This window comes from Halioglobus sp. HI00S01 (assembly GCF_001635445.1).
GTDB lineage: Bacteria > Pseudomonadota > Gammaproteobacteria > Pseudomonadales > Halieaceae > Halioglobus > Halioglobus japonicus.
Genome location: NZ_LWEE01000265.1, coordinates 230,685 through 288,355 on the forward strand (window position 1 = coordinate 230,685; position 57,671 = coordinate 288,355).

Sequence of the window (57,671 nt, forward strand, 5' to 3'; positions counted from 1 at the left end):
ATTCGGAAATGTGTACAGGTAGCCGGCCTGGGTCACTTTCAGTGGCGAGGTGACGAAGTCCGGAAGTTTTATGTATTCATGGGCCACCGGGCTGCCGTCGTTGGCGACCGCATTGTCAGCACCACTGTCGTTGGCGATAGCGCCCACGAGCACAAACCAGGGAAAATTTTCTATGCGCTTGGTGCCGAGGAAATCGGTGGCATTGTTGTCTGTCAGTTTGCGGTACAGGCTCTCAAACCTGCCTAGAAAGGCGGAGGTGCTGCGGATGATGTCGCCCACGGTTAGTTTGTCGTCCTCGGTGCCATGCCAGTCGCAGGTGTCGGCGCTGTCCTGCCATTCACCGCTGGCACTAAAGGTATATTCCTCGCCCGCATTGAGGAACAGGTGCGTGGGATTCCAGCGCGTGTCGGCATAAACGGGCAGCGTAATCGATTCGCCAACATCCAGAGATCTGTGCGGATAGTACTCGGGATAGCTGAGAGGCGAGGTTTGTTGGCGGGTGAGGGCGCTGTCGTGGAACACGCTCGAGTTGGCGTCGAGCCCCATCTCAGGAATCGCCCGTGGACGCGAGCGCATTGCGGCGAACAAGCCACGATAGGAATTGTGCATTACGCCATTGGGGTTGGGCTGCAGTTGATCTACGGCGCCGCTGCGAAAGTCGAGCCCCTGGCTCTCGGCCTCCGCCATCATCCAGTCAAGCGCGCTGTCGGAGAGATCAGTCTCTGCATATCCACCGCCGACGTCGGAGTGCACGCCGGGAAACCATAGCTCCTGACAGTTCTCGTGTTTGTCCGCATTGCTCCAATGGGTGACGGTGAAGCTGCTGCGCAATTCGTCCAGCGCCATGGCGTGACGGCCGCAGCGCACATTCTTACCGAGTTTGCTGTCGTGAAAGCGCCACTTGTCAGGCCGGTCCAGTAAGTTCAGCAGTTCCAGATCATCGGGAATACCCAGGGCACCCACAGTGTCCCATACGCCGAGAAATTGTACTTTCAGTCCGTTGCCGCGATTAAAGGCAGCCCACTCTGACTTGATGCGATTGCGTTTGTTCTTGCGATAGCCGGACTTGTAGGCAGACTCCACCCGGCGCCACGCCTGCCTGGAGCTAATGCCGCGCAGGTTCAGAAGGCCCTTGTTGAGCATGCCGGCCAGACAGCGTGCCGTGAACGCACCCCGGCTGAAACCGAAGATGTAGACCTGATCGCCGTCCTCGTACTGCGTGCCCAGCCAGTGATAGGCGCTGCAGATATGGCGCGTTATTCCAACGCCAAGCGCGCCGCCCAGTAACTTCTCCTTGAGCCCCATGTCTTCACCGCCCAGGCCCGGGTGATAGTACTTTTTTTGCAGTGTGTCTATGCCGTCGTCGTCACCAATCGCGTTGAATAATTTGACGACATTGGTGGGCGCAGGCACCCCGTTATCTTCCTGGCTGGGATTGTTCCAGGTGCCGTCGCAGCAGATGATGAGATTGGTCATGATGGCTCCCCTGTGTTCTGCGCAAAAGAATGCACGCATCGACGTGCGGCGCTTGTACAGGACTTATAGCTGAGAGGGAGCCGTTTACCAGCGAGAGAGGGCTTTCTGTAATACAGAGTAATACCTAGCCGGTACTCGCTTTCACCTCGTCCGCGGTGGGTAGTGATGCCACGGCGCCCGGGCGTGACACCGCAATCGCGGATGCGCGGATGGCGGTTTCAATGCCGGCGTCAATGTCTGTGAGGCCATGGGTTGCCAGGTGAGCTGCCAGGTAACCGTTGAAGCAGTCGCCAGCGGCGGTGGTATCGACCACAGTGACAGATTGTGCGGGAAATAACTGCGAGCGGCTAGGAGTGACGAGCATGGCTCCCTCGCCACCCAGCGTGACAACCACGGTATCAATGCCTTTTTGCAGCAGGGCCGCAGCGGCGCTATTTATGGCTTCGGGGGTATCCGTGGGCATGCCGGTGATGGTCGCCAGTTCGCTCTGGTTGGGAGTGATAATCGTGATGTGTTTGAACAGCGCTTCTGGCAGAGCCTGGGCGGGCGCCGGATTGAGGATAACTGTCTGTTGCTGTCGGGAAGCCAGTGTCGCGGCATGAACGACAGAATCCATGGGAATTTCTAATTGCAGGACCACCACACAGGCATCGTTTATCTGGTCGAGCTGTGAGTCGATCAGCCCCTTCGAAAGCGCTTCATTGGCGCCTGCCGTCAGGCCGATACAGTTCTCGCCAGCAGCATCGATGAAGATGCAGGCAGTGCCGGTAGGCGTATTCTGTATCTGGGTGATCCCATGGGTAGCCAGGCCCAGGGTATTGAACCTTGCCAAGATGTCGTTGCCGCTGCCATCGTCACCGATGCAACTGATAAACGTGGTGGTGGCCCCTGCCAGGTGAGCCGCCACGGCCTGGTTGGCACCTTTTCCACCCAGGTTGGACTTCAGTTCACCACCACCCACGGTTTCACCACGAGCGGGTAGGGTAGGGAGGTAAAGACAGATGTCCCAATTCGTCGAGCCGATGACGGCTATCTTTGAATTTGGCGCCATAGTGGCCTCCTTGGAATGGGACAGATGATTTGGGAATCACCTTTGATTGTCTTTGGGTGTTGGGCTGCAGCAAGAGCCTGGATAAGGCATGGAACATGCCCTAAATTTGTCACTACAAAAAGTGATGTCCCAACCCCGAACCCAGTGACCTATTTGATGCCCAGGTCCTTTAGTTTGCGATAAAACGTTGCGCGACTCATGCCTAACAATCGCGCTGCTGCTGTACGATTTCCACCCGTCTGCTCCAACGCAAGAACTATGTCTTGCTCGAGGCTCGATTGTTTGCTTGCACCTTGAAGAGTGGCGACCTCCTGGTGCTGAATCTCGGGCGGGAGATCGTGAAGACTGATCGAATCATTTCGGCAGTGAATGGTAGCGAACTGAATGGCGCTCTTAAGCTCCCGCACATTTCCAGGCCAGGTATAGTTCTCGAGTAAGTGCATTACTGGATTGGCTAAGGGGTTCATGGCCTTGCCTGTAGCCAGCCGCATTTCAGCCAAAAATGCCTCAGCAAGCAGCGGGATATCCTGACGTCGCTCTCTCAGCGCAGGGACAATGATTCTCCCTACGCGCAATCTGTATAGAAGGTCACTACGGAAAGTGCCTTCTCTTACAGTATCGGCTAGATTCCTGTTAGTGGCTGCGATGATACGAACGTCGATCTGTTGCGTGTCTACCTGTCCTATGGGTGCTACTTCTGCTGATTCTATGGCTCGCAATAAACTGATCTGTACCTCATCTGAGATGTCCCCAATTTCATCGAGGAATAAAGTCCCTCCCTCGGCAGCCTGGAAGTAGCCAAGCTGGTCCTTAATGGCTCCCGAAAAAGCGCCGCGCCGGTGCCCAAAGAGCTGACTCCCTAGCAGGGAATCAGTAAGTGCGCCGCTATTGACTGCAACGAAAGGGCCCTTGCTCCTTTGGCTTGCGGCGTGAATCGCCCTTGCAACAAGTTCTTTCCCCGAGCCTGTTTCACCTTCGATCAATACGGTCCAATCGCCACTCGCCACATCGTTGATAACTCTGTACAGGTTCTGCATTGGTGGGCTTTTTCCAATCATTTGTCCGAACCGGCTCTTGTCTAATTGTCTTTGCAGTTGCCTCAGTTTTTCGTCAGCTTGATCTCTCTCGGAGAGATCTTTAACCATGCCAATGAATAGCGCGGTATCTTTGACTTTGGTTTCAGTAATCGTCAAATGAACAGGGAATTCCTCGCCGTTTCTCTTGAGTCCAAGGACTTCCCGTCCCTGGCCAATCACTTTGCTATCTCCTGTATCGAGATAGTTCGAGATATAGCTGTCGTGTTCCAGTCGATATGGCGCGGGCATCAGGGTGCTTACGTTGGCGCCGACCAGTTCTTCGCCGGAGTATCCAAACATCTGTTCCCCTTGTTGGTTGATGGATTCAATGACGCCAGATTGATCTATCGTGATGATTGCCTCATAGGCGCTGTCGAGAATTGCGTGTAGGCGCTGCTGCTCGTCGGACAACTCATTAACAGCTTGATTCCTTTCGTCATCAGCGCGCAATGCGAAGATCGCGTTTGCGCAGGTTTGGAGGAAGGGCGATAAGTCTTCGATGAGTTTTTCGTCATAGCCATCCGGGCGATTTGCAATACCAACCATCCCAATCATGCGTCCTGCGCTATGCAGTGGTAGACCCAGAAATGACCTTAGCTCTGGGTGGCCCAGTGGCAGCCCGCCGCGTCGAGGATCCTCAGCCGGGGCATTCGCAACGACAGGTTTGCCTTCAGTCATGACGTGACCAAAGAGCGTTTTCAAATTGTGGAACTCAAGGCCGTTCGGCGCGTTTTCTTCAAAGTGTTTGCGAGTGTACTCGTTCCAGGCGATGTTGGTAATGGCATGCGTTCGGAGGTAGACAGTTCCCTCTTCGTTGAGATGTGTCTCTCCGATAAAGCCGTACTCGCTATCCCCGAGCTCCAGCAGAGCGTCAAGAAGTCCGTCAAACAGTTGTTGTCTATCTACTGTCCCTATCAATTGAGACTGCGCGCGGGTCATGGCGCCCAGTAGACGCATGTACCAGTCAGGGGAATGTTGTGTGTCCATGATGAGCCTGTGTGTCTTGTGAGACAGTTGAATGTCTCGATCAGTGTCTCAAAAGTGTAGCAGACATGTTTGCAGTATTCTAAGCATTTGAAAAATTTGAATAAATATTAGCACTTATCGATGGCATGATACTTGCATAAATCGATTGCTTGGAGCAGAACTGGGCAGGGAACTTGAACGTTAGCGAGAAGGAGAGCATGTGCTTATTGTGACTCGGCGAATTGGCGAGAGCCTGAAAATTGGTCAATTGGAGGATGTTCTTGAAGGGCCAGTTACCGTCACGGTGCTGGGAATGAAGGGCAATCAGGTTCGAATCGGCATTGATGCCCAACGAAGCATGCGCGTAGATCGTGAGGAGATACGCGAAAGGATTGATGCTGAGTGTGACGAGCGAAAGCGTAAAACACTGACACTCACCAAAACGGCAGGAGGCGGCACTTGATCCGGTGAGGATGTTCGGAACGTAACTATTTTTAAGAAGCCTACTGAGTGACTAAACAGACTTAAGAGGTGAGCGAAAATGAGCGTGGCATTTGAATCTGGCGGTTTAGACAGAACCCCCATTAACTGGACAAGAAATACTGAGAAACACACCAGTGTCAGAGACGCGGAGGTGCCTTCCTGGCGGAAACTGCTTCAAGAGAAGTTGGCAAATGCCAAAAAGAACCAGCCAGGCTGACACTCCCACGGTAAGCAGTTCCTGAGCCCGATGAGACGGCTGTAGGTCCGCATCAAGAACGAATCGGGAAGCTTTGACATGGCGACAGGTATTGAAAGAACAGAAATGTTCGTCTTTCGCCGTGATCTGCGTGTGCAAGACAATGCGGCACTGTTTGCCCATGAGAAAGCTCAGAGATTGTTGTGCGTTTATGTGGAGGAGCCAGATCAACCCTGGTTTCAGGTTCGGGGCGTTGGCGCGCAGCGCGGGAGGTTTCTTCGCGAGAGCTTGTGTAGTCTGCAGATGGAGTTGCGTTCGGTAGGACAAGACCTCCTGTATGAGAAGGGCTATCTGCATCAGGTAATACCTCGTCTAGCAGCTCACTTCAATGTCGCACGCATCAATATCGCTTCGGTTCCTGGCGTCCATGAACAGGCCTCGGTGGAGCGGCTGAAACACTCTTTGAGTGTTCCACTCAACGTGTTGCCAGGCAATCAGCTTTTTCCGCCGTCGAGTCTGGATGCCTGGATGCCCAGTTTGCCGCCACACTTCACACCATTCTGCAAAGCGTTAATGAAGCGCAGAATCGAGTCCCCTTTGGAAGTGGCCTCGTTACCTCCAACGCCAGTAGGCCTGGATGCATACAAGATCCCGGCACCCACCACTCGGGCTCACCCCGCTTTCGCCTTCAAGGGTGGCGAGCAAGCGGCGAGGGTGCGTTTGGAAACCTGGATGTTTCGTGAACGCTCTGTAGATCATTATCTCGAAACCCGAAATGATCTTGAGGGACTTTTTTCTTCCTCCAATCTTTCGCCGTGGCTCGCGAATGGCAGCTTGTCTGTTCGCTCAGTCGCCAAGTCGTTGTTTGAGTACGAGAAAGAATATGGCAAGAGTCGTTCAAGCGAGCACTTGCTGAAAGAACTGCTGTGGCGGGAGTTTTTCCAGNGGCGCGCTTTGCGCGATCCCGCAAGCCTGTTCCATCGAGGTGGCGCGCGACGCCGCCTCACGCTGTGTACGTTCGAGCCGCGCAGTTATGCGCGCTGGTGTGCCGGGTCCACGGACGTACCGTTGGTTAACGCATTGATGCATCAGTTGGTCGAGACGGGTTGGATGAGCAACCGCGGGCGCCAGATTGCAGCTAGTTATCTTATTAATGAAATGGGCATGGACTGGCGTTACGGGGCAGCATTTTTCGAAAAGCACCTTATCGATTATGACGTGGCGAGCAATTATGGCAATTGGCAGTACATTGCCGGTGTCGGTGCAGACCCCCGTGGTGGACGACATTTCAACCAGGAAAAACAGGCGGCGTTGTATGATAAAGATGGCGCCTTCACGGCGCGCTGGCGAGGTCATTGCCAGCCCCAGCCCGAGTATGTGACTGACGCGGCAGACTGGCCCATGGCTATACCTGAAAACCTTGCTGCTGAGAGTGCGGTCGTCGATGAGTAAGCCCTTGCCCGCAGCCACCCTTTACTACGATGGGCGCTGTCCGCTGTGCCTGCGGGAAATGGACAAGCTGGCGACGCTGAAATCCGATGAATTACAATTGGTGGATATTCACGGTATTCTCGCCGAACCTGGCATGCCCGATCGGGATACCCTGTTGCGTGATCTGCATATGCGCCTAGCCGACGGGCAATGGCTCACCGGTGTCGACGCCAACGTCAGGGCCTGGACATACGCCGGACGTGGCGCGTGGCTGTCCTGGTTGCGGTGGCCGGTCATTCGTCAGCTGGCTGATGTTGGGTACGCGCTCTGGGCAGGCTGGCGTTACCGACGTCTGTATGGTTCGGGCGACGAGGGCGCCAACTGCAATCACTAGGTGGCGCGGCGTGCCGGCGCCAGCCGTGCTTGTTCCTTGCCAGCCCAGGCCAGAATAGCAGTTTGCTCACTTTCTGGTTTGCGCTGCCAGTTGCGCATGGCGAGGCCCATTCTCGCATTGTTGCTGAAGCGCACCTCGTGGCGGTGCAGAAACGCCCAATAGAGACTGTTATAGGGGCACGCGCCATCACCGGTTGTTTGTGTCGGCTTGTAGCGACAGTGCTTACAGTGATCGCCCTGGCGCTGGATATACTTGCCGGTGGCGGCGTAGGGCTTGCTCGCCATCAGGCCATTGTCGCCGGACAGCGCCATTCCCAGGGTATTGGGTAACTCCACCCATTCGAATGCGTCTATGTAAACCCCGAGATACCAATCGCAGACCTCGGCCACGTCCAGACCGGTTAGCAATGCGAAGTTACCGATGACCATTAGCCGCTGGATGTGATGGGCATAGCCCAACTGCAATGATTGATCGAGCGCCTTGTGCAGGCAGTGCAAGTCGGTATCGGCGTTCCAGAAGAAAGCGGGCAGGGGAGCCGAGGCTTCGAGGCCGTTGCGCTGCGCGTACTCAGGCATGGAATACCAGTATATGCCGCGCACATACTCGCGCCAGCCGAGGATCTGGCGAATAAACCCTTCCGCCGCTGATAGCTCGCAATGGCCTTCGCGCCAGGCGTCTTCCACGGCTTCGCAGACTTCCAGTGGGTCTAACAGGCCGACATTCAGGTACGGGGATAGCAGGCTGTGGTAAAGCCAGGGAAAGTCTTCAGCCATGGCATCCTGGTAGGTGCCAAACAGCGGCAGGCAGTGACTGGCAAAGTGTTGCAGCCGCTCTAGTGCCTGCGGCCGGGTAACGGCCCAGTGGAATGTATCAAGATCGCCGGGATTGTCGGGAAAGCGGCGATTGACCAGGCTGATGACCTCGTCCAGTACCGGGTCGTTTTCGCTGGCGCACAGTGGCGGCGGGGTGTGCTTGTTGCGCCAGCCTTTGCGGTTTTCCTTGTCGTAGTTCCACTGCCCGCCAGCAGGCTTATCTCCTTCCATCAGCACACTGTAACGGCGCCGCATCAGCCGATAGAAGTACTCCATGCGCAGCTGCTTGCGGCCGCTGGCCCAGTCGCTGAAGGTGTCTCGATCGCACAAGAACCGATCGTCAGTCGTCCACTTAAGCGGGACTGCCCTGCGCGTGGACCAGGCGTCAAGGAGGCTCTGAACGCGGAATTCGCCAGGCTCGCAGCATACTACCTCGGCAAAGTGTTCTTGGTTCCATACCTGGTCGAGCGCGTCGCAGAGACTGTCGATGTTGTCATCCAGCGTCAGGTATTCGACGGTGAAGCCCCGTGCCTGCAGTGCATCACGAAAGTGACGCATGGCTGCGAATATAAACGCCAGTTTATGGCGATTGTGTTTGGTGTAATTTGCCTCGTCAGCCACTTCCGCCATCAGGACGGTGTCCACCCCAGGGCGAGCGTCTGCCAATGCTGCGCGATCAAGGGTGAGTTGGTCTCCTAGAACAAGGATCAGACGCGGTTCCATAAGCGACTACCGCGTGAATACCATGATGTGTTGCTTGGGTAGCACGTCGAGCACCGTCTCAAGTGTCAGGCCTACAGCGGCCATCTCGCGCACTACCTGCTTTTTTGTCATGGTGTGCAGACGCTTGATACCAATGCTCGGGTCTTCACCCCGATATTCGACCAATACCACGCGGCCCCGCTCAGACAGCGATGCCACCACCGCCTCCATGACCTCCCGGGGGCAAGAAAACTCGTGGTAAGCATCTACCAGCAGGACCAGGTCAACGCTGTAGCCTGCCAGCGCCGGGTCGCATTCGGTGGCCTGCACCGGAACCACGTTGGTAGCCCCTGTGTAATCGATTCGTTGTTGCAGGATTTGTAGCATTTCGGGCTGGATATCCACGGCCAGGACCTGACCCTGTGGAACTTTCTCTGCCAGAGGAAACGCGAAGAAACCCGTGCCTGCGCCCAGGTCGACGATGGTGTCATCCGTTTGGGGCTGGATACTGCTGATCAGCAAGTCAGTGCGTTCCTCGCGCTCGCGCTGAGGGCGCTCCAACCAACCCGCGCCGAGGTGACCCATGACATGTGAGATTTCACGGCCCATATAAACCTTGCCGATACCATCTCTGTTAGGCCGCACTTGTTCGTAGTGGCCAGGGTTGCTCTCACTCGCTATGCAGCCGAACACCGTAAGCAGCATTACCAGGGTAATGGCCAGGCTGGCTGGGCGAGTTGGCTTTGCGGCTTTCATCTACTCGTGCTCTAACTACCGGGCGACTCGGGGCGCGCAGGCCCCGGGGTGCCGCGAAGGTGATGTTATCCTGGGCGGTGGAAGCCACAGATTTTATGGCCGTCCGGATCGAGGAAATAGCACAGGTAAACGTCGCCCATGTCTCCGGTGCGTNCGCCGGGCGGTTCTTCGATACTCTGACCGCCGTTGGCAATGGCCACGTCGTGAAACTCCTTGATCTGCTCCGGTGAATCGCAGGTAAATCCGATGGTGGAGCCGTTGGCCACACTGGGCGGCTCCTCGTTAATGGGTTGTGTCAGGCAGAACGTAGAGCCGCTGTGCAAGTAGAAAAGTCGCAGTTGCCCGGTGGCGTTCGTGTGCTCTATCGGCGCGCCAGCCCCCAGAACGCCTAGTACGGCATTGTAAAACGTTCGCGAGGCCTCTATGTCGTCAGTGCCAATCATTACGTGGTTGATCATATTCCTGCTCCCAGGTCGATTTATTGTCGTTTACGCAAGGTAGGCAGTACCCTGCGTGGATCTTGAACGGTATACGGGGGAGGCGTGGAAGTCGATTAACCTGCGATGATAGCAATGCGATAGCGACGAAATTGATCCGCCGCTGTTACCGGAAGTACAGAACTAGCGGTTACCCCCGATCTGACTGATCAGCGCACTGGTCAGTTCTGCCAGCTCTTCAGGCGGGTGTTCGAACTTGAGGCCCGCGTGATAGAGCTCCGTTTTACCCATGCTGATGGTTTCCTGGCGGACCACACGAGCGCGCAGCTTCAGGCTGTGCTTGTCGTCGAACGTGCTGATTACCGCCTGTAAGGATTGACCAATTTCCAGGGGTTCCGGCACGGTAACTCCCAGCCCCCCGGCGGAAATATCCTCCAGTGAAGCTTTGAGTTCGTCGCCTTCAAACTGCAGGTCGAGGCGCTGGTGCAGGCGCGCGTGCTCGCGCTGACCGTCACTGTCACCGGACTGGGCCAGCCGCAGCAGGACAGCTTCCAGTTCGTCCTGGTCGCGTGTCGCCATACTGGTAAAGCGCACCGCCAGGCCTTCACCGGCACCTTCATCCAGCTTCCAGCTGCGCAAGTACTTCGCATCGATGGTAATGGGGGTGCCATGGATGCCCGGAATAATGACCTTGAGCGTGTCGCTGCTGACCATTTTGACCTTGTCCACCTTGATTGCCGCGCCGCCCCAGGAAATGTCCTGCAGGCGAGCAGCCGTCGGTGTTTCGTCACCGGGCCAGAGTAGTTTGATGGGCGCCGAGACGGCAATGCGCATGTGACGGCGCCGTTCCTCGGGTTTGGCGGCGACCTCGTCTGCCTGCTCTGGTTGTGGCTCGGCGGCCAGGGTACGCACCAGTTCCAGGGCCTCTTCGACGACATTGCGGCTGCCGACAATCAGTTCCAGCTTGTTTGGATCAGCGCTGCCGGGACGGAGCATTTCCGCTGAATCGCGGAATGAAGTGAACTCGCCATTGGAGCGTTGCTGCACCACGTTCAGTGCCAGTAGACGTATACAGGCGGTGAGTTCGTCCTGGGAAGCCTGGCCCAACAGTGAGTCTTGGCGTGGTTTCATATGTGTGTCCCTGCAACGGTGTCACCCCTGCGAGCGGATGGAGCATTTTTGTTCATTATTCAGGCAATGGTAGAGGGGGCAGGGCACAGATAAAACCCACAGATCCGGAAAGTGAGGAATGGGTCACTTTTAGGGTGCGCTTTTCTCGACTTTTCCCGGATTGATGGTTGATAACTACTTGATTGCGGCGGTTTNGGGAAGAGTGCCGGTTTTCAACGCTTTAACGAGTCCCCGTGTAAGCGATCGAGTCCGGGCGAGGCGTTTGCGCGTATAGTGTTGTGATAGCCACGGGGTCTGAATCCATTGAAAGCCGTCTCTCCCAAGCTCGAGCAGCAATTCTTTCGCCAACTTAATGCGGTGGTAGAGCCGGCGGTGCGGAGGGGCATTGGCTCCCCACGCTTGCTGCCGGCAGGGTTGATTCTGCTGGAGTCCACCGGTTTTATCAGTGGTGAACTCCGCTCCACCCCGTTGTTGAGCTTTCGAGCGGGTAGATACCGCATAGTCAGTACGGTGCGTGGGCAGCGCTCTTTCTGGGTCAAGAATCTGCTGAAGCAGCCGGATGTGAGCTATTTTTTGGCGGGCCGCAGGCGCAATGCCACAGCTGTAGTACTGCGCGACGGCGAGTCTTCGGTAGATGTAGCTACACTGCCATTTTTTCTCCGGCGCCTGATAGCATGGCTTAGCATCTTTGCCCGCAATGGGTTGGCGATAGTGATTCTCACTCCCGTTGACGGTTGAGTTAGAGCCCGCTTTTTGACCAACATTGCCTTGGTCTCGAGGCATCTACCTTCCTCTTCTTCCCCGTAGCTTTAGGTAACCAAGTTGTCTGAGGCGTTTGTGTCGTGTTGAGAAAAAACCTGCATCTTTGGATGTTTGCCCTGTTTTCGCTGGGTTTGCCCTTGTGGGCCATGGAAAGCAATCAGTTTAACCAAGGCCGAGTGCACGGTTGTACCGGTGAATGCTATGAGGCCTGGAAGGATGAGACGGGCGGTGTGGTCATGCTCGCGGCGGCACAGGCCGAGGCCCGGGCGAGCGCGTCCCCCGAGGAGCTGGGCAAAGCAGCCTATGCAGGTTGTGTGGCCTGTCATGGTCAGCAGGGCGAGGGGGGAATCGGCCCGGCTCTCGCCGGACAGACAGCGGAAGAGATATATGCCAAGTTGGTCCAATACAAAAATGGCGAGACGCGGGGCAATCAGAGCTCTCTGATGTGGGCCCAGTCGTCCATGTTGAGCGACGAGGACATGCAACATATAGCGGCTTTTGTCGAGTCGCTTTAGCAGTTGAGGTGAGAATCATGTTTTTTAATAGTTCCAATAAGCATGCCGATAACAGCCTGCGCGGCAAGTCACTACAGCGTGCGCTGGGTAAGGAAATCCCCAAAACTCTGACGCCCTATGAATGGGAGCAGTGGTATGAGGAAAACGGCGTACCTGAGGCGCACAGCAACGGCGCAAAAGTGGAGGAGTCCAAACGCCGATTCTCGGGAGCATCCCGGTGTGTCTGGCGGCTCGACAGCGAGGCCTGAAACGGCAGCTGTAACCCGCATTTAATTTGGTCCGTGTTACTGTCCTCGCCGTAAGTACTCGGAGGAGGGCAGATGAAAATAAACGCAGATAACATTGCCGCTATGGCAAGCCGCGAGCGCGCAGCGTTTGTAAACAGCTTGTCGGGATTTAAGGCCGCCAACCTGGTGGGCACTGCCGACTCGCAGGGCCAGACCAATCTCGCCATTATGAGCTCCGCAGTGCACCTGGGCTCCCACCCACCGCTGCTGGCGCTGGTGATTCGCCCCGGCGGCGATGAGCGACATACGCTCAAAAATATTCTAGAAACGCAGTGCTATTCTATTAACCACGTCAACGCAGAGATTGTCGAAGCGGCACACCAATGCGCGGCTAGGTATCCCGCAGAGGTTTCAGAGTTTGATGCGACAGGGCTGACCCCGCTCTGGGAGCCGGGGTTTGAGGCGCCAATGGTCGCTGAGGCGCAGGTGAGCATGGTGTTGCGCCTTCGCGAGCATATGCCGCTGGCGATTAACAGCACCCACTTGGTGATTGGCGAAGTCGTGTTTGTTGCGTTGCCAGATGCTGCCTGTCGGGACGATGGAACGCTGGACCTTGTTGCCGCCGGTACGGTTGCCCTGAGCGGCCTTGATGCCTATCACCGCGTGGATGCACCGAAACGCATGGCCTATGCGAAGCCCGACCTGCCGCCTCGGCGTCTCTGAGAGCTTCAATCCTCCGCTTCAATAAATTTGCAGTATTTATGCCTAAAGCGCTAGAGTGCTCAGAACGCTAGGCCGCGCCGTCACTGCATCGATGAGCACGGCTCTGGAACGGTACTGACGTATTGCAGCAGGTGTTGTCGAGAATGCTTGAGCCAGAGAATAATCCCAATCCCGCGTATATCGTAGACCCGCCTCGATTGCTGCGCTTTGTTATGGCCAGGGCATTGGGCCGGGTTGCCAATACGGAGCAGATCGCAAAGAAGCGCGTCAAAGCTGAGAAGGCTCGTCAGGCAGCAGGTAGCGCACATGTGGTGGAGTACTTTCACCAGGTAGACGATCCGTACTCCTACCTGATGGCACAAGTACTGGAGCGGTTCGTGCAGCGTTACGACATTGAAATTGTGCCGCACCTGATCCGCGCCACCGGTGGGCGTAACCAGCCCGAGGAAGAAAAACTAGCAGTGTGGGCGCGGCGCGATTGTGGGCTGATAGCGCCGCACTACGGCCTGAGCTTTCCAGAGACCGCAGGTGTGCGACCCGAGCCCGCCCATCACGCAACCGTCAATGGCGCTCTCGCGGCACTAGGCCCGGATGAGTTTGTGGCACAGGTACAAAACCTGACAGCCAGCGCCTGGTCTGATGCGCCAATCGATGGTGCGCAAGCAACTGCATCCGAGACAGAGACACAAGCGGCCATAATGGCAGGATCTGCCCGTCTGGCGGAGCTGGGTCACTATTCAGGTGCCATGCTGTATTACGGTGGTGAGTGGTACTGGGGTGTGGATCGTTTGTTTCATCTTGAGCAACGGCTGCGTGACCTCGATGCCTGCAAGTCGCCAGATGAGCCATATATCGTGCCACGGCCGGAGATCGATGTGAGTGATGTCGATGCAAGTGGTTTGGACCTGCACTTCTTCCCGTCGCTCAATAGCCCTTATACCTCGATTATTTATGACAGCACGGTAGCGCTTGCCCAGGCCTGCAATGTCAATTTTCATCTCAAGCCGGTGCTGCCCATGATTATGCGCGGTGTAGCGGCGACTACCACCAAGGGCACCTACATTTTCTTTGATACCAAGCGCGAGGGTGACTTTTTCGGCGTGCCCTTCGGCAAGCATGTGACACCGATTGGTGAGCCCACGCGGCAAGCCTATTCGCTATTCCCGTGGGCGAGGTCCCAGAGCAAGGACACGGAGCTGCTAAGCATCCTGCTGCGCTATGCCTGGTCTGAGGGCAGGGGCCTGCACAAGCAGAAGTACCTGAAAATGGCGGTTGAGGAAGTGGGCCTGGATTGGACTGACGCTCGTCAGCACCTGGGCACCGCGGACTGGCAGCCTTATATCGAGCAACATCAGGATGAAATGGTGGAGGGCATGGGCCTGTGGGGTGTGCCGTCCTATCGTCTGTGCGGTCCCGACGGTGAGCCCGACCTGGAGGTCTGGGGTCAGGATCGATTGTGGCTGGTGGCCGCGGAGATTCGTCGGCGAGTGGCGCTTAGCGGCGCCTAGGTCGGTGCGTCAAACCTTCCCGTGAGTGTGGCGAGATCCGATTCCGTTCTTACAGCGGAATGAAAGCTTTCAAATTCTTGAAAATGATCACATTTTGTTCAGGGGGCGCTGGGAGCTCATTGCCGCGCAGCCCATCCCTGCAATGGGCATGTGGGGTATCGGCACACTAATGTTGCTTATAGTCGCGGCTATACGTCGCAACGCACGTGGCTGACCCGCGTGTGCCTGCGCTTTTTCGTTTCGGGGAAAAGCGCGGGCCGCTGGCTTCACTTTGATCCTCTTGGATGAGAAGGCTGCTTGCAACGGGCTGGGAGGACTAGCCTGCCTGGGGTACTCAACACAGAGGCTTAGTCCAATTTCGCCCCTTTTCAGAGCTGTTGACTCCGATGCTAATGGAACTCTAGTTCGTTGTACTTGTTGCGGCTCAGCTTCAAGCCGACGAAGTCTTTTGTGTATCTGTCGCTGTTTTTCCAGGGCTCTCGGTCACCGTTCTTGGGCATGAGATCGCGTCCGCGCAGCACGTAGCCAGCATTGAAATCCAGTAGCGGTGCCTCATCCATGGCCTCTTTTGGCACTGGAATCACATACTGATGGCCGCCGCGCTCCATCTTTTTAAACAGCTCGCAGACATAATTGGCGGTGAGATCGGTTTTCAATGTCCATGAGGAGTTTGTGTAACCCACGCTCATCGCAAAATTGGGCACGCCGGAAAGCATCATGCCCCGGTAGACAAAGTGCTCCGTCAATTCAACTTCTTCGCCATCGATGTAGTAGGCAACACCGCCACCGAACTTCAGTTGCAGACCGGTGGCCAGAATTACGATGTCGGCGTCCAGTTGTCTGCCAGATTTCAGTGCGATACCCGAATGATTAAAGTTTTCGACATGATCAGTCACGACTTCTGCCTTGCCCTCGCGGATAGCGGCGAACATGTCCCCGTCGGGCACCGCGCAGAGGCGTTGGTCCCAGGGTTTGTAGCTGGGTGTAAAGTGGGTTTTGACGTCGTACTCCGGGCCCAATTCTTCGCGAACCTGATCGAGCAGGAACTTTCGTAAAGCGGCGGGTTTGCGCCTCGACAAGCGGNAGATGTATTGTTGGAACAGTACTTTTTTCCAGCGTATCAGCCGATATACCCAACTGTCGGGTAGATACTTGCCCAAGGGTTCTAGCCAGGGATCCTCGGCGGGCACCGTGGCGATATAGGTGGGTGACCGTTGCAGCATGACCAGGTTTGCCGTGTCATTCGCCATGTTTGGTACCAGTGTCACAGCCGTAGCCCCGCTGCCGACAATCACCACACGTTTACCTTTGTAATCGAGCGTTTCGGGCCAGAACTGCGGGTGGACAATGTCGCCATTGAAGTCATCTATGCCAGTGAATTCAGGGGTGTACCCCTGATCGTAGTCGTAGTAGCCCGTGCAGCTGAGAATAAATCTGCAGCGCATGGTCAGCGTTTCCTGGCTTGCTGGGTGTGATTCGGATGCTCGTGTCACAGTCACGGTCCACAGCTTGTCTTGTGACGACCAGTGCGCGGCCACGACCTTGTGGTTATAGCGGATATGCTGGTTGAGTCCGTATTCGTCGGCGGTTTCTCGAATGTAGTTGAGAATCCTGTCGCCGTCGGCGATAGCGGATCCATTTGTCCAGGGCTTGAACCCGTAGCTGTACGTATACATATCACTGTCTGAACGGATGCCCGGGTAGCGGAACAAGTCCCAGGTGCCGCCGCTGGCCGGGCGAGACTCCAGGATGGCCAGGCTAAGACCCGGCAGGTCACGACGAAACCGGCAGGCGCTGCCGATACCGGAGAGGCCTGCACCGATCACAAGTATGTCGATGAACTCGGAATTGTCAGTCATGGCTTTGCTTCAGAAAATATTGGAGTAGTAAGATTATAAGTGTGACGAGAGTTGCAAGATAGATAATAACAGGACTCGAGACTTTTTCATTGCGTCGGTTTGTGCGGATAAGCGGGCTGATGCTCTCACATGTGCTTGGGTCAGATGATGGTGGGGCTTGGCACTTTTCTTGTGGTAGAAAAAGGCCATCGTTTTGTCTATTCGGGGAATAGATGTCCGATAATTCTCGATCACGCCTGATGCACACCTGTCAATATTGGTCAATTCGTGGGTAGAGTCGGCTCAAGCACTATACCGATGTCAACGGACACTTTCGGAAAAACGGACATATAAGTCGTAACTCCTCGCTTGGACAATAGAGCCAATTCAGAGTACTCGACGCTGTCAGCCTGCTTATCGGTTAAATCACCCGCTTATCCCTGCGGGGGGCTCAGTCATTCTTAGTAGTTGTCCGTTTATGCGTGGGGACTCAATAGGCTTTAAGGGTTTTTGATCACAAATTCTCTGGCTCTGAGCCGATATGACATGTTGTTTAATGGGATGCTGGCATACACCTCGTCCCTCCTGCGACCTGATGTGCTCGATGCTGTGGTTACCTGGGGCAAACCATGCGAGACAACACGTGCACTTGAATCTAAACTACCCAATGAAATCATTGAAGGACCTGACTTGAGCTTTATGAATGTAAACGGGAAAACAGTCGCATTGGTTATTTGGCTCGTCATATTGAGTCAAGGATGTTCATCGTCAGGCAGTGGTGGTGATAACCAAGGTAATGAACCCCCTGTCGTTGACAGCGGCGGGAATACAGACGTTGAGTTACCTATCATTACGGTAGAACCTAATTACGAGGTATTGCTTGACGAAAACGTCACTTACGCTGAGGGACTCAGCTACGATGCTGCAGGTACCTCACCCTTTGCAAAAGCGCAGTTACTGGACGTCTACTACCCAGATAATGACTCTGTGGGTCGGCCCCTGTTTATGTTCCTGCATGGTGGGGGATTTACCGGCGGCACGAAAACCAAGCCAGAAATCGTAGAGATGGCGAATTATTTTGCTTCACGGGGCTGGGTTTTTGTTTCTGTAGATTACAGAACAACAGAGGAACTCGGGTCCGTACAAGGTATGTCCCGCGAGGACGTCTTATCGTTTTACAAGGGGATCGCTCCGCAAGAATGGATTGAGTTTGCCCTGCAAGGAGCAGAAACTCTAAAACAGTTTCAACAAGCCATTGCCCTTTATGCCGCCCAAAGGGATGCAAAAGCTGCACTTCGCTGGATTATAGCCAACTCGGATACTTACAGCATAAGCTCAGATTTTGTCACCGTAGGCGGAGCCTCAGCAGGAGCAGTAACCGCCATTGCGCTAGGTATTTCGAACCTGGAGGACTTTAGAGACGAAATCCTAATTAGCGATGACCCTACACTGTCCACCACCAATTTAACAGAGACCTATATCGTCAGAAGTCTGGTTTACTTCTGGGGATCTAATGCCAAGTTGGAAGTTTTCGAGTCGGTATATGGATTAAATCGCTACGATGGTAGTGACCCTGAGTTGTTTATGGCCCACGGCACCCAAGATATGAACCCCTCTACACCTTTTTCTGAAGCCATTGAGTTGCAGGATATATATGATCCCCTGGGTGTTTATAACAAACTTGTGCCTTTAGAAGGAGCAGGTCATGGTGCGTGGGGTGCGAAAGTGGAGGGTAAAGGTTTGTCCGAATTGGTTTTTGACTTTTTAGTTGAAAGGCAAGCTTTGACGATTGAATAAATCACGCCAAAAATTCGAAAACAAACAAGCTATACAGACCTGATCATATCCACCCCGATTTGCGACCGGATAGAAGAACTAAGAAACCAAGGCATGATCGGCTGGTCGCAGCGAGCCAAAGGGCACACACGGGGTGCCCTATGTCATTCGATGATCAAGGACAGGATCAAACACTATTGTCGATCCCGGAAAAAGATGTCTCAATCCCTGAATTGGCCGTAGATCACGAGCAATTTCAGCCCCTCGGCTGGATGGACAGGCTTTGCCTGGGACTGGCTCGCTCACATGAACGGGTGGATTTATGACCCACACCGCGGCAGGTTCCTGCAGGCGCATTCATTCATTGAGGGCGCCCCGTCATCTCAAGGTTTAAATCGATATAGACACTTCCATAATAACCCATTGAACGGGACCGACCCTACTGGTCACTTCAAAGAATGGACTGGAACGATCGCTGCCATAGTTGCGGCGGTATACTGCGGGTGCATTTAGCGCTAGCATTTTAGCTTTGGTAGTAGCAGATGTGCCGCTACCTCTGCTCAAGTCCTCCAGCACACCATGCGGATTATTCCGGCACGGTTGTTCAGGTTATCCCAGCATAGCGTGCGAATGGGGCAGTGAGCACAATCCGCACACCAGTAGATGGTTGCCTTGCTACAGCCGGTAATATGTGACCCCCTCTAAGAAACAGTAGCATTGGTGACGCAGTTCACCGCCTGACCAGATTGATCGGTCGGCCGGTGAGCACGGCTTGGGAGTAAAGAGCTCCCGCAAACGGCAAGTCAGACTGCATTGCAAAGTGGATTTTCTCACTCTGCCGAGAGACGCCTTGGTCTTTGGTCCAACGCGTATCCGCGGTTGCACAGATCAGTGGCTTATCGTGCTAGTGCAAGTCGGTGTTGCCACCAAAGATGGAACACTCTTTGCTTACTTCATACATGGCAGACTTTCTAAAGACGAAACGTGCATCGACACTGACAATTGTTACATTCACGGCCGCCCACGCGTATCGGACGGCATACCTAGATGACTATGCCGATACCTTTTCAGTATCAGCATCAGCATAGTCGCAGAAATCGAGCTGATATGGATGCATGATGCGCGGTCGTACAAATTTGGAGTGAGTAAAAATCTACTCAGCCCAGGTTGGCACAGAGTTTGCTGGAAGGTCCTTCCCAATCGCAGAATTGCTGTCGGAGTGGGTCATGCGTCAATCGAAAACATGTAAGTTAGTATTCATAGTGGCTCTCTTCGCCGCGCTGCAGATACATCATACGCTCGCCGTTGACTCGTTCGCTGAGGGCTATGTCGATACGCGGGATAGAGCCGTTGATAATGTGTTTGCTATTACTGGCAACAAAGCAAAGCAGGTGCTTTTAATAGGTCTTGGTCCCACTCTGTCTGACTCCGGAAGTGAAAGCACTCTAGATGATCCGCGCATACAACTGTTTAGAATTGATGGAGATGGCACCGAGACAGTCATTGCTGGGAATGACAATTGGATCGAGCATTCAACGGCAGATGCAGTCGCTCGCGCAGTGGAGGATCTTAACCTTGACCGTTTAGACGAGTTGGAGGCTGGAATAGTCAAGACACTTCAGCCCGGTTCGTACAGACTTCGGGTTTTCGGCGTGCCCGCTGGAAAAGCTGAGGGGTTTGCTTCAGTTGGGCTGGTGCTCTGGAGCGGTGATCTGGGTGGGATTGAGCAGCCGGGTCAGATTCGTAGTGGAGTATGGTCAGGTGTCGAGTCAAACTACGAGGTGTGTTTCAATGTCAATGCCAGCGGTACAGCCCTGACGGCTCGAGGCAGCGAATGCCCAGATCGCGACGCTATGGATATCGATTTCGATCGCGGTATGACAGGTGCTTGCGACGATGGACACTTTAGCTGGGATAAGGCAGAGATACCGATAAACGGGAATCACTTCACTAAGTCCTTCAATGTTCCGTATTTCGGTTATGGCCCTAGAGTCTCGCTGAAGGCAGAGGGAACATTTAAAAACGGGGTGCTGACAGGCACCTTTACAAAGAAAATTAACGGTCGCACGTGCTCGGGTACGTTTGTCGCTTTACCTAACTGAGTTGGCTCGTCGCGCCTGGTTCTAGAATCACTCAAAGGTGTTGTCTTGACAGTCCAATAGCCGCGGAGGACTTGCTTTTCAAGTGTCTTCTTAGGTGAGTTACAAAAGCATGAAAGCTGCCTATTCAAAAAGGAATGTCATCTTCTAAACCACCCTGCAGCGCCGGCGGGGACGTATCTTAAGGCGGTGGCGTGCCCTCGCCATGCGGCTGGCTTGCCTTACAGCCTTGCGAGTTGAAGATGAATCGCCTGATCTTGAGGGCGAGGCCGAGGTACAATCACGTTTAAGATTTACCAGATCTAGACCTGTCTGAGGACGATGATTTCTATTGGCGACTTCCAAAATCATCAATTTGAAGTAGTCCGAAGGGAGTTGTCAGTGCTTGACCGTTTCTATCGGAATGGTCAACTGTCGATTCCGGCACAAGATTTCCGAAAATTCTACCAAAAGATGTCCTAATCCCTGAATTGGTCGTAGACCACAGGTACATCAGCCCCCGGACTGGAGGAATTCCTGCTGAGATTTCATCACCATTTAGGTGGGAGCTCTTTACTGAGGTACCTCATGTAGCGATATCGCTTATTATGCTGCTTGTGTCGGAACTCCACCTCACGCCTGGCGGCTTCACGCTCCATCATCCGACGAAACGGTGCCCGGGTGACTGCGTGATACAACTCATCAAGCGCGAACTTCTCGATGAGTGGACGAAGGAAAAGGCCAAGGAATATAAGAATGCCATAGTAGGCCGCAACTTTCAGTCGATAGTCGACCGCAAGAAATGAAACTGGCATGCCTCCAATCAACAGGCCCTTTTAAAAGGCTGTAGCCCAGAATGGGTACTCAAAATTATTGCCACTCATTTTGCTCTGCCTATTAGATGATCATGTGTTCAGTATATGCGTTTTCTTTTGCTCGGGCCTTGAACTTCAGAAGGAACTGGCTCCACGATTCCACCACAAGGTGTCCAAAGTTGACGCCTTGTGGTGATTTCATCACAACCGTTCGGTTAACCTTTTTTGTTTGGTGGAGGTGGCGGGAGTTGAACCCGCGTCCGCCAGACCGCTGCCTTCGGCTCTACATGCTTAGATTCCGTTTATTAAGTTAACCGCACACAGCCCAACGGGCAGGACGTGATTGGCGAGCTCTGTATTTGTTTAACAGCAAAGCCCAGAACGTACTTCGCTGCGGTCCAGTTCTGTATGACAGTCAGTAAACGCGGCACTGGCACCTTGTTTATGACCGCTAGAGCCGAAGCTACTAGATGGTGTCTTTTGACTGCTTACGCAGCCAGCTGAGCACCGTAGTTGTCGTCGTTGGCAACTATAAAGTTACAGCTTTGGGTTTACGTGATTGGCTGCCATCACGGCATGCACCAGAAGGTTTTGTATCCGTCGTCGAATCCAAATCACCCCCGTGGACGGGGCATTATACGCGCTTTGGTCGCCGTTGGGGTGGAATTTTGTCTTGAGTATCTTCCTGCGGACGATTGGGTTAGAGTCGGATCGTGGCAGTGGCAGGGCGACACCGGGGTGACAAGCTATTTTCTATCGCATTGATTTATATGGAATTTCAGGTTGGTGTCAGGTGTCTGTCGTGGTGTCTGGGCGGTTTCGTCAGCAGGATGAGCGCCACCTCGAAATCAACCCGATAGCAATGGGGAGTAACAGATGATAGTACGCAAGCTAAGACTTCAGCGCGGCTGGTCGCAGGATCAACTCGCGGAGTTTACCGGCTTGAGTGTGCGCACAATCCAGCGGATTGAGCGCGGCCAGCGGCCCAGCCTGGAATCCAGTAAGGCGCTGGCATCTGTGTTCGAGGTGGATATTTCTACTTTCATACCTGAGGACACCGCCATGGAAAAAACCGTTGAAACTCCCCCCGAGCGCGCTGAGATCAAAGACGATGAACGCGCCGCGCTCACCTACGCCAAGAATGTGAAGGATTTCTACCAGGGCATCTTCGTGCTCGTGGTGCTTGGCATTGTCTTTGTCGCCAAGTTGGGCCCTGAACCCAAGTTGCTGTTGTTCTTTGGAGTCATGACGCTCGTCATGGGTTTGCAGGCACTGTTTACGTTCGAGATTATTCGACTGCCTTTCCAGAATATGGAGAAGCGCATTGCCGAAAAGAAACTCGGACGTAAGCTTTAGAGCTTTAACGACCGAGTAAGAGCTGCGCGCATAGAATCCTGATGCTGTCGGCTCATCGCCTTCAGCCATTCCGGTAGCACAAGCAGGTATGCTGTGGATGCTGATGGCAATGTTGCTGCTGACGGGCGCTCGTCGACTGAAGTAAGTCTCAGCACTGGCACCTTTGATCGCCGGCAGTGTAAGCTGCCGGCTTTGTTGTTTCTGGAGGTCCCGATGGAAGGCCTGATACCGCTGATACTGACGATGCTGGCCACAGGCGCAGTCGCCGGATTGATTGCCGGCCTGCTGGGCGTGGGTGGCGGCATAGTGATTGTCCCGGTGTTGGACACAGCGCTGGCGCTGCGGGGCGTTGATCCTGCTATCCGCATGCATATTGCCGTGGGTACTTCCCTGGCGACCATCATCTTTACGTCGATTTCTTCTTCTCGTGCTCACCACGCCAAGGGCGCGGTGGATGTCTCGCTGGTGCAGTTCTGGGGGCCGTTTATTTTCGTGGGCTCACTGCTGGGTTCGGTGTTGGCGGCGCAGGTGCAAAGCATTGTGCTGGCAGGCATCTTTGGTGTGGTCGCGCTCATTATTGCGATTCACATGATGATGCCATTGGAAAACTTTCGCCCCTGGAAGGATGTGCCCCGTGGCCCACTGTCGATCACAGTGCCGACAATGATCGGTGGCTTGTCTTCGATGATGGGTATTGGTGGCGGCACCTTCAGTGTTGCCGCGCTGACCATGATGAGTCAGCCGATTCACCGCGCCGTGGGTACCGCGGCGTTCTTTGGATTGCTGATCGCCATTCCCGGCACCATCGGGTTCATCATTAACGGCTGGGGCGATCCCCGGCTGCCGGCCATGAATGTTGGTTATGTCAATCTGATTGGTGTGGCGGCGATTTCACCGATGACGGTGCTCATGGCGCCGCTTGGCGCAAAGCTAGCCCACAAAATGACCCAGCGGCAGCTCAGCCTGCTGTTTGGGATATTCCTGTTGCTGGTGTCGATAAGAATGCTGTTACGCGCCTTCGCCTGAGGGAACGCGCTGCTTTAGAGGGAAAATTCCAACAGAAAACCGCAATCGAGTGCAGGGGAGCAGTCGACTGCGGTTATTGGGTGACCTTTGACGGGGGATAACCAAAGCCCGCAAGCTAATGTCAGGGCCCTCCGCCAGGTGCTCTCCTCCATGGGAGAGTATTGCGGTAATCACCGTATACCTGTGTGGGTTTCCCCTGTCTGCTCCAGGGACGGAGATAGCTCGGGGGCCCACGCTATTAACTATGGTATCGGTGCGGCTATTCGGCAAGCCAATTTATAGACCGAGTTTGTCTAAGAGCCTGCCCGGTAAATAGTGATTGTGATGCGGCGAAGGCCGTTACTGCTTGACGTTGTCGCGAATGATGCGTTGCTTGGTGCGGTTCCAGTCTTTTTCTTTCTGGGTGTCGCGCTTGTCGTGAGCTTTTTTACCCACCGCCAGGGCGATCTTGGCTTTCACCAGGTGATTTTTCCAGTAGAGCGATGTGCACACGCAGGTTTGGCCCTTGGCGGTGGTGGCCGCGAGGATTTTTGCCAGCTCTTTCTTGTTCAGCAACAGCTTGCGCGTGCGAGTGGGTTCGGTCACAAAGTGCGTCGAGGCCGAATTAAGCGGCGTGATATGCGCATTCAGCAGAAAGGCTTCACCGTTTTGCATGAATACGTAGGAATCTGCGAGGTCCGCTTTGCCTGCACGCAGGCTCTTCACTTCCCAGCCAGACAGAGACACGCCGGCTTCAAAGGTTTCCAGCAGGGTGTAGTCGAAGCTCGCCCGTTTGTTCTGGGCGATCACGTTCGCAGGTGTCTTGTGTTTCTTCTTTGCCATGGCGCGCATTATACGGACGCGGGAAAGTTCATAAACGGTAATCTTTCCCTTTTCACCCGGCAGGGGGTGGGGCAATCTAAGCTCATGATAATGCTAAGGAAGTTTAGGTGACTGCAGCGCTCTGGCAGAGCTCGCCTGGCTGGCGTACCCGCACGACATTCGTATTGGCACTGGCAGCGGCCACGATTGGCCTGGGCAGCCTGTGGCGTTTTGCCTGGTTAATGGGCAGTTTTGGCGGCGGCGCTTTCATGCTGACGTATGTGGTGTCGCTGTTGCTCCTGAGTGCGCCACTGATGGTGGCTGAAGTCGTGATCGGTAGCCACGGCAGGTCGGGGCCGCCGCTGGCGCTGCGCTGGGTGGCAGACCGGTCGTTGATTTCGCGCTATTGGATGGTGCTGGGCGTACTGGCTGCCATCACTGGCCTGATGGTGCTGGCCTGCCTCACGGTAGTGGCCGGCTGGGCGCTTGCCTATATCCCGCTGATGCAGGGCAGTACCTTCTCTGCTGCCAGTGCCCCGATGGTGGCCGAGGCATTCACCGAGTTACTGGCAGACCCGCAGCGCCAGTGGTTCTGGCAAACCCTGTTTGTGGTGGTGCTGCTGATTGTGAGCGCCCAGGGTGTCAGGCGCGGCCTGGGCGTATTTGTGTGGCTGGCTATTCCCCTGATGATTACGCTGCTGGGGGTGCTGGTGCGCTTTAATCTGGACAACGGCAACCTGGAACAGGCCGGCGACTATCTATTCAGCCTGAAGGCGGTGGACTTTACGCGCGAGGCGGTGCTGGCCGCTATCAGTCACGCGCTGCTGACGTTCGGGCTCGGTGTGGGCGTGGGAATGGCTTACGGTGCCTATGCGCCACGGCGCATCCCGGTGGCGCGTTCAGTGCTGGCGGTAGCCGCGTTTAATGTTGCGATTGCATTGTTGGCGGCACTGGCGATTTACCCGTTGATGCTGGCAACCAACCTGGTGCCCAATAGCGGGCCGGGACTGCTGTTTATCAGTGCTCCTTACGCCTTCGGTAATATCCCTCACGGTGATGGATTCGGCGTGGCGTTCTTTCTGCTGACGGTGGTGACCGCCCTGGGGGCCGGCCTTGCCCTGCTGGAGCCCGCCATTGCGAGCGTGCGCCAGGTGTTGCGCGGCCAGCGCTGGGCCGCCGTGTTGGTGTGTGCGGCAATTGTTTGGCTGCTGGCGGCGGCGATTGCCTGGTCGCTGGCGGGGGAGGGGTGGTTTGCCAATCACAACCTGCTGCAGGTTTTTGATGAACTGGCCGCGGGTGTTCTTATTCCTCTGGTATGTTTGATGGTGGCCCTACTGGTGGGCTGGCGGCTGCATCCTGCGGTGTTACGCGAACAGCTGGGGCGTGAATCCGCGCTGATGTTCTCGCTCTGGCGGGGTCTGCTGCGCTATATTGCGCCGCTGGCGATTATCGTTGTTGCCCTCGCCAGGCTGATTTGAATAAAACTGTTGTAAGACCATGACCCATATCCAGCGCAGTGCGCTGCTGCCCTACAAGCCCAAGCAGATGTTTGACCTGGTGAATGATATCGAGGCCTATCCGCGCTATATGGATGGCTGTGTCGGCGCCGAAGTGTTGCGCCGTGAGGAAGACATCATTGAAGCTCGGCTGGACTTGTCCAAGGCGGGGATAAAGCAAAGCTTCAGCACGCGCAATCGGGTGGTGGATGCAAGGCATATTGCGCTGGAACTGGTCGATGGGCCGTTCCAGCAATTTGCTGGCAGCTGGGAGTTTCTACCCCTGGGTGATGAGGCGTGCAAAGTAAGCCTGGAACTGCGTTTCAAGGTGAATAGCGCGGTACTGGGGGCGGCGGCAGCCAAACTGTTTGATTCAGTGACAACCAATCTGGTGAGCGCGGTAGAGAAGCGCGCCAAAGAACTTTACGGGTGATTTGATGAGCGAAACCATTCACGTTGAAGTGGCCTATGCCCTGGCGGGAAAGCAGGCGATTATGGCCCTGGATGTCACCGAGGGTACCACAGCATTGCAAGCCGCCCAGCAATCAGGCATTACCGAAAAGTTCGCGGATATTGACCTCGACAATGCCAAGCTGGGGATATTTGCCAAGGTCGTGGCACCGACCCAAGTATTGCGTGAGGGCGATCGGGTGGAGATCTATCGGCCTTTGATCGCCGATCCTAAAGAAGTGCGCAAGGCACGAGCGGCGCGCGCCAAGGAACGCCGCAGCAAGTAACGCTAGCAGATTTTGCTTTTAGAGCCGGCGTTTATGCGCCGGCGCGATCTTCAGCGGCATCGCCGCTGACTTCCACCAGTACGTCGTTTTCAAAGATAACGGTCAGGCGGTTCTCGGAGAGAATGTCCAGGCCATTGCTCTTGCGGTAGGCGTAGTCCCAGCGATCTTTGTTGAAGGGGTCTTCCACCAGTGGCGTGCCCAGAATGAAGCGCACCTGGCGTTTGCTCATGCCTGGCTCCAGCTGCTCTACCATGTCCGGTGTGACGATGTTGCCCTGTTCCACGTCGATGCGGTAAACACCCGGAAAGCCCACGGCGCTGCAGGCGCTGAGACAGGTGAGGGCGAATACAATAAAAGCAATGCGCATGGGGTAGAACTTCCACTTCGTTAACTGGGGTGGCATCATACCGCTACTGAATCCCAACGAGAAGCCCTGAAGATATGGCCGAAGAAAACCAGGAACTGCGCAAAGCGGGCCTGAAGGTGACCCTCCCCCGCGTCAAGATCCTGCAGATCCTTGAAAGCGAAGCCGGCCCGCACCATATGAGTGCTGAAGACGTATATCGCGCGTTGCTGGACGCTGGCGAAGACGTGGGCCTGGCGACGGTATACCGGGTGCTGACGCAGTTTGAAACTGCCGGCTTGGTGACGCGCCACAATTTTGAAACCGGACATTCGGTGTTTGAGCTCGCCAAAGGCGAACACCACGATCACATGGTGAATGTGGAGTCCGGTGAAGTGATTGAATTCCACGACGAGATTATTGAGCAGCGTCAACGGGAGATAGCCGAGCAGCACGGTTTCGAGCTGGCGGACCACTCGCTGGTGCTTTACGTTCGCAAGAAATCCTAGTTTTCGGGCGGTCGCCCGATATCCCTGAAGTTACGCGATTGGAATGTGCTTGATGACAGAATCAGGCGCTTTCCAGCATCTCGCGTGCGTGTGCCAGCGTCTGTTCAGTGATCTTGACGCCGCCGAGCATGCGGGCGATTTCTTCGACTTTCTCATCCTGGCCAAGTGTGCTCAGGCGGGTTTCCACGGAATCCTTGTTTGATTGCTTGCTCACCTGCAGGTGCTGTTGGCCCTGGGCTGCAACCTGAGGCAGGTGGGTGACGCACAGGACCTGGGCGGTGCCAGCCAGGTCGCGCAGCAACTTGCCAACCACCTCGGCCACGGCACCGCCAATGCCGACATCCACTTCGTCAAAGACCATGCTCGGTACGGTACCTGCGCTGGCGGTGACAACCTGAATGGCCAGGCTGATCCGTGAGAGCTCACCGCCGGAAGCGATCTTGCCCAGCCCCTGCGGCGCTGTCCCTGGGTTGGTGCTGATCAGAAACTCAATGTCTTCAACGCCATGGGGGTGGGGGGCGCTGTTGTCACGGGGTGTCAGGGCAATTTCCAGTGTGCACTGCGCCATGGCCAGCGTGGCGAGTACCTCCTGAGCGGCTTTGACGAGCTTTTTGGCTGCCCGGGAGCGGCTGCTGCTGAGTTTCTTGGCCTGCCCGGCATAGGCTCGCTCGAGGCTGGCCATCTCGCCCTGCAGCTCCTTGATGCGCTCTTCGCTGCCGGCGAGTGAATCCAGTTCCTCGCGCAGGCGTTGATGGACCTCGGCGACCTGCTCAGGCATTACGCGGTGCTTGCGCGCCACATCGTAAATGGTCTCCAACCGGCGCTGGACGATGTCGAGGCGCTCGGGGTCGATTTCCACGGCGTCGAGATGGCGCTGGATCTCGCTGCGGGCCTCGGCGATTTGGATGGCGGCGCTGTCGAGCAGTTCCCGGGCAGAGTCGGCGGCGTCGCCGGCATGGGCGTCGTCGCTGAGCAGCTGCAGGGCCCGGCGAGTGCCATTTTCCTGTTGGTCACACAAATCCAGGGCAGAATGGGCCGAGGACAGAATCTGCTCGGCGTTGGCCAATAATTTCTGTTCCTGCTCAAGCTCTTGCAGTTCGGTTTCGCCCAGTGCCAGTTGATCGAGCTCATCCACCTGGTAGGCGAGCAGTTGCGCGCGGGAGGCGTGCTCATCGGCCGAGCCGGTCAACAGTTCAAGCTCACGCTGGGCGCGCAGCCAGTTTGACGCGCTTTGCTCGACGTCAGCGGCGAGTTTCTGGTGCCCGGCATAGGCGTCGAGCAATGCGCGCTGGACGGGTTTGCGCAGCAGCGACTGGTGCGCGTGCTGGCTGTGAATATCGATGAGCAGGGCGCCCAGTTCCGCGCAGTCCTGCAGTGTGGAGGGTGAACCGTTGATATAGGCGCGGCTTCGACCTTCTGCGGTAATGACCCGGCGCAGCAGGCATTCATCGCCGCCCTCCAGGTCGCGGCTGTCCAGCCAGGCGCTGGCCGCGGGCAGCGCGCTGATATCGAAGGTGGCGGCAATTTCCGCCCGCTTGGCGCCGTGGCGCACGGCCTTGGGGTCGGCCCGGTCGCCCAGACACAGGCCCAACGCATCCAGGGTGATGGATTTGCCGGCGCCAGTCTCGCCGGTGATCACGGTCATGCCCGCGGCGAATTCCATCTCCAGTTCCGAGACAATCGTGTAGTTGCTTATGCTGATATGGCTGAGCATGCGGTTCCCCAATGGTTTCGGCATTTATACCCCAGAAGCCTGCGTGCATAAACATCCATGCTGCGTGCCTGTCGCCTGGACGCACAGGTTTTGTAAATTGACTGGGCTGTGATACAACCTGTGATCAGGGACGACAGGAACCACATGAGTATTGAAGTCATATCAGATCGCGCTAGTGTACTGCTCAAAACACTGGTAGAGCGGCACATTCGCGATGGCCAGCCGGTGGGCTCGCGCACATTAATGGAAGAATCCGGCCTGCCTGTCAGTGCCGCGACAATCCGCAATGTCATGTCCGACCTGGAAGATCGTGGTTTTCTGGTATCACCCCATACCTCAGCCGGGCGCATTCCTACGGCGGCGGGTTACCGGTTGTTTGTTGACAGCCTGCTGCAGGTCCAGCCCCTCACCGCCGACGCTGTTTCGGCTCTGCGCACCGAGCTTAATCCCGACAAGACCTCGTCGGAACTGGTCCAGAGCGCCTCGAATATACTGGCCAATATTACCGCCCAGGCCGGGCTGGTGACGGTGCCCAAGCAAGAGGCTAACCAGCTGCGTCAGGTGGAATTTCTGCCTCTGTCTGGCAACCGTGTGCTGGTGATACTGGTGGTGAACGAGCGCGAGGTGCAGAACCGGATCATCCACACTGAACGGCCATTTTCTGAGGAACAGCTGCGTGAGGCGGCCGCCATGGTGAATCAACGCTTCGCGGGACAGGCCCTGAATCGGGTGCAGGATGGTCTGTTGCGGGAAATGCATGACGCCCGCGCCCAGATTGATGCCTATCTGCGCGACTCCCTGGATCTGGCCAGCAAAGCGCTGGGTCAGGAAGACAACGAGGAGTACGTGGTTGCGGGCGAGAGCAAGCTGATCGGCAATGCCACGGCCGAAGAAGTGGTCAAACTGCGCGAGTTGTTTGATGCCTTCGAGCAGAAAAAAGATCTGCTGCACCTGCTGGACCGTTGTTCCAGCGCCGAGGGTGTGCAGGTGTTCATTGGCGAAGAGGCAGGCTACGAGGTCTTTGGCGATTATTCCGTAGTGACCGCCCCCTATAGCGATGGGGTGCAAACTCTGGGTGTGCTGGGTGTGATCGGCCCCACCCGGATGGCCTATGAGCGGGTGATTCCCATTGTGGATGTCACTGCCAAAATGTTGAGCCAGGCACTGGCCAAATAAGCCGCATTCGGGCCCCCGGCGGGCCCTGTTTCCGACAGCCGTCAATTCTCCTCCAGGCCAGGTCCTGTCTGGCCTGGGCCGGGCTCGAACCGGGCCGAAAAATCTCATTTTTTTCCCTTGAACCTCCCCAATCCGTCCCCATATCCGTGACATCCCCTGAATTGATGCCATAACGGAGTACAAGCGTGGCCGAGCAAGACTCAAAACAGCCAGAAAACGAGATCCAGGAAGAACAGTCCACGGGCGTGGAAGTTGAACTTGAAACCGCCGAAGAAGTGGCTGCCGCTGAAGCAGCAGAAGCAGAGGCTTCGCCGGACGATGAAGTCGCCCAGCTGCAGGAAGAACTGGTTGCTGCCAAAGACGCCGCCCTGCGTGCCCAGGCCGAGGCCCAGAACGCCAAGCGCCGCGCCGATCAGGACGTGGAAAAGGCTCGCAAATTTGCCCTTGAACGCTTTGCCGGTGAGTTGCTGCCCGTCGCCGACAACCTGGAACGCGCCCTCGAGGCCGCCTCTGGCGATGACGAGGCCATCAAGCCGATTGCCGAAGGCGTTGAGCTGACCCTCAAGAGCCTGCTGGACGTCCTCGGCAAGCAGAATATCGAAGTGGTAGAGCCCAATGGCGAGCCCTTCGACCCCAATCTGCACCAGGCCATGAGCATGATCGAGAACCCCGAGGTAGAGCCCAACACCGTAATCGCGGTAATGCAGAAAGGCTACACCCTGAACGGCCGTCTCATCCGCCCCGCCATGGTAATGGTCAGCAAATAAACCATTGGGTCAGGTCTCAAATTTCTCAGACAACCCCGGGGTCAGACCCCGATGTCTGAGAAAAATAAGACCTGACCCCGGGGTTGTCTGAGAAAACAGAGACCTGACCCCGAAAAGGGGTTGAATCTGGCCAAGACGACCCCAGATAGAGAACAACGCAATTGATTAGGCGTCTCGGACGCCACCCAAACTGGAGAGATTTACAATGGGCAAGATTATCGGAATCGACCTGGGTACCACTAACTCGTGTGTATCCGTACTGGACGGCGACGCACCTCGCGTGATTGAGAACGCGGAAGGCGATCGCACTACCCCTTCTATCGTGGGTTACACCGACGACGGTGAGATCCTGGTTGGCCAGAGCGCCAAGCGTCAGGCGGTGACTAACCCCACCAACACCCTGTTCGCGGTTAAGCGTCTGATCGGCCGTAAGTTCAAGGACGATGTGGTTCAGAAAGACATCAGCATGGTCCCTTACAAGATCATTGAAGCTGACAACGGCGACGCCTGGGTTCAGGCCAAGGACGACAAGATGGCGCCTCCGCAGGTGTCTGCTGAAGTTCTGCGCAAGATGAAAAAGACTGCCGAGGAATTCCTGGGCGAGCCCGTAACCGAGGCTGTCATCACCGTACCTGCCTACTTCAACGACTCCCAGCGTCAGGCGACCAAGGACGCCGGTAAGATCGCTGGTCTGGAAGTCAAGCGCATCATCAACGAGCCGACTGCGGCTGCGCTGGCCTACGGCATGGACAAGGCCAAGGGCGACCACACTGTGGCGGTTTACGACCTCGGTGGCGGTACTTTCGATATCTCCATCATCGAGATCGCAGAAGTCGACGGCGAGCACCAGTTTGAAGTGCTGTCTACCAACGGTGACACCTTCCTCGGTGGTGAAGACTTTGACCTGCGCCTGATCGAATACCTGGCGGACGAGTTCAAGAAAGAGCAGGGCATTGACCTGCACAACGATCCGCTGGCTCTGCAGCGCCTGAAGGAAGCTGCTGAAAAAGCCAAGATCGAGCTGTCATCCAGCCAGCAGACTGAAGTGAATCTGCCGTACATCACTGCAGACGCAACCGGTCCCAAGCACCTGGTGGTTAAGCTGAGCCGCGCCAAGCTGGAAAGCCTGGTGGAAGACCTGGTCAAGCGCTCCATGGAGCCCGTGAAGACGGCCCTGCAGGACGCGGGTCTGTCTCCCTCCGAGATCGACGACGTGATCCTGGTCGGTGGCCAGACCCGCATGCCGATGGTTCAGAGCGTGGTCGCGGACTTCTTCGGCAAAGAGCCGCGCAAGGACGTTAACCCCGACGAAGCGGTTGCCATGGGTGCCTCTATTCAGGGTGCGGTACTGTCCGGCGACGTGAAAGACGTACTGCTGCTGGACGTAACTCCGCTGACCCTGGGCATCGAGACCATGGGTGGCGTGGCTACTCCGCTGATTGAGAAGAACACTACGATTCCGACCAAGAAGTCGCAGATCTTCTCTACCGCTGACGACAACCAGACTGCCGTGACCATTCATGTAGTCCAGGGCGAGCGCAAGCAGGCGACTGGCAACAAGTCACTGGGTCGTTTCGACCTGGCCGACATCCCGCCGGCACCACGCGGCATGCCCCAGATTGAAGTGACCTTCGACCTGGACGCCAACGGTATCTTGCACGTGTCTGCCCAGGACAAGGCAACCGGCAAGGAACAGTCCATCCGCATCACTGCCTCCGGCGGTCTGAGCGATGAAGACATCGAGCAAATGGTTGCTGACGCTGAAGCTAATGCTGAAGCCGATGCCAAGTTCGAGGAGCTGATCACCGCGCGCAATACTTGTGACGGCCTGATCCACGCTGCCAAGAAGACCATCGAGGAAGCTGGCGAGCACGCTACTGATGAGGAGAAAGCTGCGATTGAAGCTGCGATCACCGAAGCAGAAGAAGCCGTTAAGGGCGACGACAAAGCCGCCATTGATGCCGCTGCCGAGAAGCTGACTGAAGCTACTGGCCCTGTTGCGCAGAAGATGTACGCTGCCCAGGCAGAGCAGGCACAGGCAGCTGGCGCCGGCGCCGAAGGTGCTCAGGCAGAGCCTGCCGGTGAAGACGTCATGGACGCCGAGTTTGAGGAAGTTAAGGACGACAACAAGTAAGTCCCGCTTCCTTGCTGAAGGAGCGACTTCGGTCGCTCCGGTTACCAAGTTCGACCACGCGGGCCACTGATGCCCGCGTAGTCATTTTAGGAATAGCTGTAAAAGTACGCTGAGAAATCATGTCAAAACGCGATTACTACGAAGTTCTCGGAGTCAGCAAAAGCGCTGACGACAAGGAGATCAAAAAGTCCTACCGCCGGGTGGCGATGAAGTATCACCCCGACCGCAATCCGGACGATCCCGAAGCCGAGGAAAAATTCAAGGAAGCCACCGAGGCATACGATGTCCTGATGGATTCAGAGAAGCGCGCGGCCTATGACCAGTTCGGTCATGCCGGTGTGGATCCGAACATGGGCGGCGGCGCCGGCGGCTTTGGCGGCGGCAGCTTCAGCGACATCTTTGGCGATGTATTCGGCGACATCTTCGGTGGTGGCGGCGGTGGCCGTGGCCGCGCAGGACCGCAGCGCGGTTCCGATTTGCGCTACACCCTGGATATCTCCCTGGAAGATGCCGTTAAAGGCACCACCGTTGAGATCAAGGTGCCCACGCTGCACACCTGTGAAACCTGTGATGGCTCCGGCGCCAAGAAAGGTTCCAGCCCGGTCACCTGTACCACCTGTGGTGGCGCAGGCCAGGTCCGCATGCAACAGGGCCTGTTCCAGGTTCAGCAAACCTGTCCGCATTGTCGCGGTTCCGGCCAGATCATCTCCGATCCCTGCACTGATTGTCATGGCCAGGGCCGGGTAGAAAAGACCAAGACTCTGTCTGTAAAAGTGCCCCCGGGTGTGGACACTGGCGATCGCATCCGCCTGTCCGGCGAAGGCGAAGCCGGCCCCATGGGTGGCCCCGCGGGTGATCTGTTTGTACAGATGTCGGTGAAGCAGCACCCCATCTTTGAAAGGGATGGCAAGCACCTGTATTGTGAAGTGCCGATCACCTTTGCCGATGCTGCCCTGGGCGGTGAGCTTGAAGTGCCCACCCTCGATGGCAAAGTGAAGCTGAAGATTCCAGCGGAAACGCAGACAGGGAAACTGTTCCGTCTGCGCGGCAAGGGCGTGAAGCCTGTGCGTGGCGGCAGCGTGGGCGACCTCTTGTGTCGGGCCGTCGTTGAGACACCGGTGAATCTGACCAAGCGTCAGAAGGAATTGCTGGAAGAATTGTCGGCATCACTGGGTGAGTCCGGGCATAAGCAGAGCCCGCGCCAACACAGCTGGTTTGAAGGTGTGAAAAATTTCTTTGACGATATGACATCATCATGACAACAAAAATAGGTATTACCGGCGCCGCCGGACGCATGGGCAGAACCCTGATCGAGGCGGTGAGCCTGGCAGGCGACGAACTGCAGCTGGCAGCGGCCATTGAGCGACCTGAGTCCAGCCTGATTGGCGCAGATGCCGGTGAATTTGCCGGTGTTGGCAAGTTGGGCGTGACCATTGCTGGTTCGCTCGACGATGTCGTTGAAGACATCGATGTGCTGATCGATTTCACGATCCCGGCTGCTACGGTTGCCAATGTACAGGTATGTGCGGCGAGTAATACTGCCATTGTTATCGGCACCACCGGTTTCGATGATGCTCAGCAAGCGGTTATCGATGAGGCCGCCAAAAAGATCCCGCTGTGTAAGGCGACCAATTTCAGCACGGGTGTGAATCTATGCTTCAAATTACTTGAAGTGGCTGCCCAGGTGCTGGGCGATGACGTTGATATTGAGATTGTCGAAGCCCACCATCGGCACAAGATCGATGCTCCTTCTGGCACAGCGCTGAGCATGGGTGAAGTGGTCGCAGATACCCTGGGCCGTGATCTGAAGAAAGTGGCGGTGTATGGACGAGAAGGCCAGACCGGTGCGCGAGAGCGCGACACTATCGGTTTTGCCACCGTGCGCGGTGGCGATGTGGTTGGCGATCACACCGTGAGTTTTATGGCTGACGGTGAACGGGTTGAGATTACCCACAAAGCGTCCAGTCGCATGTCTTTCGGTCGTGGCGCAGTGCGGGCCGCCGGCTGGTTGAATGGTAAGGCCCCCGGCTTCTATGACATGCGTGACGTACTTGGCCTGTAGGCACGCTGCAATCTCATTCACTTATTAGCAGATGGAACCCGCTATGTCCGAACACATAGTTAATATCGATGAGACTAACGCTGCAGCGCTACTGATCGAGGAATCACATAATCGTCCGGTGGTCGTCGACTTCTGGGCAGATTGGTGTGAGCCCTGCAAAGTGCTTATGCCGCTGTTGGAGAAAATCGCCAACGAATATAACGGCGCGTTTTTGTTGGCCAAGGTCAACGCGGACGAACAGGGCATGATTGCGCAGCAGTTTGGCGTGCGCAGCCTGCCGACGGTGATGGTGATTAAAGACGGGCAGCCTGTAGATGGTTTTGCCGGTGCCCAACCCGAAAAGGAAATTCGCGAACTTCTGGGCAAGTATCTGCCCAAACCCTGGGACGGCCTTCTGCAACTGGCGAAAGAAGCCATGGAGGAGGGCAATTTTGCCGCTGCTCTGACCCCGCTGCGCCAGGCCTGGGAAGAATCCGGTCAATTGTACGAGATCACCGTGGCCTATGTGCATTGCCTGATTGAGTCCATGCGTCTGGACGAAGCCGAAGCACTGCTCGACGGCGTGCGTATGGCGGATCAAGACGCCGCTTATGAACAACTGCGGGCTCAGTTAGAAATTAAGCGTCAGGCAGCCAAGTCACCAGAAATTGAAGCGCTGGAACAGCAGCTGGTCGCTGACCCGGATAATCTGGATGTGATGGCCCAGCTGGCGGTGCAGTTGACCAATGCTGGTCAATTCAAGGACGCCATGGAATATCTGGTCACCATTTTGCGCAAGGACCTGGATCACGGCGATGGTGCCACCAGAAAGGCGTTGCTCGACACCATCGCCTCGCTCGGTAAGGGTGACCCTCTGGCGGCGGAGTATCAGCGCAAGCTCTACAGCCTACTTTATTGACGGCGAATGCGGTAATGCTCCCACCTAGTATTTCCCTGTGTATGATCGTCAAGGACGAATCGTACTTCCTGCCCCGTTGTCTTTAAGCCGCCGCTGATTTTGTCGATGAGATGATCGTGGTGGACACCGGCTCAAGCGATGACTCGCGAAATATTGTACAGCGCCTGGGGGCCAAGGTGTTCGATTTCGCCTGGTGTGATGATTTTTCCGCCGCGCGCAACTACTCGCTGGAGCAGGCTAGCGGCGATTGGATCGTCGTGCTGGATGCAGACGAGATGATCGACCCAGCTAACTGGCTGCGCCTTCGTGAGCTGGTGACGACCACCGAGCGCGATGCGTTCTTTCTCAGCCAACATAATTACACGAATCAGCGCTTCGAGGGCGGCTTTGTCCCGACAAAGCAGCAAACACCTTCCACCCGCGGTTTCAAAGGTTACAAGGTGCATGCCATTGCCCGGCTGTTCCGAAATTCACCGGCAATTCGCTATCGCGGCCATGTACATGAGGTGATTGATACCTCGCTTAGTGAAGAGCAGTACGAGGTGGTGAATATCGTGATTCACCACCATGGGGAAGAGAGCCCTCAGCGGCCCAAGGAAGTTCGCCAGAGGAGCTATCTCCGGCTGATGGAGCAGGATCTCGACAGCGATCCTTCCGGTCGCCTTTACGGTACGGCGGCGTCCATTCGCATGCACTACCTCAAGGACTAAGCCACCGCGGCCAGGTACTATGAGTCAGCTATTCGTCTGGGCTGGCGGCCACAGGACAGCCGCGAAGGCTGGGCGCTGTGCCAGTATCTGGCCGGTGACCTTGAGGCTGCCTACGATGGCTATCAGGCTCTCTATGACGAGAAGCACGTCAGCGTTAATCTCTGTATTAATCTGGCCAATCTCGCCGTAAAACGGAACGAGAAACCCTTTGCTGCTGACCTCCTGGAGAGGGCGATCGGCCTGGGTGTGGTCGACGTCAAGACCCGTATCAGCCTCGAGCATAACATTCGGTTTCTGCGCGACAATACCTGAGCACATTGCCTCCCCATTGACCGAGTACGCTACGGTCAATTATTGTGATTTCTGTCAACATTGTACCCCTCGTCGGTGCTCGCTATGGTACGGGCCAGCAGGGGCTATGAGCCCTTCTTTTGCGCCAATTTTGCAGCCGAGGAGGTATTTGCAGTGGACACATCTTTCAGCGCCGAGGACCTGGCGTTCCGAGACGAGGTGCGCGAGTTCTTCGCCACCGCCTATGACCCTGAACTGGACGCTCGCCTGAACAACCCCGATCCCAGTGTGTTTCCGGCGGCGATTGTGGACTGGCAGAAACGCCTGCATGACCGCGGCTGGATTGCGCCCGGTTGGCCCGAGGCCGTGGGAGGTACGGGCTGGACAGCGACCCAGAGCTTTATATTCGAAACCGAGCGCGCAGCGCACGGTATTCGCGATGTGCTTCCCTTTGGCCTGAAAATGGTCGGCCCCGTTATTTATACCTTTGGCACCGATGAGCAGAAAGAGCGCTTCCTGCCCAAGATTCTTGCCAGCGATGAGTGGTGGTGTCAGGGCTATTCTGAACCTGGTTCCGGCTCTGACCTTGCCTCACTGAAAACCCGCGCCGTGCGCGACGGTGATGACTACATCATTAACGGTGCCAAGATCTGGACAAGCTACGCTCAGTTTGCCGATTGGATCTTCTGCCTGGTGCGTACCAGCACCGAGGGCAAGAAGCAGGAAGGCATCAGCTTTTTGTTGATCGATATGAAGACGCCGGGCATTAAGGTCAACCCAATTGTGTCCATTGATGATCATCACAGCCTTAACGAGGTTGAGTTCAACAACGTACGCGTGCCCGTTGCCAACCGCATCGGTGAGGAAAACAAAGGCTGGACCTACGCCAAGGCGCTGCTGGCGCACGAGCGCACAGCGATTGCCGAAGTGGCTGACACCAAGCGTTGGGTACAAATGGTCAAGGATTACGCTACCACCGAAGTAAACGGCGGCAAGCGCCTGATCGACGATCCGCTGTTCCAGAAGCGCATCTCCGACGTTGAGATTGAGCTCATGGCGCTGGAGTTTACCGAGCTGCGTGTACTGGCGTCGGTCGCCAAAGGGGGTGCCCCGGGAGCGGAATCTTCACTGCTGAAAATCAAGGGCACCGAATTGCAACAGGCCAGCCAGGAGTTGCTGATGGATCTGGCAGCGCACTATCAGGGCGTTCGCCCAGGCGCTCCTGAGGCAGAAGTACTGGGGCATGAATTCGGCTCCAAGGCATTCAAGAAATATATGTACGGCAGGGCATCGACTATTTATGGCGGTTCCAACGAAGTGCAGCGCAACATCATCGCCAAGGCCGTACTCGGTCTGTAAGCAGGAGGTATCACAATGAATTTCGATTTTTCTGAAGAACAGGTGATGCTCCGCGACAGCGTTGCGCGCTATGTACAAGACGATTACGATTTTGACACTCGTCGCGGTATTGCCGAGTCCGAAGCCGGTATCGACCGAGCCAAGTGGCAGACGTTTGCGGAGCTGGGCTGGCTGTCTATTCCCTTTGAGGAAGAGTTCGGTGGTTTCGGCGGTGGCGCCGTGGATGTCATGGTTGTCATGGAAGAACTGGGGAAAGGCCTGGTACTCGAACCGTTCTTCGCTACCGTATTGCTCTACGGTGGCCTGCTGCAGAAGGCGGGCAGTGCCGCGGTTAAAGCCGAGCGTATTCCGGCGATCATCGATGGCTCAGAGCTGGGCGCATTCGCCTACCTGGAGCGGCAGGGCCGCTATGAACTGACTGACCTGAAAACGACGGCGACCCAGCAGGGCGATAACTACGTGCTCAATGGCGAAAAAGTTGCGGTGGCCAATGGCGCCAATGCCGACTATTTCGTGGTGTCCGCCCGTACCGGCGGCGAGCAGAGTGATGACTCAGGCATTAGCCTGTTCCTGGTGCCAGCCAACACTGAGGGTGTATCAAGGGTCAGCTACCGCATGATGGACGGCCAGATTCTGGCGAATGTGGTGTTGGACAATGTATCGGTTCCCACTGGCCACTTGCTGGGAACGGAAGGCGACGCCCAGGCAGTGATCAATGAAGTGGTTCGCGAGGCCAACCTGGCGCTTTCCGCGGAAGCCATCGGCATTATGGAAACGCTGAACAGCAAGACTGTGGAATACGCCCGTACGCGCGAGCAGTTTGGCGTGGCTATCGGCTCCTTCCAGGCACTGCAACATCGTATGGTAGACACCTTTATGTCGTACGAGCAGGCCAAATCGCTGCTGTACCGGGCGGTATGTGCGCTGACCGATGACGAAATGGATACCGACGAAGCCATTCATGCCCTGCGGATGATGATTACCAAGTCCGGCAAGCACATCTTCGGCGAAGCCATCCAGATCCACGGCGGTATGGGTATTACCGATGAACTGGATATTGGTCATTACGCCAAGCGACTCATGATGATCGGCGCCACCTTCGGCGATGGCGATTATCATCAGGCAAAATTCAACAGCCTGCGCTATAACTAGTACACTGTTCAAACTCTGCGCCCACTACACTGAGTGGGCGCAGCTCCTTTCTTTCTTCATCCCAGGAGACCCCCGATGAAACTAGGTTTTCTGCTCGGTTATTCCGGCAAGCAAATTCACATTCCCATGGACCTGATCACACAAGCTGAATCCATGGGTTACGATTCCGTTTGGACCGCTGAGGCCTACGGCAACGATTCTATTACCGCGGCTTCCTGGATCCTGGCCCAGACTTCCAAGATCAAAGTGGGCACCGCCATCATGCAAATGCCAGCACGTACGCCGGCGATGGCCGCCATGACCGCCATGTCGCTGGATCAGCTGTCCGGTGGGCGCTTTATTATGGGCCTGGGTGCCTCCGGCCCCCAGGTAGTGGAAGGCTGGCACGGCGTTCCTTACGGTAAGCCTGTAACCCGCACCAAAGAGTACATCCAGATCGTGCGCAAGATTTTCGAGCGCGACGGGCCGGTTGAATTTGATGGCAAGATGTACCAGATGCCGAACAAGTCAGAGGGCACTACCGGCCTGGGCAAGCCGCTCAAATCGATTCTTGAGGGTAACCCGGACATTCCCATTTACACTGCATCCATCACCCCCGCGGGCCTGCGCTGCGCCGGTGAGGTTGCCGATGGTGTGTTCCCCGTATGGATGGATCCCACCAATTACGACGTGCTGGGTGAACACATTGGCACCGGCCTGGAGAAGAGCGGCCGCAGCCTTAAGGACTTTGACATTGCGCCCTTCGTGTCGGTAGCGATGAACGACGACCTGGATGCCGCGTTTGATTCTCTGCGCCCCTGGCTGGCGCTGTACATTGGCGGCATGGGCGCGCGCAATAAGAACTTCTATAACGACTATGCCACGCGCATGGGCTATGGCGACGCAGCCAAGAAGATTCAGGATCTGTACCTGGATGGCAAGCCCGCTGAAGCTGCTGCAGAAGTGCCCAATGAACTCCTGGACGAAGTGTCGCTGGTGGGTTCCAAGGACCGGATCCGTGATCGTCTGCAGGCCTGGAAAGAGGCAGGTGAACGCGGTGAGGTAGGCACCATGCTGCTGGGCGTTCACGACCCTGAAGTCCTGGAGCTGTTTGCGCAGGAAATGCTCTGATGCAATTGGCCGGTAAGGTCGTCATTGTCACTGGGGGTGCAAACGGTATCGGTCGCGCCCTCTGCGAACGCTTTCATGCCGAAGGTGCTGAAAAGGTGGTTGTGGTCGACCTCGAGGGTGACAATGCCCGCGAATTTGCCAGCACCATCGATGGTGATGCATATGAAGTCAATGTGCGCGATGAAGCTGCAATAGCGGCAATGGTCGCTGACGTTGAAGCCCGATACGGCCGAATCGACTTGTTCTGCAGTAATGCGGGCATTATCGCCCTCGATGGGGAGCCCTGGTGGGCAACGTCGGCGAGTAACGAAACCTGGTCGGCGATGTGGGATATACATGTGATGTCCCACGTATTTGCTGCCAGAGCTTGTCTGCCGGGTATGTTGGAGCGCGGTGAGGGTTACTTCCTGAATACCGCTTCCGCCGCGGGGCTACTTAGCCAGATTGGCGATGCAGCGTACTCAACGACGAAGCACGCCGCTGTAGGTTTCGCGGAATCCCTGGCGATCACGCACGGTGATGACGGCATCAAGGTGTCTGTGCTTTGTCCCCAGGCTGTTGCCACACGTATGGTAAACGCAACTGAAGATGCCGGTGACGATATGGTCGGTGGCACTGCCGGCGTCGATGGTGTGCTGAGCCCGACAGCAGTGGCAGACTCGGTAGTAAAGGGATTAGCCAATGAGCAATTCCTTATTCTGCCGCACCCCGAAGTAGAGCAATATCGCGCCAACAAGGCCCGTGACTATGGCCGCTGGATTGGCGGTATGCGCAAGATGCGGCGCATGCTGAACTTGAGTACAGCGAAATAGTGCTGGGCGCGCGAAGTGGAGAAGAGAGAACGCTTCGCGCGCACCATCCTCAATGGCTTTGAGGTTTTCTTCGCAGAATTTCAAAATATCACCCTGGCGGCTAAAAGCCGCTTCGAGAATGCCGACTGGCAGGGCATGCAGAATTCTGCGCGTCGCAGAATTGATCTACGTAAGCAGCGCACTCGAGAAATTATCGAGTATGTGGAGTTGGTCGCTGGCGAAGATTTGAGGAACTTTGAATTCTGGAAGGCCTCCAGAGAGATCTACGCAAACCTGGTCGCAGGACATAACAACTTCGAGATCGCAGAGACATTTTTCAATTCCGTCTACTGCGCCGTATTCGATCATCGCAACATTCGCGACGACTATGCGTTCGTGTTTTCCGCCCACAGCGATATGCCGGCGGCCGATGTTGCTGCGGTATTTCGCAGCTACTCCGGTGAGCCGATGGACCAATTGTTTGGCCAGGTTCTGGCAGATTTCGCCTTTGATATCCCCTACGAAAATCTGACGCGAGACCTTGAGAATATTCTGCTTGTTACGGAGCAAGTGCTTGTGCCGCAACTGCCTGGCATCGAATGTGAGCTTCGGTTTGAGGTTCTTGAGCATCATTTTTTTCGCAACAAGGGCGCTTATATTGTCGGCCGGGCTGCGAGTGGTGATCACAGTGTGCCCTTCGTACTGCCGATCCTGCATAATGAGCGAGGTGCGGTGTTTGTCGATACCGTGCTGTTCGGTGCGGACAAACTGAGTGTCATCTTCAGTTTTACGCGCAGTTACTTTCTTGTGGATGCTCGTATTCCATCGGCGTATGTCTTGTTTTTGAAGCAGCTGATGCCCGCCAAGCCGATATCAGAGATCTACAGCGCCATGGGCTACAACAAGCATGGCAAAACTTACTTCCATCGCAGCGCCTATCGGCATATGACAGGCACGACGGATAGGTTTGTGGTGGCGCCCGGTATCAAGGGCATGGTGATGAGCGTATTCACCATGGACAGCTACCCCTTTGTATTCAAAATCATCAAGGACCGTTTCACGCCGCCCAAGGACATGAGCCGCCAGCAGGTGAAAGACAAGTACGAAATGGTGAAGCGTTGGGACAGGGCAGGGCGAATGGCTGATACCCAGGAATTCACCAATCTTACCCTGGCCAGAGAACGGTTCTCTGATGAACTGATGGAAGAACTTTGGCGTGTGGCGCCGTCTGTGCTCGAGGAACGCGGCAAGGCGCTGATTATTAAGCATGTGTACGTTGAGCGCCGTATGACGCCGCTGAATCTTTACCTGCAAGACGCGACCGAAGAGCAGGTGTTCGCGATCATGGACGAATACGGTAATGCCATTAAGCAATTGGCAGCGGCCAATATCTTTCCCGGCGACATGTTACTTAAGAACTTTGGTGTGACCCGGCATGGGCGCGTGGTGTTTTACGATTACGACGAAATTGTGCCGTTGCTGGACTGTAATTTCAGAGTGATTCCTGAGCCTCGTACCGAAGAGGAGGAGATGGCCAGTCAGCCGTGGTACTCTGTTGCGACTAACGACATCTTTCCCGAAGAATTCCGACTGTTCTTTTCCGGCAATCAGCGCGCGCGTTCCTCCTTCGATGCACTTCACAGCGATATTTATCAGGCAGCATTCTGGCAGAGTCTGCAGGCGCAGATTCGCAGCGGCTACGTAGAGAGTTTTTTCCCCTATCGCAGAAAGTTGCGATTTAACCGAGATTTGGAGACTGCCTGATGGCAACTATTTATCTGATTCGCCATGGACAGGCGTCCTTTGGTTCCGCCAACTATGATCAGCTTTCGGAGCTGGGGCAGCGGCAGGCGGACGCTACCGCTGAGTACCTGGCCACTGTTGGCATTAAGCTCGACGCTGCCTACAGCGGCGATTTGTCGCGCCAGCGCGAGACCTGCGAGAGAGCGCTGGCAGGGCAGGTGGATGGTGTACCACATCACATCGATGCGCGGTTTAACGAAGTGAATAATGACGAGCAGGTCGCGGCGTTGGCACCCGTGATTATGGAGAGCAATCCTGCGCTGGCTGAGTTGATGAGTGGCGGCAAGCCCTCCAGCAAGGACTATCAAAAAATTATTGAGGCGGTGTTCACTCACTGGGTAACCCAGGACTGTTCACAGTACGGCATTCAGACCTGGGAAGATTATTCGAGCAAGGCGCATTCTGCGTTGCGTGAGGTGATGAAGCAGCAAGGGTCGGGTAAGACCGTTGGCATCTTTACCTCGGGTGGCACCATTGCCACGTTGGTGGCGCATGTTCTGGGGGTGTCAGGAGAGAAGGTATATCGCTTCTATGAGCCTATTTTTAACTGTTCTGTGACCCAGCTCTTTTACAGCGGCGACAACGTCTCTTTATCCTATTTCAATGATCGGTCATTCCTGCAGATGCTCAGCCTGGAGAAGGGCGAAAATCTTGTGACCTACCGCTAGCGTACCTTGATCTGCATCCATTTGCGGGAATTGTAACGCCACAGCAAGAGCGTTGCTTTGATCACGTAGTCCATGAACATTACCAGGAACATCCAGTGGATGGACATGTCCAGTGACAGGATAAGGAATGCGGGTAGGAGCCGTCCCAGCATGATACCGCTAACGGTCGCGATGAGCGGGAAGCGGGTATCCCCTGCGCCACGCAGCGCGCCTCCAATGGCGGCATCAACGGCCATAAGAGGCTGACAAAGCGCGATGACATAGATGAATATGCGAGTAAACTCAGCGGCCTCAGGATCTTCGATCATGAAGCCAGCGAGTTCCTCGGCATAAATGGCGGTCAGCACGGAGATCGAAACCATCGCGATGAGCGCCATCCTAAGCCCGCGCCAGCCCGCCTTCATGGCCATTTCCGGGTTGCCTGCGCCGAGTTGCTGGCCCACTAGGGTAGCCGCGGCAATACCGAAACCAAACCCTATGACAATAGAGAATGACACCAAACTGATGCCGATGCCGTAGGCGGCATATGCATTTGTGCCATAGCTGGCGACCAGACCGAAGAACACCAGAAAGGCGGTTTGTACAAAACCCTGCTCAGCGACTGAAGGCAGCCCAATGCTGATTAGCTGGCGCGCAGTCATCATGTTAACGCGCAGCCGTTTTACGGGTTTGATGTTGAAGGCCCCTCGCCACCAGATGGCAACAAATATGGTAGTGATGGTGGCAGCGGCCGCACTTCCGCCTAGGCCAATGCCCTGAACGCCGAAGGCAGGGACAGCGCCGACACCTGTGGCGAGAACCCAGGCCGCTATGATGTTGAGCACCGAACTGCAGAACAAGAAGAGCAGGGGGGTGATTACGTCGCCTGTGGCACGCAGTGCGGTCGACAGAATCGTATTAAGTGCAGAAAACACGTTAAACAGGCCCAACCAGAAGATGAAGCTGGCAGCTGAGGCTGAGGTCTCCTCATCGAGGCCAAACAGGCTGACGATAAATTCTGGTATGAGCAGTGGCGGTAGTCCGAGTAGCAGTCCGAAGAACACGGCCATGGCCATGGACGTCCAAGTCGCCATCTCTGCCTGGCGGTGGTCGTTGGCGCCCCAGTTGCGGGCGACAATGGCTGTAGTGGCAACAGATAGCCCCATTAATACCGCCTGGATGAGGAAGAACACCCGGTGGCCCGTTGTGACTGCGGCTACGGCGCTGGGCCCTAGGGGCGAGGCGATCTTAATATGTAGAAAGCCTACGGTGGTGAACAGCAGGTTCGAGATGATCGTTGGCCAGGCCAGTTGCCATACGCGGCGACTGGTAGAGCCGGTCTCCTGGTCAGACGACGACATTCAGCGGCCTTTCTTTCCCAGAGCATCACACTCTTTGTGTCTGAAACAGTCGACGGTGTGGTCGTTGACCATGCCGGTGGCCTGCATGTGCGCATAGATGATGGTAGATCCCACAAAGGTAAACCCGCGCTTCTTCATATCCTTACTAATTACGTCCGAGAGTGCCGTAGTGGCGGGCACCTGCTTCATGCTTTTCCAATGGTTCTGGATGGGGGTGCCGTCGACGAAGTTCCACATATAGTTGGCGAAGGTACCGAATTCGGCCTGTGTTTCCAGGAACGCCCGGGCATTTTTTCGGGCGCCATAGACTTTCAGTTTGTTGCGGATGATGGCTGGGTTCAGCAGGATTTTATCGAGCTTGCTGTCACGATAGCGGGCGATTTTCCGGGCATCGAAATTATCAAAAAAAGTCCTGTAACCTTCTCGCTTGCGGAGTATGGTAATCCATGAGAGCCCAGCCTGAGCGCCTTCCAGAATAAGGAACTCGAACAAGGTCTGGTCGTCCCATACGGGCACGCCCCACTCTTCATCGTGATATGTAACATAGAGGGGGTCATCTCCACACCAGGTACAGCGCTTGGTCATAGTCTCTCTCCGCGGGGGTAACAGTATGGTCCCGGGTAGTGGGCCTGTCTAGGCGGCACTGGTACAGCGAGGTGGCCTGTGCCACACTTTGCGTCCCCTAGCGATAGACCCTCTCATGATCGACTCAATTCTCTTCACTCGACACGGCCACGTGGCCCAACTCACCCTCAATAAGCCCGAGAAGCACAATTCGCTCGGCCAGCAGGAACTGGAGGCGATTCAGCATCATCTGAAGGAAGTAGCGTCAGATCGTGATGTGAGAGTGCTGGTGGTGACCGGCGCTGGCGAGAAAACTTTCTGTGCCGGTGCTGCGCTCAACGAGTTGGGGGCTGGCAAAATCAGCGGTGATCACTTCCAGGCGACGACGGATATGCTGGCCCAGTTGCCGATTCCGACGATTGCCTCGCTCAATGGCAATGTTTTCGGTGGGGGAGTGGAGCTGGCATTGAGCTGTGACTTCCGTATTGGTGTCGAAGGCAGCCGTATGCGGGTCCCTGCCGCGGCCATTGGACTGTGCTATCCGATCAGCGGCATTAATCGCTTTGTAGAGCGCCTAGGTGTGAATCTTGCCAAGCGAATTCTCGTGGCGTCGGAGACGTTTACAGCCGCCCAGATGCTGGACGTAGGCTTTCTGGATCATCTAGTGACTTCCGAGGGCCGCGCAGAGAAAACCAGCGCGCTCGCAGAGCACATTGCCGGGCTCGCGCCCCTGGCTGTGCGCGCAATGAAAGACATCCTCCAACAGGCTGCCGGCCAGGGCATTGATCCCGAGGCGGCCAACGTCTTGTCTCACTTGTGCCTTGAATCTGATGATTTGCAGGAGGGCTTCGCTGCCCAGAGGGAGAAGCGCAAGCCGGTGTTTAGTGGATGCTGATTAAACTCAGCGTGGCGCGAGTGGGCCGTGACAAGTGAGCTCTCGGTCGATCGCCATCCACTGAACCCCCAGGGTATCCAGCCATGCCATAGCTGCCTGCTCGGTTTTGAGGCGTGCGATACTTGCAGCCCCTGATGCCGTCAGGCTGTTCTCGGCGACTACTACTACGCTTAGCAGCCCGGGAATCGGGTGGCCGTCGATAGGGCTGAGGCCTCGGCCAAAGTTTTCACCGTTAAAACTGATCCGCTTTTCGAAGTCGCCGCGCTTTGTGAACCCCGCGTTATTGACCTTGAGCCGTGCAATGGCTGTGCGTACGCCCTGTGGGTGCCGGACCCCTACCAACCAGTTCGCGCCGTCGGCAGCTTTGCCGATGGTGATAACATCCTGGTCGAGTTCAATCATGGCGCTTGCAACATCTTCTCGCAGAAGAAGTTTGCGAACGCAGTCCACAGCATAGGCACATACCAGGCTATTGAGATCGATCAGCATGCCCTGGCTCTCAAGCCTGGCGCCTGCTTCAGTGATTTCGAGTTTTGACCATCCAATTATCGACAACAGGCTCTGCAGTTGTGACTCTGTGGCCGTTAATCCGCCATTGTCGGAATAACAATTTTGAAGCAAACGTGTTGTGGGGTCGAAGAGATGATTGCTTTGTTCCCAAAGCCGGGTGGCGTAATCAAACAGCCCGCGAGCCTCAGCATCCAGTTCTGTAAAAGCGCCAGTGCCCGCTACCTGATTTATCTGGCTTACCAGTGAGTGTTGCTCGTAGGAGCAGAACTTGGCCTCCAGACGTCGTAATTCCTGCTCCGCTTCAGCGATCAGTTCATCTCCGTTGTTACGGGGACCCGTGATAATGAGAGAACATGAGCGACCGAAAACATGAAGCCTGGATTTTGAGGTCATGGGTTTTTGTAAGACCTTGTTTTTTGGCTGTGTACTAGTTTGCCACTTTTAGTTCCAATCGCCTATCGTTAGTGGACCCGTGGTTTCGGTCCGAACACATGAATTTCAAGTTTCTGTTGGTTTGGATCGAATGTGATTTCACACAGACCTCCAATTGCATTATCCAAATCTCCGAGAGCCGAGAGCTGAAAATCTGTAGACAAATCCGGATTCACTGGCGCTACTGATGAGCAAGCTCGAAAAGTCGAATTTCCGCTCATGTACTCGGAAATATTACTATCTACCTCTAGAAAGAAATCCGTCGTCTCGAGCTTGCCTACTAGAGATAAGCTGCCCCAAATTGACCTATATAGCGCCACTGTCATTGGCGGAGTTTGTTCAAAGGGTATACATAGCGGTTCAACTTTATTAATGCTTACCACATTGGTTCGCTTTAGCTTTCGCGAATCGCATATATCTCCTATTGCGAGTTCCACGAATCTTTGCAAGTCCACTGCGCGTTGCATTGGTACTTTTGAAAAGTACATATCTAATACGCGAAGGGAGCTGGCGATCAGCCATGATTGCGTATGGCAGTCGCTCTGCGATATGGGAGCGCTATCTGATTGTAACTTGAGCCGCTCATCGAAATGTGAGGATATAGCATCGCTTCTTTCTCTCTGGAACTCTAAATGCTCTGACATTTCATTCTCGGCCAAATTTGCTGCCACTGACATTTCATGAGCGTATTCTAGGGCCTTGTTCTTCATAGAAATAGCATCGTAGAGCTTTCGAAGAATGCCGAGGACTCCAAGAATCAGGATTAGGTAGCAAGAATATGCCCACCAGGTTCTCCATGGGGCAGTTGCGACATTAACGCGTACTATCGAAGACTCGGTGCTCCATGTTCCTTCCAAGTTTGTTGCTTGAATCTCAAAGCGATATCCGCCAGCGGGTAGATTTGTGTAAGTGGCGGAGTGATCTCTTCCTGAATACACCCACTCCTCTTGTAGGCCAAGGAGGCGATATCGATATTCATATGAGTCATGTGCAATGTAGTCCAGTACTGAAAACTTGAACATGATGAACATATCGTCATGCTTTAAGTGTACTTCCGCTTTTTCTGAGCCAAAGTTTGTTTGAACATCAATTGCCTGTGACTTGATGCTTGTAACTCTCAGTTGGGGCGACTTGATTTCCGTTGATACATCTTGGGGGAAAATTTTGTTGTAACCATTGACTCCTCCAAAGTATAAGTTCCCATCGTCGTCTTTGAATGATGCAGCGAAATTGAAATCATTTCCTTGAAGTCCGTCTTTTACCAAGAAGTGGCGTAGCGGTGTTTTGTCAGGGCTGAACAAGAGAATCCCCTTCTGAGTTGCAGTCCATATTCGACCTAAATCGTCAATTTCGATGCTGTAAGCAGTGGTGTTCGAGTTTTCTTTGGAGATAGCTCTAGCCATAGCGCTCAGCGACTCACTGTCGCTCTCGAACTTGACATAAAATAAGCCGTGATCTTTGGTGCCAATATAAAGATCGCCGCCGGCGCCACTTTGAAGAGCGAGGATTCGAGGGGCACTTTCGAGACCATCGAACTTTATGTCGACCACTTGAAACTCAGACATGTCTTTCGAAAGACGATATATGTGCTTCTCACTTACAGCATAGATTTCTCCATCAGATACCTCTTTGACTAAAGTCACTGAAGCGTCATCAATTGATAAATCACGAACCAACACTCCATTTGAAAGCAGATACAAGCCGGAGTTGTATGTGGCTATCCAGATGTGGCCTGAGTTCGATTGAAGTATTGAAGTGACAGCGAGGCTTTTTGATGAAGTCGGTAAAGGGCGCTCTACAAACCCGGAATTTGTGTCTATTAGGTCGATACCATGTTCCTGATAACCGACCCAAATGGACTCACCAATAGTTGTTAACGTCATGATACGGTGGTCAGTGAGAGCATTTTGATGGCCCTTGTCAAATCTTTCATGAAAACCTGATTCATCAAGTCTAAATAGTCCGTTGTAGGTGCCAATCCATAATTCTCCCGATGAATCTTTCGTAAACGCCAGCACCTCTGGGTGTATTCCAGAGCTTTGTGCGCTGTGAAGCTCCATTTCGATTTTCGTTGCGGCGTAGAGACCCTGGTAGGTGCCTATCCATAGCTCTGAGTCAGTTTTCAGCAGGGCCATTACTGAGTCGTTGCCTAAAGACGTATTTTCGGCTCTGATTACCTCTGCTAACTTAAGATTGCTCGCAAAAATATAGATCCCTTTGTTGGTCAAAACAAATAGAGTATTGTCGATCCAGAGTAGTTTCGCGATGTGAATGTCATACTTTTCAGGAAGTTCAATGCGAGAGATAGTCGATCCGAAGTCTGGTGAAAGTTTAGAAATCTGCCCTGTGCGGTCGGCAACTATCACCGAATTCTCAGGCCCTTCACTTATGGCAACTATTTGCTGCTCGATCTCGGCTGTGGACAGTTTCTCAAACGAGTTCCCACTGACGAAAAATTTGGCTAGACCGAACGAGCCTCCAATAAAAGTGTTTCCTGTTTGTGTATGTGTTATTGACACAATTTCGAAGGAGTTTCGCTGTTCGAGGGCGTCGGTACGGACTTGAACTAACTTTGATGTCCCCTTGAGCTTGAATACGTTAGTGCGAGTAGTGATCCAATTCTGAGAAGTCTCGTCTTTGGATACACTGGTTATATTGGTCAAGTCGAAATTCGTACTATGGCTAACAATCGTTGCTGCATGATTTTTGAGTGAAATTGAGACCAGCCCAATGCCGTATGCGGCCACCAGGATATCACCCGTATTGGACTCGCTAATTCCGCGAATGTCGGAGAAGAAGACTTTGCCTTCCTTTGACCTGGCTTCCTGAAACCTAAATAGAGTACTCCCATCAAATTTGTACAGTCCTTCTTGTGTGCCAATCCACAAGTTTCGCATTGAATCTTGATGTAATGAGGTAATTGTCGGCTGCGCAATTTGCTTAGCGAATGTTGGGGAAACTATTTGATAGTTCGAGTAGACCGGACCGCTGGCTCCGAGAAAGAGAGCTGCTATCAATGTTAAGAATCTTAGATCGATGTGCATTTCGAAAAGTCCTGCTCCAGTAAGGATCAAGATGTTCTAAATGGCGAAAATCCTTCTTGCTACTCCTTCAACAAAAAATACTGATAGTTCCGTTATCGATCAATCGACGTAAATTCGCCTAAATTCGTTTTGAAACTCAGAGTGGGCTGTCCTAAGGAGATTGAGTTTGAAGAGATAGTCAGTATCCTCATTCTTCTTTGCGCCTTCCTCAATTGTCGCGCTTATCCCTCGCACTTTTATCGCTCCTACGTTTGCGCTCAACGATTTTATTGCGTGGGCAGTGCGCGCAATTTCTGTAAAGTCATTGCTCTCGATGCAGTGTTCAATTTGAGATAGCTTCTGGGCGAACTGCTCGCGATAGCCGTCGAAGACTTTGAAAAGCAGTGGCTTACCTGTGAATTTCTCAACTTCCAGGATTGTTGAAATAGCCTTCTCATCAAAAATATCCTGATGCAGATCAACCGCTTCCAGGCTATTGGTGTTGTTAGTGAACTGAATATCTCTCAGTCCGGATCTTGTTGAAATGTCGAGGGCGCCCTTAATGTCGTCAATGGAAAATGGTTTAGAAATGAAATGATCCATGCCAGCATCAACACATTTTTCACGATCAGTTGGATTTATTCCTGCGGTGAGAGCGACAATTTTCGCCGGTTTTAGTTTGAGCTCTGTCTCAAATTTTCTGATCTTCTTAGTAGCGTCGAATCCGTCCATTACAGGCATTTGACAGTCCATCAGTATCAGATCAAATGGGTTGGATTTATGCTTGGCCACAGCTTCTTCGCCATTTTCCGCAATCGTTACGGTAAGCCCCATCATTCCAAGCATTTCTATTACAATTTCTTGGTTGGTTGAAACATCTTCGGCAACAAGAATCGAAATTTGATTCTCATTGTTCTTTGGCGACTTTGTATCAATATTGCTTTCAGCCCGACGCTCATTGAGCTGTTTCTTGAGATTTTTAGCGTTCTGTAGAGTAAATGGCTTCGGGAGAGTCATCCATTTACTCGATGTAATTTCAGGCCGCACTTCGTTCATTCGAAGCATTAGATACCCACAAGAGATGTTATCAACTATCAGTGACTGTTCCAGTTGTGGATATTCTCTCAGATCGTTGAAGTCTGCTATGTAGACTCCATTGGGATCGAGTGCATTTTCCTCTTCATACCAACTGCATTGAATGTGCTCGAAAGCCAGATGGCTTTCGATCGTCTTATAAAAAGCAGGTGTCGAAGTCGCGATATAAACAGTGGTGGGATGTTGGGCTATCGATTCTGACTTGGTAGTTTCTGGTTGTAAGGGAATACATATAGATATTTCAGTGCCTACGCCGCTTTCAGATCTAATTTCAATTTCGCCGCCCATGATCTTAATATAGTGCTTTGAGATTGACAGACCTAAGCCGGTGCCACCATATTCACGGGTTGTGCTTGCGTCAGCTTGAGTGAACGCTTCGAAAACCCTTGCTTGGGTTTTTCCATCCATGCCGATACCGTCATCTCTAACCGATATTATCACCAGTTCTTTCTGACTATCCGCATCGCTGCTTCTAGTCGAGGCTAGAACATCAATACAACCGTGATGCGTAAATTTGATGGAGTTACTGACGAGATTCATTACAACCTGGCGAATCTTGGTCGGGTCACCGACATAAGTATCGCCAATCGATGTTCCAATAATGACGTTAATATCCAGGTTCTTTCTTGCCGCAGGTTCTGCCTGTAAGTAGCAGACCTCATCAAGTAACTCTACCAAGCTAAATCCGATCTGCTCTAACTCGACTTTAGAGGCTTCTAGCTTTGAATAGTCGAGTATCTCATTGATAAGCGTGAGGAGTGCATTGCCGCTCTTATGGGCGGCTGTCGCAAACTGCTTCTGCTGAGTATCCAATTCTGTGTGCAGTAGAAGCTCCGTCATGCCAATCATTCCATGCATTGGAGTGCGTATTTCATGACTCATGGTTGCAAGAAACTCAGACTTTGCAGTGTTTGCAGATTCCGCAGCTAGCCTCGCCTCTTGAAGATCAGAAGTTCTTTCATCAACCATCCGCTCAAGTTCTTGCTGTCTTTCAATAGCAGCGGCGGTCTGTCTCCGTTGTGCTCGCATATATAGGGCGAATAGGAACGAAGCCAAAGCCGTATAGGCCGCGTACGCCAGTGGGCTTTGCCAGGGTGGAGGTGAGACTTCTATGGGTAAAGATAGGGCATCCCAATTCCACTCGCCTGCCGTACTAGCTGCGGCTAACTTGAGTGTGTATGAGCCCGGTGGCAAAGTGGTAATAGATACTATTCTAGCGTCAGGTGATATGTTCCAGGTTGAGTTGAGCCCCTCTATTTTGTATGCATACTGGACAAGGTCGGGTGCTGAGAATTCTGAAGCGTAGAATTCAATCGAAAGCATCTTGTCTTCGTATGTGAGATTTAACTTGTCGAGTTCATGGTACGGAACATCAAACGTTCTGCGCTCGTTCATGACCTTGATGGAATAAATGGCTACTTCTGGCAGGTGTCCTGTATTTTGGATCAAAGCTGGATCAACAACGTTAAATCCCGAAATACCGCCAAACAGAAGCTTTCCGTCGATATCTGTAAAGGACGCTCCCATGTTGAATTCTAAACCTTGCAATCCATCTTCGATCCCAAAGTTGGTGGCTTCCGAGAGTGAAGGTGCGATTCGGGTCAGGCCTCTATTATGCGAAAGCCAAAGGTAGTCTTCAGAATCAATCTGAATTCCGTAAATGCTCGAGCTTGGGATGGTGATGTTAGAAATACCATTTTCAAACACTGGTCTGAGTTCTGTTCGGTATTCATAGGTCCATTTGGCTATGCCACCACCGGCAGTACCTAGCCAAAGTGTTCCATCGCTGTCTTCCTTGAAGGCCCAAATCATGTCACTTTCAAGACTGTTTGGATTTTGGCTATCTGTATATATTCGACTAAAAGTCTCTTCTTCTATCAGAAAACGATTAAGTCCTTTTTGGGTGCCTATCCATATGTAGCCAAGACTGTCCTCAAACATTGCTAGCACGCGGTTGTCACTGATGCTTTGTATGTTGTATTCGTCATGTAGCAATTGTGTAAAAGAGTCGGACTCCTCGTTGTAGATATTGAGCCCGCCTCCATAAGTGCCGATTAGCAGCTCTCCACTTGATAGCCTAAGTAGTGATGTGACGCCATTGCTGCTAATCGATGTGTCAGAAAGGGGGGAATGTCGATATACATCAACCTTGTTGTTGGTGAGGCTTAATCGATTTAGTCCACCATCATAGGTACCTATCCATAAGTACTCGTTGTCGGCAAGTAGACTCATTACGGTATCGGATGAAATGCCAGGGTCAGTAAATGGATTGATCCATTCAAATTCCTCTGACCCCTCCGGTAGTCTATTGAGTCCTCTGTCGGTCGCTACCCATAAACTGCCGTCTTTGGTCCGGGCAAATGCGTTTACGGAACTGCTCGATAGTCCGCCACGAATTTCATCGAACGCTTCGAAGCGATTCTCGCGTCCGCTGGCAAGGCCATGGACTGTGCCGACCCAGTATTGGCCATCACGCGATTGGAAAATTGAGTACGCCGCCATTTCTGGCAGGCCCGAATTTTGCTCTATATATCGAACAAAGCTTTCTCCGGCTGGATCAAAAAGGTTGAGGCCATTCTCTGTGGCAAACCACACATTGCAATCTGCATCGACATATATCTCTGTAACGCTATTGCTTGAGATAGAATCTAACTGACTCTCCAGATGAGCGAAGTGCGTTGAAGAACCCTTTATTGGGTCGTATCTGTAGGCTCCCTGATTTTCGGTAGCTATCCAAATTTTGTCAGCGGATTCAGCCGCAATGTAGGTCGGTTTGGCTTGCTCGGAGGTTGGTGTTGCTGTTGGTACGAGCCTATGTCTCTCAATTACCAAGTCTTCGATACTAATGCTAATCAGACCGGCGCGTTGGGTAGCTACCCAAACTACGCCGCTGTCCTCACTTTGATCGAAAGAATGGACGATCCCGAAATTCGGGATTTTTTGATTGTCTGGAATCAGATGTTCGAAGGTTTCCGAAACGGGGTCGAAAACGCTGATGCGATCTATGTATCCGATCCATAGGCGTCCAGTGTTGTCGGCATATATAGATTGAATGTCGTCAGATAATAGAGAGTTTCGATCAGCGGGATTGTATCTGTATGCGCGAAACCCATTTGTTATCTGGTTGTAAAGGTTCAGGCCACCTCCATGGGTTGCAACCCATAGATTGCCCTCCATGTCTTCGTCGATACCTGAGATGGTATCAACTGTGAGTGAATCATCGATCTGTGCTGAGGCGGTGAAGCTTTCGAGGTGGCGACCAGTGTATTTGGTTAGTCCCTCCTGGGTCACGAGCCATAAGGCTCCCTGAGAATCCTGATGTATCTGCCTGACACTTTGTTGAGTAAGTTGGTCAGAGATTGGCGACTTGCTAAATCTAATATAGCGATGCTGGTCTAATGCATGTGTAGCTGCAGTAGCCAATATAAGTAGTACTAATAGAATCAAGCGCTGCATAGTCAGCTAACATTGTTATTCTGAAGGATAAATTTTATGCCATTGTGGGCATAAAGTTCAAAAGGCGGAATCGCCTGATCAAGTAAAGACGGCGCGGAGCTAGGGGTAGGCAGTCCTAGGATCTCCGCGCCAGAAAGAAATTTTTTATCTGCAGGGTATTACAGTCTTACAGATTGCTAGCTATGGCTATTTCAGGCCCCATTTGAAGGCATTCTGCTCTGCATAGGACTTCAAGCCCCACTTAAATGCGCTTTGTTCGCTAGTCGATTTCAAACCCCACTTGAACGCAGTCTGATCACCAGTAGATTTAAGGCCCCATTTAAAGGCGCTTTGCTCGCTGAACGATTTCAGGCCCCACTTGAATGCGCTTTGCTCCCCAGTTGTCTTGAGGCCCCATTTGAAAGCGCTTTGTTCGCTAAACGACTTAAGGCCCCATTTGAAGGCACTCTGCTCTGAGTGATTCATGGTGCCCCATTCATAGCTTGTAGAGCTTGTAATCGATTGATTGGATTCGTTATTGCTGGGATTGGATTTGGCCCACTTGTTCCCGCCTGCAGCGCGCTCCGTTGCTCCCCATTTGAAGCTTTCAGTCTGCGTTTCGACACTCTTGCCCCACTTGTAGCCTGCGGTATTTGCTCGAGTGTAGGAGGTGGCTCCGGCAATTGAGTGGCTGACCCTCTGAATGGTGCTGTGGCCGCCAGCACCTAAAGTCGGGCCTGATTGAGAAACCTCAGCCAAAGTTGTGGTTGGTGCCGCGATCAGGAGTGCGGAAATACTAGAGATGCCCAGAGCTTTGATCTTTGCCGAAGTTTTCATTTTGCCTACCTACTGTTTTTTTGATGGGAATTGTTCGCGCGGAAATTTGTGACACGCGTATATGTTTTTGTGTTTTCTTGGGGCAGTTTGAGACCCCTTTCACACTCTTTTTCTGCAGTGATTGACTTCGATATAAGGGTAACGACTGACCAAAATAAACTAGTAGGTCTAACCATTTTGGGTTAGTAGTCGGGTGAAATTTGATAGCGAGAAAGCTGAGGCGAGCAGCGATATGCTCTAGGTCACTGATTTATATGGAATAACTCAGTGCTGAGGGTAGGCTGGTTAAAAATTAACCCAGTCTGGGTAATTTACCGGAACGTGGCGTCGATGCAATTACGGTTGCTTACCGAGTTGCTCAACCTGGCGGCGTTCCATCTCGTAGATTTGCAGCCATTGGAAGGGTGCCTCGGGGGCTTCTTTGGCGTCGGGAGGCAGGCGTTCTACGTGCGATTTGATGCCCCAAACGCGGGTGTCACTGCGGCCTTTCTCAGCGGGAAAGGGCGACAGCATCAGTTCGAGGCCGGGGAGGCTGATGTCGCCTTCATCGGTGATGATGGCGGGGCCCTGAAAGTGGTCCTGGCCGGCGATGTCGTCCGCCAGGCTGAGGCCTTCGTTGCCGCAGCCGCGCCCCCCCAAAGTGATCGCGCGCGTAATGCTCACGTAGCCCTGGCCCTGCTCGAGCGGGCTGTAGGAGAGCAGGCCATCATGATTAATAGCGAGATCGGCGGTGCTGGTGAGCATGCACTTCACGTCGTCTGGAGTCAGTTCGGGNTCGAGTTGCAGTAACAGGGCTACCAACCCGGACACCAGGGCAGCCGCTTGCGAGGAACCGGTCATTACGAATTCGCCGGTGTCCAGTACGTATTCGGGATAGTCCTCGGTGAGACTTGAGCCTGGGCGGGTAAGTCCAGTCATGTGCCCGCCCGGCGCGACTATGTCAGGCTTGATGTGCGCCGAAGGGGTAGGGCCGCGCGATGAGAAATCCGGAAGATAATCGTCGCTGCGATCCAAGGGGGTCCACGAGTCGGTGATCGCCCCAACGGTGATAATGTAGGGCAAGTTGCCTGGTGAACCCACACTCATCAATTCAGGGCCTTCGTTGCCTGCAGCTGCGACCACGACAATACCTGCTTGCCAGGCACGCATCACGGCTTGATTAACCGGATCCAAGAAATAGGGCCACCGGGGTCGCGATGCAAATGATAGGTTGAGCACACGGATATCAAATTTCTCGCGGTTATCGATGGCCCACTGAACGCCGCGCACAATATCCAGCATGCCGCCCTGACCTTCGACATTGAAAGCCTTGATCGTCACCAAATTGGCGTCGGGGGCGATGCCCTTGAAAGAGCCGGTTGGTTTGCCGTTGTGCAGCGTGGGGCCGCTATGGCCCAAAATACTAGTCATGTGCGAACCGTGCCCGCTTTCGTCAAAGGCTTCATCAACTTCACGACCATTGATCGCATCATAGCGGCCCAGAA

At 54.4% G+C, this 57,671-nt stretch carries 50 protein-coding genes and 1 other RNA gene (2 of these 51 cut by a window edge); 31 read left to right on the forward strand and 20 right to left on the reverse strand.

Annotated features, from left to right (window positions below):
• The 3 genes from A3709_RS18450 to A3709_RS18460 form a co-directional block, all read right to left on the reverse strand.
• Nucleotides 1–1,476 carry the 5' portion of a DUF2235 domain-containing protein gene (locus A3709_RS18450; protein ID WP_066057995.1) on the reverse strand. It extends 66 nt beyond the left edge of the window, so 1,476 of the gene's 1,542 nt are visible here — the first part of the coding sequence; the start codon lies at nt 1,474–1,476; the stop codon falls past the left edge of the window.
• Between the two features lie 124 nt (nt 1,477–1,600).
• The gene (gene rbsK, locus A3709_RS18455) at nt 1,601–2,527 is read right to left on the reverse strand and encodes a ribokinase (protein WP_066057998.1); all 927 of its coding nucleotides are present in this window, start codon (nt 2,525–2,527) and stop codon (nt 1,601–1,603) included.
• 149 nt (nt 2,528–2,676) lie between these two features.
• Nucleotides 2,677–4,560 (reverse strand): sigma 54-interacting transcriptional regulator, encoded by a 1,884-nt coding sequence (locus A3709_RS18460; RefSeq protein WP_066058002.1) that lies wholly within the window; start codon nt 4,558–4,560, stop codon nt 2,677–2,679.
• A 229-nt stretch (nt 4,561–4,789) separates the two neighbouring features.
• On the opposite strand from A3709_RS18460, the gene A3709_RS18465 reads away from it, so the two are divergent.
• From A3709_RS18465 to A3709_RS18475, 3 genes are all read left to right on the forward strand, one after another.
• Nucleotides 4,790–5,032 (forward strand): carbon storage regulator, encoded by a 243-nt coding sequence (locus A3709_RS18465; RefSeq protein ID WP_066058005.1) that lies wholly within the window; start codon nt 4,790–4,792, stop codon nt 5,030–5,032.
• A 315-nt stretch (nt 5,033–5,347) separates the two neighbouring features.
• Nucleotides 5,348–6,700: a DASH family cryptochrome gene (locus A3709_RS18470; protein ID WP_231871243.1), complete on the forward strand. Its 1,353-nt coding sequence runs from the start codon at nt 5,348–5,350 to the stop codon at nt 6,698–6,700.
• Nucleotides 6,693–7,073: a thiol-disulfide oxidoreductase DCC family protein gene (locus A3709_RS18475; protein WP_066058011.1), complete on the forward strand. Its 381-nt coding sequence runs from the start codon at nt 6,693–6,695 to the stop codon at nt 7,071–7,073. Before A3709_RS18470 ends, A3709_RS18475 begins: the two co-directional genes overlap by 8 nt.
• On the opposite strand, the gene A3709_RS18480 is transcribed toward A3709_RS18475, so the two are convergent.
• The 4 genes from A3709_RS18480 to A3709_RS18495 form a co-directional block, all read right to left on the reverse strand.
• Nucleotides 7,070–8,608, reverse strand: a complete 1,539-nt coding sequence (locus A3709_RS18480) for a cryptochrome/photolyase family protein (RefSeq protein WP_066058013.1) — start codon at nt 8,606–8,608, stop codon at nt 7,070–7,072. The two genes, A3709_RS18475 and A3709_RS18480, sit on opposite strands and share 4 nt — an antisense overlap.
• Before the next feature lie 6 nt (nt 8,609–8,614).
• Nucleotides 8,615–9,343, reverse strand: a complete 729-nt coding sequence (locus A3709_RS18485; protein ID WP_197484289.1) for a class I SAM-dependent methyltransferase — start codon at nt 9,341–9,343, stop codon at nt 8,615–8,617.
• Between the two features lie 65 nt (nt 9,344–9,408).
• Complete coding sequence (locus tag A3709_RS18490) at nt 9,409–9,801, reverse strand: VOC family protein (RefSeq protein ID WP_066058015.1); 393 nt, start codon at nt 9,799–9,801, stop codon at nt 9,409–9,411.
• A gap of 162 nt (nt 9,802–9,963) precedes the next feature.
• Nucleotides 9,964–10,911, reverse strand: a complete 948-nt coding sequence (locus A3709_RS18495; protein ID WP_066058018.1) for a PilZ domain-containing protein — start codon at nt 10,909–10,911, stop codon at nt 9,964–9,966.
• Nucleotides 10,912–11,214: 303 nt separating this feature from the next.
• On the opposite strand from A3709_RS18495, the gene A3709_RS18500 reads away from it, so the two are divergent.
• The 5 genes from A3709_RS18500 to A3709_RS18520 all read left to right on the forward strand — a co-directional run bounded on the left by A3709_RS18500 (nt 11,215) and on the right by A3709_RS18520 (nt 14,646).
• Nucleotides 11,215–11,649 (forward strand): nitroreductase/quinone reductase family protein, encoded by a 435-nt coding sequence (locus tag A3709_RS18500; protein ID WP_066058021.1) that lies wholly within the window; start codon nt 11,215–11,217, stop codon nt 11,647–11,649.
• A 104-nt stretch (nt 11,650–11,753) separates the two neighbouring features.
• The gene (locus A3709_RS24905; RefSeq protein WP_304438780.1) at nt 11,754–12,188 is read left to right on the forward strand and encodes a c-type cytochrome; all 435 of its coding nucleotides are present in this window, start codon (nt 11,754–11,756) and stop codon (nt 12,186–12,188) included.
• A 17-nt stretch (nt 12,189–12,205) separates the two neighbouring features.
• The gene (locus A3709_RS18510; protein WP_066058027.1) at nt 12,206–12,436 is read left to right on the forward strand and encodes a hypothetical protein; all 231 of its coding nucleotides are present in this window, start codon (nt 12,206–12,208) and stop codon (nt 12,434–12,436) included.
• A 72-nt stretch (nt 12,437–12,508) separates the two neighbouring features.
• Entirely contained in the window at nt 12,509–13,138 is a 630-nt protein-coding gene (locus A3709_RS18515) for a flavin reductase family protein (protein ID WP_066058030.1), read from the forward strand.
• Between the two features lie 143 nt (nt 13,139–13,281).
• Nucleotides 13,282–14,646: a DsbA family protein gene (locus A3709_RS18520; RefSeq protein WP_066058033.1), complete on the forward strand. Its 1,365-nt coding sequence runs from the start codon at nt 13,282–13,284 to the stop codon at nt 14,644–14,646.
• A 389-nt stretch (nt 14,647–15,035) separates the two neighbouring features.
• On the opposite strand, the gene A3709_RS18525 is transcribed toward A3709_RS18520, so the two are convergent.
• Nucleotides 15,036–16,505 carry an NAD(P)/FAD-dependent oxidoreductase gene (locus A3709_RS18525; protein ID WP_066058035.1) on the reverse strand — a complete coding sequence of 490 codons (1,470 nt, stop codon included), beginning with the start codon at nt 16,503–16,505 and terminating at the stop codon, nt 15,036–15,038.
• 525 nt (nt 16,506–17,030) lie between these two features.
• Here A3709_RS18525 and A3709_RS24090 point away from each other — a divergent pair.
• The 3 genes from A3709_RS24090 to A3709_RS18535 all read left to right on the forward strand — a co-directional run bounded on the left by A3709_RS24090 (nt 17,031) and on the right by A3709_RS18535 (nt 20,362).
• Nucleotides 17,031–18,281 (forward strand): alpha/beta hydrolase, encoded by a 1,251-nt coding sequence (locus A3709_RS24090; RefSeq protein WP_197484290.1) that lies wholly within the window; start codon nt 17,031–17,033, stop codon nt 18,279–18,281.
• 285 nt (nt 18,282–18,566) lie between these two features.
• A complete protein-coding gene (locus A3709_RS25090) occupies nt 18,567–18,773 on the forward strand; it encodes an RHS repeat-associated core domain-containing protein (RefSeq protein WP_156507850.1) in 207 nt (68 codons plus the stop codon).
• 713 nt (nt 18,774–19,486) lie between these two features.
• Nucleotides 19,487–20,362: a hypothetical protein gene (locus tag A3709_RS18535; RefSeq protein ID WP_066058038.1), complete on the forward strand. Its 876-nt coding sequence runs from the start codon at nt 19,487–19,489 to the stop codon at nt 20,360–20,362.
• Nucleotides 20,363–21,383: 1,021 nt separating this feature from the next.
• On the opposite strand, the gene ssrA is transcribed toward A3709_RS18535, so the two are convergent.
• Nucleotides 21,384–21,775, reverse strand: a transfer-messenger RNA (tmRNA) gene (gene ssrA / locus A3709_RS18545).
• Between the two features lie 254 nt (nt 21,776–22,029).
• On the opposite strand from ssrA, the gene A3709_RS18550 reads away from it, so the two are divergent.
• Nucleotides 22,030–22,509 (forward strand): helix-turn-helix domain-containing protein, encoded by a 480-nt coding sequence (locus A3709_RS18550; protein WP_066058043.1) that lies wholly within the window; start codon nt 22,030–22,032, stop codon nt 22,507–22,509.
• 93 nt (nt 22,510–22,602) lie between these two features.
• Nucleotides 22,603–23,535: a sulfite exporter TauE/SafE family protein gene (locus A3709_RS18555; RefSeq protein WP_231871244.1), complete on the forward strand. Its 933-nt coding sequence runs from the start codon at nt 22,603–22,605 to the stop codon at nt 23,533–23,535.
• Between the two features lie 339 nt (nt 23,536–23,874).
• Here the strand turns inward: A3709_RS18555 and smpB are convergent, their stop codons facing one another.
• Nucleotides 23,875–24,357, reverse strand: coding sequence for an SsrA-binding protein SmpB (gene smpB, locus A3709_RS18560; RefSeq protein ID WP_066058622.1), 483 nt, complete (start codon nt 24,355–24,357; stop codon nt 23,875–23,877).
• A 107-nt stretch (nt 24,358–24,464) separates the two neighbouring features.
• Between smpB and A3709_RS18565 the strand changes: the two genes are divergently transcribed.
• From A3709_RS18565 to A3709_RS18575, 3 genes are read left to right on the forward strand one after another with little or no spacing between them, the layout of a single operon-like run.
• Nucleotides 24,465–25,814, forward strand: a complete 1,350-nt coding sequence (locus A3709_RS18565) for a sodium-dependent transporter (RefSeq protein ID WP_066058046.1) — start codon at nt 24,465–24,467, stop codon at nt 25,812–25,814.
• 19 nt (nt 25,815–25,833) lie between these two features.
• Nucleotides 25,834–26,265 carry a type II toxin-antitoxin system RatA family toxin gene (locus tag A3709_RS18570; RefSeq protein WP_066058048.1) on the forward strand — a complete coding sequence of 144 codons (432 nt, stop codon included), beginning with the start codon at nt 25,834–25,836 and terminating at the stop codon, nt 26,263–26,265.
• 4 nt (nt 26,266–26,269) lie between these two features.
• Nucleotides 26,270–26,569, forward strand: a complete 300-nt coding sequence (locus tag A3709_RS18575) for an RnfH family protein (RefSeq protein ID WP_066058051.1) — start codon at nt 26,270–26,272, stop codon at nt 26,567–26,569.
• A gap of 31 nt (nt 26,570–26,600) precedes the next feature.
• Here the strand turns inward: A3709_RS18575 and A3709_RS18580 are convergent, their stop codons facing one another.
• A complete protein-coding gene (locus A3709_RS18580) occupies nt 26,601–26,936 on the reverse strand; it encodes an outer membrane protein assembly factor BamE (protein WP_066058054.1) in 336 nt (111 codons plus the stop codon).
• A 74-nt stretch (nt 26,937–27,010) separates the two neighbouring features.
• On the opposite strand from A3709_RS18580, the gene fur reads away from it, so the two are divergent.
• Nucleotides 27,011–27,421 carry a ferric iron uptake transcriptional regulator gene (fur, locus tag A3709_RS18585; RefSeq protein ID WP_066058057.1) on the forward strand — a complete coding sequence of 137 codons (411 nt, stop codon included), beginning with the start codon at nt 27,011–27,013 and terminating at the stop codon, nt 27,419–27,421.
• Between the two features lie 61 nt (nt 27,422–27,482).
• Here the strand turns inward: fur and recN are convergent, their stop codons facing one another.
• Nucleotides 27,483–29,135: a DNA repair protein RecN gene (gene recN, locus A3709_RS18590; RefSeq protein WP_066058060.1), complete on the reverse strand. Its 1,653-nt coding sequence runs from the start codon at nt 29,133–29,135 to the stop codon at nt 27,483–27,485.
• 144 nt (nt 29,136–29,279) lie between these two features.
• Here recN and hrcA point away from each other — a divergent pair, with 144 nt between their 5' ends.
• The 7 genes from hrcA (at nt 29,280) to A3709_RS18625 (ending at nt 36,882) form a co-directional block, all read left to right on the forward strand.
• Complete coding sequence (gene hrcA, locus A3709_RS18595; RefSeq protein ID WP_066058063.1) at nt 29,280–30,311, forward strand: heat-inducible transcriptional repressor HrcA; 1,032 nt, start codon at nt 29,280–29,282, stop codon at nt 30,309–30,311.
• A gap of 185 nt (nt 30,312–30,496) precedes the next feature.
• On the forward strand, nt 30,497–31,078 hold the full coding sequence (gene grpE / locus A3709_RS18600) for a nucleotide exchange factor GrpE (protein ID WP_066058066.1): 582 nt from the start codon (nt 30,497–30,499) through the stop codon (nt 31,076–31,078).
• A 205-nt stretch (nt 31,079–31,283) separates the two neighbouring features.
• Entirely contained in the window at nt 31,284–33,212 is a 1,929-nt protein-coding gene (gene dnaK, locus A3709_RS18605; protein ID WP_066058069.1) for a molecular chaperone DnaK, read from the forward strand.
• Nucleotides 33,213–33,331: 119 nt separating this feature from the next.
• Entirely contained in the window at nt 33,332–34,471 is a 1,140-nt protein-coding gene (dnaJ, locus tag A3709_RS18610; RefSeq protein ID WP_066058071.1) for a molecular chaperone DnaJ, read from the forward strand.
• Nucleotides 34,468–35,274, forward strand: a complete 807-nt coding sequence (gene dapB, locus A3709_RS18615) for a 4-hydroxy-tetrahydrodipicolinate reductase (protein WP_066058074.1) — start codon at nt 34,468–34,470, stop codon at nt 35,272–35,274. Before dnaJ ends, dapB begins: the two co-directional genes overlap by 4 nt.
• A gap of 43 nt (nt 35,275–35,317) precedes the next feature.
• Nucleotides 35,318–36,172 carry a thioredoxin gene (trxA, locus tag A3709_RS18620; RefSeq protein ID WP_066058077.1) on the forward strand — a complete coding sequence of 285 codons (855 nt, stop codon included), beginning with the start codon at nt 35,318–35,320 and terminating at the stop codon, nt 36,170–36,172.
• 116 nt (nt 36,173–36,288) lie between these two features.
• Nucleotides 36,289–36,882, forward strand: a complete 594-nt coding sequence (locus A3709_RS18625) for a glycosyltransferase (RefSeq protein WP_066058080.1) — start codon at nt 36,289–36,291, stop codon at nt 36,880–36,882.
• Nucleotides 36,883–36,906: 24 nt separating this feature from the next.
• On the opposite strand, the gene A3709_RS18630 is transcribed toward A3709_RS18625, so the two are convergent.
• Nucleotides 36,907–37,164 carry a hypothetical protein gene (locus tag A3709_RS18630; protein WP_156507851.1) on the reverse strand — a complete coding sequence of 86 codons (258 nt, stop codon included), beginning with the start codon at nt 37,162–37,164 and terminating at the stop codon, nt 36,907–36,909.
• A gap of 183 nt (nt 37,165–37,347) precedes the next feature.
• On the opposite strand from A3709_RS18630, the gene A3709_RS18635 reads away from it, so the two are divergent.
• The 6 genes from A3709_RS18635 to A3709_RS18660 all read left to right on the forward strand — a co-directional run bounded on the left by A3709_RS18635 (nt 37,348) and on the right by A3709_RS18660 (nt 44,056).
• Nucleotides 37,348–38,532, forward strand: coding sequence for an acyl-CoA dehydrogenase family protein (locus tag A3709_RS18635; RefSeq protein ID WP_066058625.1), 1,185 nt, complete (start codon nt 37,348–37,350; stop codon nt 38,530–38,532).
• A gap of 15 nt (nt 38,533–38,547) precedes the next feature.
• On the forward strand, nt 38,548–39,684 hold the full coding sequence (locus A3709_RS18640) for an acyl-CoA dehydrogenase family protein (RefSeq protein ID WP_066058087.1): 1,137 nt from the start codon (nt 38,548–38,550) through the stop codon (nt 39,682–39,684).
• A 75-nt stretch (nt 39,685–39,759) separates the two neighbouring features.
• Nucleotides 39,760–40,794, forward strand: coding sequence for an LLM class F420-dependent oxidoreductase (locus A3709_RS18645; protein ID WP_066058090.1), 1,035 nt, complete (start codon nt 39,760–39,762; stop codon nt 40,792–40,794).
• On the forward strand, nt 40,794–41,606 hold the full coding sequence (locus A3709_RS18650) for an SDR family oxidoreductase (protein ID WP_066058093.1): 813 nt from the start codon (nt 40,794–40,796) through the stop codon (nt 41,604–41,606). The genes A3709_RS18645 and A3709_RS18650 overlap by 1 nt, the downstream gene beginning before the upstream one ends.
• Nucleotides 41,607–41,621: 15 nt before the next feature.
• Nucleotides 41,622–43,349, forward strand: a complete 1,728-nt coding sequence (gene aceK, locus A3709_RS18655; RefSeq protein ID WP_066058096.1) for a bifunctional isocitrate dehydrogenase kinase/phosphatase — start codon at nt 41,622–41,624, stop codon at nt 43,347–43,349.
• Nucleotides 43,349–44,056 carry a histidine phosphatase family protein gene (locus A3709_RS18660; protein ID WP_066058099.1) on the forward strand — a complete coding sequence of 236 codons (708 nt, stop codon included), beginning with the start codon at nt 43,349–43,351 and terminating at the stop codon, nt 44,054–44,056. The genes aceK and A3709_RS18660 overlap by 1 nt, the downstream gene beginning before the upstream one ends.
• Here A3709_RS18660 and A3709_RS18665 read toward each other — a convergent pair.
• Both A3709_RS18665 and A3709_RS18670 read right to left on the reverse strand, forming a co-directional pair.
• The gene (locus tag A3709_RS18665) at nt 44,053–45,396 is read right to left on the reverse strand and encodes an MATE family efflux transporter (RefSeq protein ID WP_066058102.1); all 1,344 of its coding nucleotides are present in this window, start codon (nt 45,394–45,396) and stop codon (nt 44,053–44,055) included. The genes A3709_RS18660 and A3709_RS18665 overlap by 4 nt on opposite strands.
• Nucleotides 45,397–45,981: a DNA-3-methyladenine glycosylase I gene (locus A3709_RS18670; protein ID WP_066058104.1), complete on the reverse strand. Its 585-nt coding sequence runs from the start codon at nt 45,979–45,981 to the stop codon at nt 45,397–45,399.
• A gap of 115 nt (nt 45,982–46,096) precedes the next feature.
• Here A3709_RS18670 and A3709_RS18675 point away from each other — a divergent pair, with 115 nt between their 5' ends.
• Nucleotides 46,097–46,855 carry an enoyl-CoA hydratase/isomerase family protein gene (locus A3709_RS18675; RefSeq protein ID WP_066058107.1) on the forward strand — a complete coding sequence of 253 codons (759 nt, stop codon included), beginning with the start codon at nt 46,097–46,099 and terminating at the stop codon, nt 46,853–46,855.
• A 6-nt stretch (nt 46,856–46,861) separates the two neighbouring features.
• Here A3709_RS18675 and A3709_RS18680 read toward each other — a convergent pair whose 3' ends face one another.
• From A3709_RS18680 to A3709_RS18700, 5 genes are all read right to left on the reverse strand, one after another.
• A complete protein-coding gene (locus A3709_RS18680) occupies nt 46,862–47,758 on the reverse strand; it encodes an FAD:protein FMN transferase (RefSeq protein ID WP_066058110.1) in 897 nt (298 codons plus the stop codon).
• A gap of 68 nt (nt 47,759–47,826) precedes the next feature.
• Nucleotides 47,827–50,841, reverse strand: coding sequence for a triple tyrosine motif-containing protein (locus tag A3709_RS18685; RefSeq protein ID WP_066058113.1), 3,015 nt, complete (start codon nt 50,839–50,841; stop codon nt 47,827–47,829).
• A gap of 99 nt (nt 50,842–50,940) precedes the next feature.
• Nucleotides 50,941–55,206 (reverse strand): two-component regulator propeller domain-containing protein, encoded by a 4,266-nt coding sequence (locus A3709_RS18690; protein WP_197484291.1) that lies wholly within the window; start codon nt 55,204–55,206, stop codon nt 50,941–50,943.
• 351 nt (nt 55,207–55,557) lie between these two features.
• The gene (locus tag A3709_RS18695; RefSeq protein WP_066058118.1) at nt 55,558–56,187 is read right to left on the reverse strand and encodes a hypothetical protein; all 630 of its coding nucleotides are present in this window, start codon (nt 56,185–56,187) and stop codon (nt 55,558–55,560) included.
• Between the two features lie 336 nt (nt 56,188–56,523).
• Nucleotides 56,524–57,671: the 3' portion of a S8 family peptidase gene (locus A3709_RS18700; RefSeq protein ID WP_066058121.1), read on the reverse strand. Its footprint extends 823 nt past the window's final position; 1,148 of the gene's 1,971 nt are visible here — the last part of the coding sequence; the start codon falls outside the window, past its right edge — the gene reads right to left on this strand; its stop codon occupies nt 56,524–56,526.

Coding starts and splice junctions, on each gene's coding strand:
- A3709_RS18665 (WP_066058102.1), bottom strand. CDS start 45,396: ATGTCGTCGTCTGACCAGGAGACCGGCTCTACCAGTCGCCGCGTATGG.
- A3709_RS18660 (WP_066058099.1), top strand. CDS start 43,349: ATGGCAACTATTTATCTGATTCGCCATGGACAGGCGTCCTTTGGTTCC.
- dapB (WP_066058074.1), top strand. CDS start 34,468: ATGACAACAAAAATAGGTATTACCGGCGCCGCCGGACGCATGGGCAGA.
- A3709_RS25090 (WP_156507850.1), top strand. CDS start 18,567: ATGAACGGGTGGATTTATGACCCACACCGCGGCAGGTTCCTGCAGGCG.
- A3709_RS18460 (WP_066058002.1), bottom strand. CDS start 4,560: ATGCGTCTACTGGGCGCCATGACCCGCGCGCAGTCTCAATTGATAGGG.
- A3709_RS18640 (WP_066058087.1), top strand. CDS start 38,548: ATGAATTTCGATTTTTCTGAAGAACAGGTGATGCTCCGCGACAGCGTT.
- A3709_RS18495 (WP_066058018.1), bottom strand. CDS start 10,911: ATGAAACCACGCCAAGACTCACTGTTGGGCCAGGCTTCCCAGGACGAA.
- hrcA (WP_066058063.1), top strand. CDS start 29,280: ATGAGTATTGAAGTCATATCAGATCGCGCTAGTGTACTGCTCAAAACA.
- A3709_RS18580 (WP_066058054.1), bottom strand. CDS start 26,936: ATGCGCATTGCTTTTATTGTATTCGCCCTCACCTGTCTCAGCGCCTGC.
- A3709_RS18645 (WP_066058090.1), top strand. CDS start 39,760: ATGAAACTAGGTTTTCTGCTCGGTTATTCCGGCAAGCAAATTCACATT.
- A3709_RS18650 (WP_066058093.1), top strand. CDS start 40,794: ATGCAATTGGCCGGTAAGGTCGTCATTGTCACTGGGGGTGCAAACGGT.
- A3709_RS18535 (WP_066058038.1), top strand. CDS start 19,487: ATGCGTCAATCGAAAACATGTAAGTTAGTATTCATAGTGGCTCTCTTC.
- A3709_RS18680 (WP_066058110.1), bottom strand. CDS start 47,758: ATGACCTCAAAATCCAGGCTTCATGTTTTCGGTCGCTCATGTTCTCTC.
- A3709_RS18675 (WP_066058107.1), top strand. CDS start 46,097: ATGATCGACTCAATTCTCTTCACTCGACACGGCCACGTGGCCCAACTC.
- recN (WP_066058060.1), bottom strand. CDS start 29,135: ATGCTCAGCCATATCAGCATAAGCAACTACACGATTGTCTCGGAACTG.
- A3709_RS18520 (WP_066058033.1), top strand. CDS start 13,282: ATGCTTGAGCCAGAGAATAATCCCAATCCCGCGTATATCGTAGACCCG.
- A3709_RS18510 (WP_066058027.1), top strand. CDS start 12,206: ATGTTTTTTAATAGTTCCAATAAGCATGCCGATAACAGCCTGCGCGGC.
- A3709_RS18570 (WP_066058048.1), top strand. CDS start 25,834: ATGACCCATATCCAGCGCAGTGCGCTGCTGCCCTACAAGCCCAAGCAG.
- A3709_RS24090 (WP_197484290.1), top strand. CDS start 17,031: ATGTTGTTTAATGGGATGCTGGCATACACCTCGTCCCTCCTGCGACCT.
- A3709_RS18695 (WP_066058118.1), bottom strand. CDS start 56,187: ATGAAAACTTCGGCAAAGATCAAAGCTCTGGGCATCTCTAGTATTTCC.
- A3709_RS18575 (WP_066058051.1), top strand. CDS start 26,270: ATGAGCGAAACCATTCACGTTGAAGTGGCCTATGCCCTGGCGGGAAAG.
- A3709_RS18670 (WP_066058104.1), bottom strand. CDS start 45,981: ATGACCAAGCGCTGTACCTGGTGTGGAGATGACCCCCTCTATGTTACA.
- smpB (WP_066058622.1), bottom strand. CDS start 24,357: ATGGCAAAGAAGAAACACAAGACACCTGCGAACGTGATCGCCCAGAAC.
- rbsK (WP_066057998.1), bottom strand. CDS start 2,527: ATGGCGCCAAATTCAAAGATAGCCGTCATCGGCTCGACGAATTGGGAC.
- A3709_RS18515 (WP_066058030.1), top strand. CDS start 12,509: ATGAAAATAAACGCAGATAACATTGCCGCTATGGCAAGCCGCGAGCGC.
- dnaK (WP_066058069.1), top strand. CDS start 31,284: ATGGGCAAGATTATCGGAATCGACCTGGGTACCACTAACTCGTGTGTA.
- trxA (WP_066058077.1), top strand. CDS start 35,318: ATGTCCGAACACATAGTTAATATCGATGAGACTAACGCTGCAGCGCTA.
- A3709_RS18550 (WP_066058043.1), top strand. CDS start 22,030: ATGATAGTACGCAAGCTAAGACTTCAGCGCGGCTGGTCGCAGGATCAA.
- dnaJ (WP_066058071.1), top strand. CDS start 33,332: ATGTCAAAACGCGATTACTACGAAGTTCTCGGAGTCAGCAAAAGCGCT.
- A3709_RS18630 (WP_156507851.1), bottom strand. CDS start 37,164: ATGCTCGAGGCTGATACGGGTCTTGACGTCGACCACACCCAGGCCGAT.
- fur (WP_066058057.1), top strand. CDS start 27,011: ATGGCCGAAGAAAACCAGGAACTGCGCAAAGCGGGCCTGAAGGTGACC.
- A3709_RS18685 (WP_066058113.1), bottom strand. CDS start 50,841: ATGCACATCGATCTAAGATTCTTAACATTGATAGCAGCTCTCTTTCTC.
- A3709_RS18475 (WP_066058011.1), top strand. CDS start 6,693: ATGAGTAAGCCCTTGCCCGCAGCCACCCTTTACTACGATGGGCGCTGT.
- A3709_RS18480 (WP_066058013.1), bottom strand. CDS start 8,608: ATGGAACCGCGTCTGATCCTTGTTCTAGGAGACCAACTCACCCTTGAT.
- A3709_RS18485 (WP_197484289.1), bottom strand. CDS start 9,343: ATGAAAGCCGCAAAGCCAACTCGCCCAGCCAGCCTGGCCATTACCCTG.